This window comes from Haloarcula terrestris (assembly GCF_031624315.1).
Classification (GTDB): domain Archaea; phylum Halobacteriota; class Halobacteria; order Halobacteriales; family Haloarculaceae; genus Haloarcula; species Haloarcula terrestris.
Window position 1 is genome coordinate 438485 of the sequence record NZ_JAMQOM010000002.1, and the last position, 57671, is coordinate 496155.

50 protein-coding genes, 1 tRNA gene and 9 pseudogenes (2 of these 60 running past the window's edge) are annotated in these 57671 nt (G+C 54.7%); 28 read left to right on the forward strand and 32 right to left on the reverse strand.

Annotated features, from left to right (window positions below; all coding sequences use genetic code 11):
• Positions 1–1393, forward strand: partial view of a preprotein translocase subunit SecY gene (secY, locus tag NDI54_RS06205; RefSeq protein WP_310895595.1) — the 3' portion only. The gene continues 71 nt to the left of window position 1, outside the view; 1393 of the gene's 1464 nt are visible here — the last part of the coding sequence; its start codon lies beyond the left edge, outside the window; the stop codon is at positions 1391–1393.
• A gap of 94 nt (positions 1394–1487) precedes the next feature.
• Here secY and NDI54_RS06210 read toward each other — a convergent pair.
• Together NDI54_RS06210 and NDI54_RS06215 are read right to left on the reverse strand one after the other, a co-directional pair.
• Positions 1488–2012, reverse strand: a pseudogene (locus tag NDI54_RS06210) (IS6 family transposase); the annotation flags it as partial.
• 52 nt (positions 2013–2064) lie between these two features.
• Positions 2065–2543 (reverse strand): annotated as a pseudogene (locus NDI54_RS06215) (IS6 family transposase); the annotation flags it as partial.
• A 499-nt stretch (positions 2544–3042) separates the two neighbouring features.
• Here NDI54_RS06215 and NDI54_RS06220 point away from each other — a divergent pair.
• On the forward strand, positions 3043–4251 hold the full coding sequence (locus tag NDI54_RS06220; RefSeq protein WP_310895596.1) for an O-antigen ligase family protein: 1209 nt from the start codon (positions 3043–3045) through the stop codon (positions 4249–4251).
• Between the two features lie 69 nt (positions 4252–4320).
• Positions 4321–5103: a glycosyltransferase family protein gene (locus tag NDI54_RS06225; RefSeq protein WP_310895597.1), complete on the forward strand. Its 783-nt coding sequence runs from the start codon at positions 4321–4323 to the stop codon at positions 5101–5103.
• On the opposite strand, the gene NDI54_RS06230 is transcribed toward NDI54_RS06225, so the two are convergent.
• The 3 genes from NDI54_RS06230 to NDI54_RS06240 form a co-directional block, all read right to left on the reverse strand.
• Complete coding sequence (locus NDI54_RS06230) at positions 5087–5842, reverse strand: glycosyltransferase family protein (RefSeq protein ID WP_310895598.1); 756 nt, start codon at positions 5840–5842, stop codon at positions 5087–5089. The genes NDI54_RS06225 and NDI54_RS06230 overlap by 17 nt on opposite strands.
• A complete protein-coding gene (locus tag NDI54_RS06235; RefSeq protein WP_310895599.1) occupies positions 5836–6714 on the reverse strand; it encodes a hypothetical protein in 879 nt (292 codons plus the stop codon). Before NDI54_RS06235 ends, NDI54_RS06230 begins: the two co-directional genes overlap by 7 nt.
• A gap of 73 nt (positions 6715–6787) precedes the next feature.
• Positions 6788–7582, reverse strand: a complete 795-nt coding sequence (locus NDI54_RS06240; RefSeq protein ID WP_310895600.1) for an alkaline phosphatase family protein — start codon at positions 7580–7582, stop codon at positions 6788–6790.
• 208 nt (positions 7583–7790) lie between these two features.
• Here NDI54_RS06240 and NDI54_RS06245 point away from each other — a divergent pair, with 208 nt between their 5' ends.
• Positions 7791–8702, forward strand: a complete 912-nt coding sequence (locus tag NDI54_RS06245; protein WP_310895601.1) for a glycosyltransferase family 2 protein — start codon at positions 7791–7793, stop codon at positions 8700–8702.
• 414 nt (positions 8703–9116) lie between these two features.
• Positions 9117–9853: pseudogene (locus NDI54_RS06250) on the forward strand (IS6 family transposase).
• A 225-nt stretch (positions 9854–10078) separates the two neighbouring features.
• On the opposite strand, the gene NDI54_RS06255 reads toward NDI54_RS06250, so the two are convergent.
• The 7 genes and pseudogenes from NDI54_RS06255 to NDI54_RS06275 form a co-directional block, all read right to left on the reverse strand.
• Entirely contained in the window at positions 10079–11035 is a 957-nt protein-coding gene (locus tag NDI54_RS06255) for a UDP-glucuronic acid decarboxylase family protein (RefSeq protein WP_310895602.1), read from the reverse strand.
• Positions 11032–11439, reverse strand: coding sequence for a sugar phosphate nucleotidyltransferase (locus NDI54_RS06260; protein WP_310895603.1), 408 nt, complete (start codon positions 11437–11439; stop codon positions 11032–11034). Before NDI54_RS06260 ends, NDI54_RS06255 begins: the two co-directional genes overlap by 4 nt.
• A 283-nt stretch (positions 11440–11722) precedes the next feature.
• Positions 11723–12366: pseudogene (locus NDI54_RS06265) on the reverse strand (IS110 family transposase); the annotation flags it as partial.
• 7 nt (positions 12367–12373) lie between these two features.
• Positions 12374–12589 (reverse strand): transposase, encoded by a 216-nt coding sequence (locus tag NDI54_RS21425; protein WP_406600171.1) that lies wholly within the window; start codon positions 12587–12589, stop codon positions 12374–12376.
• 418 nt (positions 12590–13007) lie between these two features.
• Positions 13008–13136, reverse strand: a pseudogene (locus tag NDI54_RS21430) (winged helix-turn-helix domain-containing protein); the annotation flags it as partial.
• Positions 13137–13145: 9 nt separating this feature from the next.
• Positions 13146–13427: a helix-turn-helix domain-containing protein gene (locus NDI54_RS06270; RefSeq protein ID WP_310895604.1), complete on the reverse strand. Its 282-nt coding sequence runs from the start codon at positions 13425–13427 to the stop codon at positions 13146–13148.
• Between the two features lie 211 nt (positions 13428–13638).
• Positions 13639–14745 carry an IS630 family transposase gene (locus NDI54_RS06275; protein WP_310895605.1) on the reverse strand — a complete coding sequence of 369 codons (1107 nt, stop codon included), beginning with the start codon at positions 14743–14745 and terminating at the stop codon, positions 13639–13641.
• Positions 14746–14977: 232 nt separating this feature from the next.
• On the opposite strand from NDI54_RS06275, the pseudogene NDI54_RS06280 reads away from it, so the two are divergent.
• Positions 14978–15618 (forward strand): annotated as a pseudogene (locus tag NDI54_RS06280) (IS6 family transposase).
• 9 nt (positions 15619–15627) lie between these two features.
• Here NDI54_RS06280 and NDI54_RS06285 read toward each other — a convergent pair.
• Complete coding sequence (locus tag NDI54_RS06285; RefSeq protein WP_310895606.1) at positions 15628–16449, reverse strand: glycosyltransferase; 822 nt, start codon at positions 16447–16449, stop codon at positions 15628–15630.
• A gap of 353 nt (positions 16450–16802) precedes the next feature.
• Here NDI54_RS06285 and NDI54_RS06290 point away from each other — a divergent pair.
• Positions 16803–17329 (forward strand): annotated as a pseudogene (locus tag NDI54_RS06290) (IS6 family transposase); the annotation flags it as partial.
• Here NDI54_RS06290 and NDI54_RS06295 read toward each other — a convergent pair.
• A pseudogene (locus NDI54_RS06295) lies at positions 17322–17866 on the reverse strand (IS1595 family transposase); the annotation flags it as partial. The pseudogenes NDI54_RS06290 and NDI54_RS06295 overlap by 8 nt on opposite strands.
• 1093 nt (positions 17867–18959) lie before the next feature.
• Between NDI54_RS06295 and NDI54_RS06300 the strand changes: the two are divergent.
• Genes NDI54_RS06300 through NDI54_RS06315 form a run of 4 tightly spaced genes read left to right on the forward strand, consistent with a single transcriptional unit; the run spans position 18960 to position 22952 of the window.
• Complete coding sequence (locus NDI54_RS06300; RefSeq protein ID WP_310895607.1) at positions 18960–19676, forward strand: glycosyltransferase family 2 protein; 717 nt, start codon at positions 18960–18962, stop codon at positions 19674–19676.
• Positions 19677–19726: 50 nt separating this feature from the next.
• Positions 19727–21346 (forward strand): phosphotransferase, encoded by a 1620-nt coding sequence (locus NDI54_RS06305; protein ID WP_310895608.1) that lies wholly within the window; start codon positions 19727–19729, stop codon positions 21344–21346.
• 38 nt (positions 21347–21384) lie between these two features.
• The gene (locus tag NDI54_RS06310; protein WP_310895609.1) at positions 21385–21789 is read left to right on the forward strand and encodes an LNS2 domain-containing protein; all 405 of its coding nucleotides are present in this window, start codon (positions 21385–21387) and stop codon (positions 21787–21789) included.
• The gene (locus tag NDI54_RS06315; protein WP_310895610.1) at positions 21786–22952 is read left to right on the forward strand and encodes a hypothetical protein; all 1167 of its coding nucleotides are present in this window, start codon (positions 21786–21788) and stop codon (positions 22950–22952) included. Before NDI54_RS06310 ends, NDI54_RS06315 begins: the two co-directional genes overlap by 4 nt.
• Positions 22953–23340: 388 nt before the next feature.
• On the opposite strand, the gene NDI54_RS06320 is transcribed toward NDI54_RS06315, so the two are convergent.
• The 3 genes and pseudogenes from NDI54_RS06320 to NDI54_RS06330 all read right to left on the reverse strand — a co-directional run.
• The gene (locus tag NDI54_RS06320) at positions 23341–23976 is read right to left on the reverse strand and encodes an IS6 family transposase (RefSeq protein WP_310895611.1); all 636 of its coding nucleotides are present in this window, start codon (positions 23974–23976) and stop codon (positions 23341–23343) included.
• Positions 23977–24050: 74 nt separating this feature from the next.
• Positions 24051–25853 (reverse strand): ABC transporter ATP-binding protein, encoded by a 1803-nt coding sequence (locus tag NDI54_RS06325; protein WP_310895612.1) that lies wholly within the window; start codon positions 25851–25853, stop codon positions 24051–24053.
• A gap of 167 nt (positions 25854–26020) precedes the next feature.
• Positions 26021–26855: pseudogene (locus NDI54_RS06330) on the reverse strand (cell division control protein Cdc6); the annotation flags it as partial.
• A 612-nt stretch (positions 26856–27467) separates the two neighbouring features.
• Between NDI54_RS06330 and NDI54_RS06335 the strand changes: the two are divergent.
• Positions 27468–28667, forward strand: coding sequence for an orc1/cdc6 family replication initiation protein (locus tag NDI54_RS06335; protein WP_310895613.1), 1200 nt, complete (start codon positions 27468–27470; stop codon positions 28665–28667).
• A gap of 544 nt (positions 28668–29211) precedes the next feature.
• On the opposite strand, the gene NDI54_RS06340 is transcribed toward NDI54_RS06335, so the two are convergent.
• Entirely contained in the window at positions 29212–29505 is a 294-nt protein-coding gene (locus tag NDI54_RS06340; protein ID WP_310895614.1) for a type II toxin-antitoxin system RelE family toxin, read from the reverse strand.
• Complete coding sequence (locus tag NDI54_RS06345; RefSeq protein ID WP_310895615.1) at positions 29498–29692, reverse strand: hypothetical protein; 195 nt, start codon at positions 29690–29692, stop codon at positions 29498–29500. The genes NDI54_RS06340 and NDI54_RS06345 overlap by 8 nt, the downstream gene beginning before the upstream one ends.
• A gap of 168 nt (positions 29693–29860) precedes the next feature.
• Between NDI54_RS06345 and NDI54_RS06350 the strand changes: the two genes are divergently transcribed.
• Together NDI54_RS06350 and NDI54_RS06355 are read left to right on the forward strand one after the other, a co-directional pair.
• Entirely contained in the window at positions 29861–30151 is a 291-nt protein-coding gene (locus NDI54_RS06350; protein ID WP_310895616.1) for a UPF0175 family protein, read from the forward strand.
• Complete coding sequence (locus NDI54_RS06355; protein WP_310895617.1) at positions 30152–30664, forward strand: DUF3368 domain-containing protein; 513 nt, start codon at positions 30152–30154, stop codon at positions 30662–30664.
• A gap of 1478 nt (positions 30665–32142) precedes the next feature.
• Here the strand turns inward: NDI54_RS06355 and NDI54_RS06360 are convergent.
• The 5 genes from NDI54_RS06360 to NDI54_RS06380 all read right to left on the reverse strand — a co-directional run bounded on the left by NDI54_RS06360 (position 32143) and on the right by NDI54_RS06380 (position 36222).
• A complete protein-coding gene (locus NDI54_RS06360; RefSeq protein ID WP_310895618.1) occupies positions 32143–33351 on the reverse strand; it encodes a Cdc6/Cdc18 family protein in 1209 nt (402 codons plus the stop codon).
• An 865-nt stretch (positions 33352–34216) separates the two neighbouring features.
• The gene (locus tag NDI54_RS06365) at positions 34217–34573 is read right to left on the reverse strand and encodes a type II toxin-antitoxin system PemK/MazF family toxin (protein WP_310895619.1); all 357 of its coding nucleotides are present in this window, start codon (positions 34571–34573) and stop codon (positions 34217–34219) included.
• Positions 34574–34843 (reverse strand): AbrB/MazE/SpoVT family DNA-binding domain-containing protein, encoded by a 270-nt coding sequence (locus NDI54_RS06370; protein WP_310895620.1) that lies wholly within the window; start codon positions 34841–34843, stop codon positions 34574–34576.
• A gap of 75 nt (positions 34844–34918) precedes the next feature.
• Positions 34919–35293 (reverse strand): hypothetical protein, encoded by a 375-nt coding sequence (locus NDI54_RS06375; protein ID WP_310895621.1) that lies wholly within the window; start codon positions 35291–35293, stop codon positions 34919–34921.
• A gap of 83 nt (positions 35294–35376) precedes the next feature.
• A complete protein-coding gene (locus NDI54_RS06380; protein ID WP_310895622.1) occupies positions 35377–36222 on the reverse strand; it encodes an RNA ligase family protein in 846 nt (281 codons plus the stop codon).
• Between the two features lie 942 nt (positions 36223–37164).
• On the opposite strand from NDI54_RS06380, the gene NDI54_RS06385 reads away from it, so the two are divergent.
• The 8 genes from NDI54_RS06385 (at position 37165) to phoU (ending at position 44610) form a co-directional block, all read left to right on the forward strand.
• Positions 37165–37923, forward strand: a complete 759-nt coding sequence (locus NDI54_RS06385) for a helix-turn-helix domain-containing protein (RefSeq protein WP_310895623.1) — start codon at positions 37165–37167, stop codon at positions 37921–37923.
• A gap of 106 nt (positions 37924–38029) precedes the next feature.
• Positions 38030–39730: a helix-turn-helix transcriptional regulator gene (locus tag NDI54_RS06390; protein WP_310895624.1), complete on the forward strand. Its 1701-nt coding sequence runs from the start codon at positions 38030–38032 to the stop codon at positions 39728–39730.
• A 485-nt stretch (positions 39731–40215) separates the two neighbouring features.
• Positions 40216–40935, forward strand: coding sequence for a DUF7344 domain-containing protein (locus tag NDI54_RS06395; protein ID WP_310895625.1), 720 nt, complete (start codon positions 40216–40218; stop codon positions 40933–40935).
• 57 nt (positions 40936–40992) lie between these two features.
• Positions 40993–41553: a DUF7344 domain-containing protein gene (locus NDI54_RS06400; RefSeq protein WP_310895626.1), complete on the forward strand. Its 561-nt coding sequence runs from the start codon at positions 40993–40995 to the stop codon at positions 41551–41553.
• Between the two features lie 250 nt (positions 41554–41803).
• Positions 41804–41932 (forward strand): hypothetical protein, encoded by a 129-nt coding sequence (locus tag NDI54_RS06405; RefSeq protein WP_310895627.1) that lies wholly within the window; start codon positions 41804–41806, stop codon positions 41930–41932.
• Between the two features lie 172 nt (positions 41933–42104).
• The gene (trkA, locus tag NDI54_RS06410) at positions 42105–43436 is read left to right on the forward strand and encodes a Trk system potassium transporter TrkA (RefSeq protein ID WP_310895628.1); all 1332 of its coding nucleotides are present in this window, start codon (positions 42105–42107) and stop codon (positions 43434–43436) included.
• 58 nt (positions 43437–43494) lie between these two features.
• Positions 43495–43806, forward strand: coding sequence for a hypothetical protein (locus NDI54_RS06415; RefSeq protein ID WP_310895629.1), 312 nt, complete (start codon positions 43495–43497; stop codon positions 43804–43806).
• Between the two features lie 123 nt (positions 43807–43929).
• The gene (phoU, locus tag NDI54_RS06420; RefSeq protein WP_310895630.1) at positions 43930–44610 is read left to right on the forward strand and encodes a phosphate signaling complex protein PhoU; all 681 of its coding nucleotides are present in this window, start codon (positions 43930–43932) and stop codon (positions 44608–44610) included.
• Positions 44611–44894: 284 nt separating this feature from the next.
• Here phoU and radB read toward each other — a convergent pair whose 3' ends face one another.
• Positions 44895–45605, reverse strand: coding sequence for a DNA repair and recombination protein RadB (gene radB / locus NDI54_RS06425; RefSeq protein ID WP_310895631.1), 711 nt, complete (start codon positions 45603–45605; stop codon positions 44895–44897).
• A gap of 39 nt (positions 45606–45644) precedes the next feature.
• Positions 45645–46475, reverse strand: a complete 831-nt coding sequence (locus NDI54_RS06430; RefSeq protein ID WP_310895632.1) for a hypothetical protein — start codon at positions 46473–46475, stop codon at positions 45645–45647.
• An 83-nt stretch (positions 46476–46558) separates the two neighbouring features.
• Here NDI54_RS06430 and NDI54_RS06435 point away from each other — a divergent pair, with 83 nt between their 5' ends.
• Positions 46559–47356, forward strand: a complete 798-nt coding sequence (locus NDI54_RS06435) for a hypothetical protein (RefSeq protein WP_310895633.1) — start codon at positions 46559–46561, stop codon at positions 47354–47356.
• Positions 47357–47359: 3 nt separating this feature from the next.
• On the opposite strand, the gene larC is transcribed toward NDI54_RS06435, so the two are convergent.
• Positions 47360–48709, reverse strand: a complete 1350-nt coding sequence (larC, locus tag NDI54_RS06440) for a nickel pincer cofactor biosynthesis protein LarC (RefSeq protein ID WP_310895634.1) — start codon at positions 48707–48709, stop codon at positions 47360–47362.
• A 46-nt stretch (positions 48710–48755) separates the two neighbouring features.
• Positions 48756–49172: a universal stress protein gene (locus NDI54_RS06445; RefSeq protein WP_310895635.1), complete on the reverse strand. Its 417-nt coding sequence runs from the start codon at positions 49170–49172 to the stop codon at positions 48756–48758.
• 200 nt (positions 49173–49372) lie between these two features.
• On the opposite strand from NDI54_RS06445, the gene NDI54_RS06450 reads away from it, so the two are divergent.
• Together NDI54_RS06450 and NDI54_RS06455 are read left to right on the forward strand one after the other, a co-directional pair.
• On the forward strand, positions 49373–51598 hold the full coding sequence (locus NDI54_RS06450) for a CDC48 family AAA ATPase (protein ID WP_310895636.1): 2226 nt from the start codon (positions 49373–49375) through the stop codon (positions 51596–51598).
• A 195-nt stretch (positions 51599–51793) separates the two neighbouring features.
• Positions 51794–52807 (forward strand): NADP-dependent oxidoreductase, encoded by a 1014-nt coding sequence (locus tag NDI54_RS06455; protein WP_310895637.1) that lies wholly within the window; start codon positions 51794–51796, stop codon positions 52805–52807.
• Between the two features lie 19 nt (positions 52808–52826).
• Here the strand turns inward: NDI54_RS06455 and NDI54_RS06460 are convergent, their stop codons facing one another.
• A complete protein-coding gene (locus tag NDI54_RS06460) occupies positions 52827–53969 on the reverse strand; it encodes a CBS domain-containing protein (RefSeq protein ID WP_310895638.1) in 1143 nt (380 codons plus the stop codon).
• 108 nt (positions 53970–54077) lie between these two features.
• Here NDI54_RS06460 and NDI54_RS06465 point away from each other — a divergent pair, with 108 nt between their 5' ends.
• The gene (locus tag NDI54_RS06465; protein WP_310895639.1) at positions 54078–54398 is read left to right on the forward strand and encodes a lycopene cyclase domain-containing protein; all 321 of its coding nucleotides are present in this window, start codon (positions 54078–54080) and stop codon (positions 54396–54398) included.
• 181 nt (positions 54399–54579) lie between these two features.
• Positions 54580–55071: an HTH domain-containing protein gene (locus tag NDI54_RS06470; RefSeq protein ID WP_310895640.1), complete on the forward strand. Its 492-nt coding sequence runs from the start codon at positions 54580–54582 to the stop codon at positions 55069–55071.
• A gap of 19 nt (positions 55072–55090) precedes the next feature.
• On the opposite strand, the gene NDI54_RS06475 is transcribed toward NDI54_RS06470, so the two are convergent.
• From NDI54_RS06475 to NDI54_RS06485, 3 genes are all read right to left on the reverse strand, one after another.
• The gene (locus NDI54_RS06475) at positions 55091–55444 is read right to left on the reverse strand and encodes a hypothetical protein (RefSeq protein ID WP_310895641.1); all 354 of its coding nucleotides are present in this window, start codon (positions 55442–55444) and stop codon (positions 55091–55093) included.
• Positions 55445–55500: 56 nt separating this feature from the next.
• Positions 55501–56223 carry a class I SAM-dependent methyltransferase gene (locus NDI54_RS06480; RefSeq protein WP_310895642.1) on the reverse strand — a complete coding sequence of 241 codons (723 nt, stop codon included), beginning with the start codon at positions 56221–56223 and terminating at the stop codon, positions 55501–55503.
• Between the two features lie 465 nt (positions 56224–56688).
• Positions 56689–56763: transfer RNA gene (locus NDI54_RS06485), tRNA-Val, on the reverse strand.
• 178 nt (positions 56764–56941) lie between these two features.
• Between NDI54_RS06485 and trpD the strand changes: the two genes are divergently transcribed.
• On the forward strand, positions 56942–57671 hold the 5' portion of the coding sequence (trpD, locus tag NDI54_RS06490; protein ID WP_310895643.1) for an anthranilate phosphoribosyltransferase. 266 nt of this gene lie beyond the right edge of the window; only the first 730 of its 996 coding nucleotides appear in the window; the start codon lies at positions 56942–56944; its stop codon lies beyond the right edge, outside the window.

Genomic DNA, 57671 nt, shown 5'->3' on the forward strand with positions numbered 1-57671 from the left:
CCCGTTCAAGCGCAAGCTCACCTGGACAGGAGGCGTGCTCCTGCTGTATTTCTTCCTGACGAACGTGAAACTGTTCGGGCTGGACATCGACGCCAGCCAACAGGTGTTCGGGCGCTTCTCCTCGATTCTGGCCTCCGGCCAGGGGAGCATCATGCAGCTGGGTATCGGTCCGATTGTCACGGCGTCCATCGTGTTACAGCTCCTCGGTGGCGCGGACCTGCTCGGGCTGAACACCCAGGACGACCCGCGCGACCAGATCCTCTATCAGGGGCTCCAGAAGCTGCTGGTGCTCGTGATGATCTGCCTGACCGGGCTCCCGATGGTGTTCGCCGGCGGCTTCCTGCCGGCAGATACGGCTGTCGCGAGTTCCCTGGGTATCGGGACGTTCGGTGTCCAGTGGCTCATCTTCGCCCAGATGTTCGTGGGCGGTGTCCTCATCCTGTTCATGGACGAGGTCATCTCCAAGTGGGGCGTCGGCTCCGGTATCGGCCTGTTCATCGTCGCTGGCGTGAGCCAGCGACTCGTCGGGGGCGTCCTGACGGCGCCGTTTATCGGCAACAGCGAAGGGATCATCTACACCTGGTACCTGTTCATCACCGGCCAGCGCGGCACTGGGCCAGTGCTGGCCGCTGATGGCCTCCAGACCGTGTTGCTCCAGGGCGAACTACTGGGGCTGTTCACGACGCTCCTGATCTTCTCGGTGGTCGTCTACGCCGAGTCGGTCCGCGTCGAGATCCCGCTGTCGAACGCTCGCGTGAAAGGCGCCCGGGGCCGGTTCCCGGTCAAGCTCATCTACGCGAGCGTCCTGCCGATGATCCTCGTTCGGGCACTCCAGGCGAACATCCAGTTCCTGGGCCGGATCCTGAACGCCCAGCTGAGTTCGATGCCAGCGTTCCTCGGCACGTACGCTAACGGCCAGCCCACCGGCGGCCTGTTCTACTTCCTCGCCCCCGTCCAGAGCCGTGGCGACTGGATGTGGTGGCTCGAAGGGACTACCCAACCGATCTGGCAGATCCTGACCCGCGTCGGGATCGACCTGTTCGTCATGCTGGTCGGCGGCGCGATCTTCGCCGTCTTCTGGGTCGAAACCACCGACATGGGTCCGGAAGCGACGGCCAAGCAGATCCACAACTCCGGGATGCAGATTCCCGGCTTCCGACAGAACGTCGGCGTCATCGAGAAAGTCCTCGAGCGGTATATCCCGCAAGTGACCGTCATCGGTGGTGCCTTGGTTGGGCTGCTGGCCGTGATGGCCAACATGCTGGGTACCATCGGCGGTGTCTCCGGTACCGGGCTGCTACTGACAGTCTCCATTACGTACAAACTGTACGAGGAGATCGCCGAAGAGCAGCTTATGGAGATGCATCCGATGATGCGCCAGATGTTCGGATAGAACCACAGAATATCATATTCTTTTAATCTCGCTATGTCCTCCAAACCACTGCTCTGGCCTTTTTATTGGTCAGAGGTAATTAGCTGATATGCAGCTTGAATAGCCGTTCGACAGCATTCCGATTTCCGTGGCGACACATCTGAAATCGGAGGCCGGCTCGTTGCAGTGCAGTTTGGAGGTGTTGAGCACCATCGACGAGAAAGACGGCAGCTTCGACATCGTGTTTTTGCCGAAGTTCGCGCAGGAAAATTTCCGTGAGGGTGGTCGTAGTTGTCGCAAACAGCCGGACGTGAAGCAGTTCATTCGACTGCGGATCGGCGGCGGCGTACAGCCAGAATTGCTGATCGTTGATGCGAATCACTGTTTCGTCAAGTGCAATCTGATTCGGAGATTTCCCGGATTCTGGCTGTAGATCGGCTTTCTGCACCCAATCGTGGATGGCTTTCCGACTGCGTTGGACACCCAATGAATCGAGTAATTCGACGATATTCGAAAGCGAGAGTCCCGCAAGGTGGGATTGGATACCCAACGCCATCGCTGGCTCGGGTGTCCGCTCGCGCTCCACAAAATCCAAATCAATCCAGTCTCTACTTCCACTGAGGCGTGTGATTTCTGCCATGGACAGCTGAAATCACTCTCGCCTCACTTTTCACGCTTAACTAAACACGACCCTGAAATCGGAGTGAAAATTTAAACAATGCCGCCTGCAACCCGGATGCGCCGTCAACAAGAAACAGGCTGTCAGCAACGTCGTGTTTCTTGGCCAGTTCCTGCAGGAACTGCTTGGTGAGGACGATCGTTCGTGTCGGGTATAGCCTCACGTGGAGAAATTTGTCTGAATCCGGATCAACAGCATCGTACAGCCAAAACCGATGATCGTTGAGTTGAATCACCGTTTCGTCGACTGCAATGTAATTCGGATTTTCCCGCTGACAGGCTGTAGGCCGGCTTTCTGCACCCAATTATGAACCGTGGAACGACACCGCTCGACACCCAAGCCAGCTAGAATAGAGACGGTATCCGACAGCAACCACCCCGTCGGATGCAGTTGGATACCTAGTTTCATCACCAGCGCGGGTGTCGGTTCTCGCTCCACAAAATCTAATTCGAAGCCGCTGCTAAATTCACTGAGGCACTCGATTCCGGGCATAGACACCTAGAAATCGAGTTGCCTCGTTCTTCAGACCTTATCTGAACAGTGCCTTGTTACTCTTCACATATTCAAAATAACATTTTATATTCGATACCCTACTATTCAGTACAGATGGCGGTACGGGTGTAGAATTTACTGATGAACAGTCTTCGCGAATGGTTGAGTTGGTACTAAATGTGGCCAGTAGTTTGTGAGACCAACATGGCATTTTATCTATTGCATGAAATTCTAATCTACTCTTTCTAATTAATATTATATTCTATATTTTCTATAGATGATGATGGGCTATCTTATAGAAGTATAAAATAATTACTGGAATGATATATCTCCCACGAAAAAATAATTTCGTATTATGTACAATTGTTAACATCGTGAGCTGATATTCAGATGTACTATTGATATAGTTATTACAATAACCATATCAAATTAACCACGCTCCACATCTCATCAAAGGGGATTTATATTGTTTGGAACTGAATAATCCACATCTGATTCAATGTCCAGGATAAGCCCTATTTTACAGCAGAATTCGACAGACGAAACGTCTACTTTTGCCACAGTAGTGCTAGTGCTTGTCGTTATAGCAAGTGCGACAGATATGACCGAGTTATCGTCCGAATACCACATTCTCACAATTATCCCGGCAATATTTCTATTCACCATTGTAGTAATTACACTCTCAAATTCTGTTCAAATTCCCCTCTACGCATTAATTGCCTACGCAGCGATATGGATATTATATCTGTCACATGCTATTGTACCTCCAGTATCTTTATGGGCACTATTACGAATACCAATCTTTATGTGTTCTTCATTCATATTTTTATTTGTAGCTCCAAAAATAGTGAATGTTAATGGTTTTCTATATATGATGTATATTCTGGCAGCCAGTCTGACTCTTATTGGTATTCCTAATTTTTTAATTGGTGAATATTACATCATGGGTTTTGCTGTGTCTCCACATCCGGTTCAAAAACAAGTCCCCTTCCTTGGTATGTTGGTGTACCCAATGAAGTCAGTCTTAGCTAATCCAAACCCATTCGGATTTATTGTCGGAATAGGATCTTTAATTGGATTATCGGCTTATTATAAACACCGACGATGGTTTGATCTCTTTTTGATAGTGGTCCTCTCTATTGGAGTGATTTTCAGCGCAAGTCGTGGGGCCTTACTTACAACGATCGTTGGTTGGAGCCTTCTCTCTGCGTACTTTTTCTTTAATCTAGAAACGCTCTATCTCTTCATATTGGCTGGATGTCTTGGTTTACTTTTCCTATTCGTAACTAATGTTAGTCCTTTCACAAGTCCAATCAGTCTCCCCACAATTATCCCAGTACGGTGGCAATACTGGACCGCTGCAGTAGAGGCAATTAAAATAAATCCGTATATAGGAGTTGGATTCCAACCTATTGATCATATAATATCTCCCTTCCTTCCTTCAGGATTAGTGACTGCTAATATACATAATACTTACTTATACGTTCTGCTAACTCGTGGTCTCATTGGTGGTTTTATTCATTTTATTTTCTTATCACTACTATATCGAAAATCTCTGGCCAGTATATCTGACCAAAATGATGTGCTCTTACTATGTATTCTGACGATGGTATTGATTGAAATGCTATTTGAGGGGATGGCAATGTTTGGACTCTCATTATTCTCCGTTATCCCTATAACTATTTTTGGTTTTGTGATACACCAATAAATCAGAATATTGGAGCAGTAAGTAATAATAGACCAGTAGAACCTTTTACTTGGTAACCCTATTTGAACCATGGGCCAAGGAATCTTATACATCGCAACCGGAACCGACTATGCTAATCAAGCTATCATATCTGCAAGAATAGCAAAAAAGAACACAAACTATCCTGTTTCTATTGTTTCTGATCAGCCCATCTCTGACTCAGTTTTTGATGAAGTAATCTTATTGAAAGATCCTTACTACAATTTTGGTGATAAAATACTCGGAATGAAAAAAACGCCGTATGAAAAGACTCTTTTTATCGATACAGATGCGTATATTCTTGACAACATTTCTGAACTCTTCGGATTATTATCCGGGTTTGACATAGCTGCCGCTCAGAGCCCACATAACTGGACGGCTGAAACTAAAAATATCCGTGCTGGATCTATTGATGACTCACTAGACGCATTACCTGACCTTAATACCGGTGTTATTCCATATAAGATGAATGATAAAACGGCTTATTTTCTTGATAAATGGGATGACTTTTACCAGGAGCAACATCCACAGGACCAGCCTACATTCGTGTCCGCATTATATGATACAGGCGTAGATTTTGTTACTCTTCCAAGGATATATAATTACATTCATGGATATCCTTCTCAGGTCACTGAAGACGTTAAGATCATCCATGATATAGAAGATATGATACAAACAGACAATTTAAAAAGCGAACTGGACAGGATCGAATCCTATCTTAACGCCACTAATTCACCAAGAATAGTATATCATCTGGGTAATCCGTTTGTATCTTCGAACATGTTCTTAGATCTGATCAGAAAGGCTGAAAGCCTCTTCAGAAAAAAGGGTTAAAGTACCTATAAAATTTGGAAAACATGGAATCTGTACTTTTTGCCTGCCACTTATCTCCACTATGATAAACAACTCCATCGAAAGGGTATTCATCCCTCCACAACATAACATGCTCCTTATTCGATAGTTTACTCACATCTAATTCAGATGCAGCGACCGCCAAAGCATGTTGTTCTGTCCATTGTTTATCTGTTTTTGAACCGAATGCGAGAGCATCTGCCCATTTCTGTTCTATAATTTGATGTGACCCATTGTTAAATGCCAAAACACCTGTATTTGGCATCCACTCCAATAGATTGACACTCTGGTTAACTGCTATTCTATCCCACTCTGTAATTGAGTAATTAAGATTTCCTGGGCGAGCTCTCAGATCTGCTCTGGTTATGATCTCTGTCGGATCATCCAATACAATTGTATCCGCATCTAGGAAGACCACGGACTTAGCTCTAACCGAGCAGAGATGTAATTTATCCGCAAAGTACCGTGGAACTCCTCCTGGAACTTTCGCCATTGCTGATGCATAGTGGTCAATTTCTCTAACATCCACTCCAAGTTTTTTAAGTGATTTAACATCCTTATCTTTAATTGGTGGAGTGAAGAAGACAATTATATCACTGGGATCTACAAAATTAGACAAGGATTTTATAGAGATTATAGCTTGGTTAACTAGATCCTGTACACTGGAAACAGTATACACATATCTGGTCTCGTTTATTGTTGAGCACCTATTATCTACCATGCACTATCCCACGTCAACCAACCTAGCTGGCTCATTATAGACTTTCCTATTGACCGAATCATAAGTTCGGCCATCCGTACATCGAACCGTGAAAAAGGAAACTCAGCTGAGATGCCAATTTTATCAAATAGCTCACCGTAGTTCTTAAAGCAGGATAGTAACCACCGCTCCTTATGATAGTGGAGTACTGTTTTTGGCCTTATCGTCCACGCCCGGAGATGTACTGGGTAGTTGTAATTCTCACTTAAGGGATCAACATCATAATTTGCGGATAATAGGGCTAGCGCCACTTGATCCGCATGGTGTGGCGATTTAATATTTGGGCGTATTTTCACGGTAAGATCTCGCCACTGTTGACCTAAGTTCCCAACACGTGTAAGTACAACACCCGCGTTCCAATAGGGTCTCATCTTTTTTCGATCAACGGTGCTTTTCACGAACTCTGAGGGCGGAGAAATATTGAATTTGTCATACAAAGTGTGCCAAGTTGTATCACTTGCCATCGCCCAATACTGATTAGCTATATCTACAGGTTTAATTCGTATTTGTGCAGAGGAATTTTCATGTGCATTGAATTTACTGGTCAATAGGGTATCTGTATCCAGAAAGCATGTCCATGCTGTATCAAGCCGTTGTTCGGCCTGGTGTAATGCCTCTGTTTTGATAGAGATAGGATATTCCGGATCCGGAATGGATTTATGTGTTATTTTAACCCCTGTTTTTGAGAAATCACAATTTAGATCCTCCGAATGAGGTACCGTCATTAGAATTGGAGCATCTGGGTGAAATTGACGAATCGAGCGTACGAGATATGTAGCTCTACGACCGATTTGATCTCCACCCCCTACCAGGGCAAATCCAATACTTTCCATAATTGACCTAGCCAAAGTACGGTTATAACCTTTCGTGTTTAAGCCAAAAAATTGTAATCAACAACAAAATGGATCAACTCCGATAGCCTAATTGGCGCAGTCGATCATCTACATCTGTATCTATGTCTGCTAATTTGTCTCCTTCTTCGGAGATTATATCACGCCTAGATTCATCATCTATTATAAGCCATGGTACCTTTACCAACTCTTTTGTAAATATACCATGTGGGTGTCCCCACTCTGGAATGGGTATTGGGAACGACCTTTCTCCGAACATATTCCCATGATCTGCGGTAACAACCGATTTACCTTCGGTTTTAGAGATAAGTTCATTTACGTGTGGCAGAGCAAGTTCAAGATTCCTGGCATATGCGTCCCAAAGATTTTGTTTTGAAACATTCAATTCTCCATATAATATCTTGTACCATGGATTTGGCTCATCAGGGTCCTCTTCTAATAGGTGGTCCCGCCCAAATTCATTGTTATTCTGTATAAACGGGTAATGCGGCTGCATGTAGTGTACAATAATTTTCTTTTTTGGATACCTTGCAGCTGCGTCAATCGCGTATTCTGTAACTGTTTCTGGAAGCACAGTTCCTAACTCTTCATCCCATCCGTCATCCTTCCATATGTGGATTATATCATGTAGATTCGTTTCAATCTCGTCTCTATACCTATACAATTGAGGATTAGCTGTCACATAAACAGTGTCTGATAGATCTTTGCCCGTGAAATTGGACTTTAGGAAATCAACGGTCGAAGAGGCCAGTGAGTTACGAGATCTCAGCTTCCCATCTAAGTGTGAGTATGATTCAAATACATCATAACGACAACCATCTAGAATTATACATATATCCCAGTCCTGCAAAAAGATATCGGTACCCGATTTATTATATTGCTGTGTGTGCATTCTAGTATGGTAGCATCGATTCAATTCTCTTAGGATCAGTACGGGATGTTTTATACCATCCTTTAATTGCTGTACCGAATACATGATTTTGATATTAATTTATGATCCCATTTCTGATGAGCGTCTGATCCACCGATTTCTTATGCCTCTACTTTCAACTTCCGGTATGAACCGTCCAAAGATATCAATCTTGGTTGCCACAAGCAATCGCCCCGAAATGTTACGTACTTGTATTAAAAGTATTCTCTCACAAAACCATAGTAGTTATGAAATTATTATTTTAGATAGTTCTTCAGAAATCGATTCCTGCTCTCGTATTAATGATTTAACCAGCGACGATCGAATCCATTGTACAAACGAAACGGCTTTTCGAGGAGTCGCTGGTAGTAGAAATTGGCTGGTTGAGAACGCAGATGGTGAGATTCTTGTTTTCATTGATGATGATGCGTACTTTCCAGATAGTGGTGCACTTTCCTCAATTGAAAGTGGATTTGAACGTGAGACTGGAATACAGGCATTTAAAATAATAGATAACCCTAGCGGACAAAACAGGAAAGTAAGAGTACCTGTTAAAAACCGGGCGATGAATAATATTGATATTAATAGCAGGTTTAAGGTCTCATACTACATTGGGGCTGGTCATGCGATTAAAAGAGAAATATTTGAGACCTGTGGCACATATGTGGACAACTTTGTATACGGATCAGAAGAATTGGACCTCTCTTATCGCGTTATAAGTAATGGGTTTAATATCGTATATAATCCCGATGTTGTAGTCCATCATAACCCACAACAACCTGTTGTGTCAGCCGAAACGACAGGACATACAGAGTTGTACTATCGCACCGCGAATCGTATATTTATGGCATATAAATATCTTCCTTTGAAATATATCACAACTTATTTGCTATCCTGGATGTCGTATTTTTTCATAGATGCCATCCGGAAAGGTGATATCCCAAGCTATTTTTATGGTATTTTTCGAGGAATAAAAAGCACATCTTCAGTTAATCGAACCCCGATTGACAGCAGAACGGAAGAATATTTAAAACAAAACCATGGACGGTTGTGGTACTAATAACATCCTCTATTTATATTCAGTAGTTGTCCGTTCTGGTTCAAGAGACAGTTCCTTATGCCAGCAAATACCAGGTGACCGTGGGAAGTCGAGTATGGATCGACAGGGTACGCGGCGTATGGTCTTCCAGATCGTACGGCACAACAGTAACATGTGTCTCCATGCAAAAATTGAGAAGATCTACACAACCTTCCAAAAGACGCGCGTTTTGACGACAACACCATCGATAATAATTCGGTTCTTCTACGTAGGTTCGGGATCCCTGCTGGAATAGCCGTGTATCATGTTACAATTCGCACTTTTCGCAACCATGGAGTGACGGGCGAGTACCCCCAATAGGTTTTATTTCCACGAAATCGTCACTGTCTAGTTGAGCGAGTTTGAGAAGCGAGGAAGTCGTAGCGAGAAGTGTTCATGCCACTCGCAGACCTCCTCAGAGAAACGTTAGTGGAGGACAGCCAAGACGTTTGGGAGAATGAGCGCACCCCGACACCCGTCCGGCGGTTTGGGGTGCGTCTCCATACTGCGGGGCTGTCGATCAGGGAGACGGTTGCTATCTTAGAATTACTGGGTGTCGATCGTACTCACGGAGCAGTCTGGAATTGGGTGCATACACTGTCTGAGGCCCAGAGCGACCCGCCGACGGCGCAGCCGTCGCGGGTTACGGTCGACGAGAAACAAATCTAGGTTGACGGTGAAAAGAAGTGGTTGTACGCCGCTGTCGACACCGAGTCAAAACTGCCACTCGAAGTTGACGTGTTCAGCCGCCGCGGGACTGACCCCGCGGCGTTCACGAGAACAGAGTTTTCGTGCAGCCCATCAGAAATCGAAGATTTCTGAGGACGGCGTTCCTTCATCGGCTCACTCAGAAACACGATGTCGGTGAATCAGTGTTTCTCGTTGATGCTGGCGGCTATCTGACTGCCCTTTCACGTCACGATTTGAGCGGTCGGCTTGACTATCGAATCCGGAACCACATCGAAAAATGGTTCCAGACTGTGACCATGCGAATCGACCGCTTTCACTCCTTCTGGAGGGGCAGTCAATCCAGCGCGAAACACTGGTTACGACGCTTCAGGAACCACTATAACCACGAACGGCCGAACCAAGCGCTCAACGGACGAACGCCCGCTGAGGAGATCCAGAACTAGACAGTGCCGTGGTGGACCCGATAATACGACAAGCCTTCTTGAGTTTTTAGCCCTTCTCAAAGAGAAAACAGGAGATCGTCCGGATATCAGCTTCGGCGAATGGCGTGAAGGTGATCAGAAGGTGTACGTCTCTGACATCTCACGCGCCCGTAAGAAACTCGATTGGAAACCCTAGGTAGACTTCGAACTTGGAATCGAAAACTTCCTTGACTGGTACGAAACCCGCTAATCAAGAACTGTGGAAAATTTGTGCAACTGACTCTCGAAGTACTCGGTCGATTTCTTAAGACCCTCCTCCAGGCCTACGTCTGGTTCCCAACCTAACTCCGACCTCGCCTTTGATATCTCTGGCCGCCGTACCTGCGGATCTTGCGGCGGCAACTCCTCGTGAGTGATTCCACTTTCACTCCCCGTAACCTCCAACACGACCTCGGCCAACTCGTTGATCGTCCGCTCATCAGGGTTCCCGATATTCACTGGCCCTTGGGTGCCAGACTCTAACAGTGCTACCAATCCGTCCATCATATCCGACACGTAACAGAAGCTCCGTGTCTGCTTACCATCCCCATAGACGGTCAAATCCTTCCCGGTCAGCGCTTGTTTCATAAAGTTCGGGATCACTCGGCCGTCGTCAAGGCGCATCCGCGGGCCGTACGTATTGAAGATCCGCGCAACACGAACATCCAACTCATGTTCATCACGATACGCTCTCACTAAGGATTCGCCGTACCGTTTGGACTCGTCATAACAAGACCGTGGCCCATAGGGATCAACGTTTCCACGGTAGTCCTCGGGTTGGGGATTTACTTCTGGGTCCCCGTATACCTCACTCGTCGAAGTAAACAGATACGTCGCGTCCTTCTCTTTGGCAAGTCCGAGTGTCTTGTGTGTCCCTAACGCCCCCACCTTCAGCGTCTTTATTGGGTGCTCGCGGTAGAAGATTGGCGATGCAAGACTCGCTAGGTGCAATACGGCATCGAGTTCACCAGAGACGTGAATGAACTCCGTGACGTCGTGCTCGTAGAAGGAGAACGTCGGACGTTCAAATGCGTCGTCAAGATTCTCAGTCTTCCCGCTGACACGATTATCCATCCCGATAACTTCATGTCCTTCTTCGAGCAGCTGATCGCAAAGATGCGACCCGAGGAAGCCCGCTGCTCCTGTGACGAGAATCCGACTCATGCGAACCGTTCCTGAAGCAATTCCTCAACTGCCTCGTTCATCTCACCATCATCGTGCCGAATTCCCATCTCGATGTTTGCTTGGAGCCAACTCGGAATGTTACCGATGTCATAGCGATCTCCAGCGGGTTCAACCCCATGAACGTCCTCAAGCTTCCGAATTGCATCTGTCAACTGGAGTTCCCTACCGACACCTTTCCCTGTCTCTTCGAGCAATTCGAAAATCCAAGGAGTAAGTACGTAGCGTCCAGTAATCGCCAGATTTGATGGCGCTTCTTCCTGTGCCGGTTTCTCAACGAAATCGGTCACTGGGAAGCTCCCATCGGAGTACGGCGATCCGTCAACGTCAGCAACACCGTAGGACGAAACCTCTTCCCAGGGGACGCGAGCTTTCGTGACATCCATGGATTACTCTCTTATCCATACTTGATGCTAATACTTCTTGCCATCAATAGCTGCACAGAAGAGACGGTCGTGTTTACCTATGGAAATTCTGCTACCTCAACAAACCACCGTTGATGACATAGTATTTTGCACCACTGCGCTGATTGGTCCTGAGAGAAAGAAAATCGCCAGACACCAGACGTGTCCTATTCTCGGCCAACGGCAGTCGGGAGACATCGTGTGCAGTAGCTGTGGCTGGTGCGGCCTGCGACCCAGCCACTGACCGCCGCCGGTCCGGCGACGGTCAGGCACTCACTCCTGGGGGATCATACACCTCCTCTCGGTTGAGCATGTGGAAGATGGAGACCAGCAACTTGCGAGCAGTTGCGACGATCGCTTTTTACGACCCCTTCTTTCCCGCTGATCGATCGTAGAATTATTTCAGGTACTCGTCTTTACACGTGTTGACGGCTGTCCACGCACACTGGACGAGGATCCAGCGTAACTGTCGGGATCCTCGCTTCGAGATCCCGCCCTCGATTCGCGAGTCGCCTGACTCGCGGATCACCGGGCTCAAGCCACCGTAACTCACGACTTCTTTGTCCCGATCAAACCGCCCTATTTCGCCGACTTCGGCGTAAATCATCAGCGCTGAGTAGTAGCTCATGCCGGGAATCGTCATCAGCAGCTGGGTCTCTGGCAGAGACCCAGCGCGCTCTTCGATTGCCGCTTCGAGCCGTTCGATCTCTTCGGTGAGCGTTTTGATCATCGCAAGATACGACGCTAATAACTCGTCCCATGGCGTCGGGAGCGAGAGGTCCCGAAGGGACTCTCGCCCCGACACACTCAGCGGCTTGATGTCTCGCGTGATCCCGTGATCGGAAACAACCCGTGGATCTTGTTGGCGTAGTCAGTACGATTTTCGACCAGTTTCTGTCGCCCGCGCACGGAGTGATCACTGTAATCTCTGAATATCGAGAAGAAAAGTCTCGATCCAGTCAACAGCGAAGCTAAGCCGGTGACTCAACCGAAGAAATGTTTCTGTAACGAACTCCTTAAAATGGTCTTTCCCCTCAAAGATCGTGGGCGATATCTCGCGTTTGAGATCTTTCCACAGCGGTTCGATTGCGTTCAACGTCGGTGAGTATGGTGGAATGAAGACGAACTCGATGCCGAGTTCGTCGGCCCGACATTGTGTGGTTTGGCGTGATGGGAGCCGTAATTATCGGCCACGAGCAGAATCCGTCCCCGCGGATTCTGCTCGCGGATCACTTCGAGTGCCTCGACGATCGTCTCTTTGACCAGCCGCTCTTTGTACGTGATCACGCTCTTACCAGTCAATCCATAGAAGCCAATCGAGCGCCACGGAACTGCCACTAACGGTTTCTCGATCTGGACGGTCCGGTCGTAAGACCACATCCGTTGAGAGTTTTCAAACGGTTGCGCCCACGCTTCATCGAAAGAACCCCAAGACGATAGGATCATCCTCCTGCTTATGGTCCTCGCCGAGCGCCTGACCGAGGCGCTCGGCGAAAATCTCGTCTGCATCGTCGGGACAGCGGGGATCCATTGGTCGGGGGTTTGGCGTAGTGCATACCGGAAGCTCGAAGCTTCCGGGCGAGATGTGTTGGATGGTAGGTGACGCCGTAGCGATCTTCGATAAGTGCGTGAATTTCGCGTGGCGTCCACGGTTGGTCGTCTTCCAGAACGGCACAGATGTCGTCCCACTATGCGGGGGTGAGCTTCGGCGGCCGACCGCCGCCGAAGCGTGGGCGTAAGCCCTCGACACCGTCTTGATTCCACGCACGTGCCCAACGACTGCTCGTTGGTTGGGAGACGCCGACAGCTGCTCCGGCCTGCTGTTGCGTGTGCCCCTCATAGAGGTTCTTCACGAAGAAAAGTCGCCGGACGAGACGCGTCTCGTCGGCCTTCTGTGCCGCCTCGATAGCGTCGTCTAATTCTGCGTTCGACAAGTGCTCAACGACCGCAAACCGACCCGATGCGTCCATCAGAAGAATACGTTGTCTGAGTATTCAGCTATTGCGCTGATCACTCTGGACGCGAACCTCTTCAACAATCTCACCATCTTCATCCATTACTGCCACCTGTGCGTACCGTTTGTGGACGTCAATTCCAAGGTGCATTGATTGTCACTCCGGGACGTCAGTGCGTGAAACAGAGATTCACCTATTCGGGCTTTCCCGGCTGCCGCGGTAGTGATTAACGCAACTTCTGAATGAATCCGCTGAGGTGATTCTCGATCCACGAGCCCGCGAAACTCAGCGAGTGGGTCAATTTCGTGAAGATGTCATCGAGGAGGGCGCGGTACTCGTCCGCGCCCTCCACGATCAGGGGCGACGATTCCCATTTGAGACTCTTCCAGACGGGCTCGATTGGGTTGAGATGCGGCGAGCCCACTGGGAGAAAGATGAGGTCAATCCCGAGTTCGTGGGCACGTTCTCGCGTGTGCGCACAGATGTGTGACGAGAAGTTGTCCAAGACGAGCAGAATCCGCTCGCCCGGATTCTGCTCGCGGATCTCTTCGAGACACGCGCAGATTTGTTCTTTCTCCTGATTAGGAGGGAACTGGAGGACGCTCTCACCGTTGAGCGCATAGAACCCGGCCGCTGGTGTGTCGATTTTCACCAGCGGCCGGGTGATTGTCGGCTTACTCACCGTGTAGAGGCGCTGGGAGTTGTCCCACGGTTGCGGGTGCGAGATATCGAAAAATCCCACCGTTGTCCCGCCGTCTGTCCGGATATCGTCGTCAACCGTCCATTCCTCGTCAGTGTCGTCATCAGGCTGTTTGTTGTGTGGCTCGTCTGTCTCTTCCCCGGCGAACGCGTCGGCAACGCGTTCGTCGAGGATTTCGTCAGCGTTCTCTGGTCGGTCTGGCCTCTCGGTACGCGGGATCGCGTACGAGAGGCCAAGATCAGAGAGCAGTCGTGGCAGGTAGTTCGGATGGAACGCGACATCGAACTCGGTGTTCAGTAGATGCTGAATCTCCTGTTTCTTCCAAGGTTCGCCCTCTTCGAGCAGGTCAAGAAGCCGTTCTCGTTGTTCATCGTTGAGCTTCGGGGGCCGGCCGCCCCCGAAGCTCGGTGTCAGGAGTCCGAGACCGCCTTCGTTCCAAAGCCGTGCCCATCGGCTTCCAGTCGATTGAGACATCCCAACATCGTCAGCTGCATCCTCGAGTGTTGCCCCCTTGTACAGCCGTTTGATGAAGGTGAGCCGCTTGCTCACCTTCTCATCATCAGTCTGCCTGAGCAAGCGGTCGAGATCGTCCTCACAGAGGTGACGGACAATCTCTTTCTCCCGACCCGTCATTGCTCTACCAACTCAGAGTACACCTAAATCTTCTGTGAAGCACTATCGCGGCAGCCGGGCTTAGCGCCCAAGCCTCGGCTTCTTACGCACTTGGACCAGTCAGTTAAACGTGCTCGCTGGCACGAAACACGAATCGGTCTCTTGCATCCCATATCTTGTTCCACCCTCTCATGGGATAGCAGAATTCCATCGAGTCAGTTAAGCGTGAAAAGTGAGGCGAGAGTAATTTCAACTGTCCACGGCAGAAATCACACGCCTCAGCGGACATAGAGACCAGATTGATTTGGATTTTGTGGAGCGCGAGCGGACACCCGAGTCGGCGATGGCGTTGGGTATTCAATCGCACGTTGCGGGACTCTCGGTGTCGAATACCGTCGAATTACTCGAAGCACTGGGTGTCCAACGCAGTCGCAAAGCCGTCCACGATTGGGTACAGAAAGCCGATCTACAGCCCGACTCTGGGAAATCCCCGAATCAGATTGCGCTCGACGAAACAGTGATTCGCATCAATGATCAGCAATTCTGGCTGTACGCCGCCGCCGATCCGCAGTCGAATAAACTACTTCACGTCCGGTGTTTGCAACGACTACGACCACCCTCACGGAAATTTTCCTGCGCGAACTTCGGCAAAAACACGATGTCGAAACTGCCATCTTTCTCGTCGATGGCGCTCGACACCTCCAAACTGCACTGCAACGAACTGGACTTCGATTTCGGATGTGTCGCCACGGAAATCGGAACGCTGTCGAACGGATTTTTCGAGAGCTGAAACGTCGAACCTCGTCGTTTTCGAACTGCTTCAGCCACGTCAAGCCGGAAACAGCCGAAAATTGGCTCCAGAGTTTCGCTCGCTGGTACAATGCTCCAAACTAAACACTATCATCATTCTCGAAGAAAGTTCCTGTAGATATATCCGCGAACAGAGTTTGGCAGTAGTCGTATACCAACTCTTGCAAGTATATTATACAACGCACGATATCGAGATATAAAGCCAAGTTGAACCATGTATTGTTGTATTCGAACCTCTTCTCTAGCGTAATCGATACCACCGCGTCGATTATACATAGATCTTCCCGCTCTTACTTTTGCCAGCACTTCTGGAATGTTTCGTAACTCGTGTCCAGTCATAAGCATCCTGACCCATAACTCGTAGTCTTCCATTCGGTTGACAGCACGATAATTGCCCGCCTCGAGAATCGATTTTTTTCTAGCTAGAGCAGCTGTTTGATTGATAGGTGACCGAAATTTTGCGTATTTTCTTATTTCTACTGGGTCACAAGGTACTTTCCGGATTGCATGTGGGTTCTCAGGATCACCTTCAAACTCCTCAATATAACCCCCAACGAGATCTGACCCTGTTTGTAGAAGTACTTTTAGTGACTGCTCAATCCGGTTTGGAACTGCGATATCATCAGCATCATGAAACGCAATGAGATCACAGGAAGCTCGCTTAACACCTTCTCGTCGAGCACCCCCTTGCCCAATATTCTCTGATAGCTTTTCTCTTATAAGTGGAATATTTGATTCATTTTCAAGCCGATCTAGTGTGATAATTAATTCTTCTGTAAGCGGACCATCTTCAACCACCACGAGTTCATCAAGTTGTCGTGTCTGATTGAGCAAACTTTTAATCGCTGTTCGAAGCTCGTTAGCATTATCACCAGCATAAGTCGGAACCAACCCAGAGACTGTTATATTCGACATAGTATGTTGTTTGAATGATTTTGTATCGAGTCGTCTGGATTTAGAATGATTCTGTGTGCTTGTTAAATCCTGCTATCGCCTTAATACGTGTCTTATCTGTATAAGAGAGTCGGTTTCAATTATGTGGATCCAGTTTGTGTTACTCAGCATTGTCCACAGCTTTGCAACAGAATTGTTCCTCGAGACATAACAAAAGGCATCGAGTTTTTTCTTTTCCGGAGGTGGGTTCCGGTGACGGCATAATGATAAGCTATTACATCCCATTTCCGTCCGGTTCAATATTGTTATCGGTCTCGACTCCGTAGTGTTCAGATAAGGATTGAAGAATGAGGCGTAGCGTTTTTGAGTTCTCTATGTCCAATAACGGTAGCCTCAGCGATAGTCTCGACCAAATTGACTTAGGTTTTGTGGAGCGAGAAGCGGCATCGGAGTTACTGATGAAGCTGAGTATTCAGTTGCATCTGGCTGGATTATCGCTTTAGAATACTATTTCTATTCTTGAGATATTTGGTGTCGAACCTGCTCGTTCAACAGTTCATAATTGGGTTCACAAAGCAGATTTATAATCCGAAAATGGAGCTCCCGGGATCACATTAGGACTGACGAAACTGAGATCCAACTCAATGATAAGAAATATTGGCTGTACACCGTTGTTGATCCTCAAACCAACAAATCCCGCCACATAAATCTTAGACCAACTATAACGAAAGTTCTCGCGCATTCGTTTCTCACCGAATTCAGTGAGAAACACGACGTCGACGACGCCGTGTTTCTCGTTGATGGCTCCAAATCGTTACAAGATGCGTGTCAGCGACATGGCTTCGATTTCAGATACGAAAAATATGGAAATCGGAATGCCGTCGTACCTATCTTTAGAGAACGCTCATGTGACACGTTGTTGGTGAGTCAGAGGACGTTCGGACGATTTCTTTGAGAGGTTCTCGACCAGGTATACGTAAGATTCGGCAGCGAAGTCGGAAGGCTCTGAGATATGGCGTGAGCTAATCTTTTGAGACGCCTCGGTGCGGCGAGAGCCACCGTCGCACAGTGACGCGTGGCTCTCGCAAGTATTCACGTGCGCGTCTCCGTCGACGTATTCGCCATCGCCGTGAATCACTGCTTTTCGCTGGTAATTCTCGTCATCTTCGAACGGATCGTACGCTCGAAATCCGTCAGTGTAGATGGTGAGCGACTCCTCCTCGCAGTCGCCGAGGAGGAGTCGCACGGTCGATTCGTCAGCAGATTTCGCCGGCACGACGTATCGCTGACCGCTGCCACGATCAACGAGTGTGAACACTGGTGGTTTGTCCTCGGCGTAGCTTCCACGACCACGCTTCGAGAGACCACGCGAGCGCGACTCCTGGTCGCGCTCGCGGCCTTTCAGTCCCGCAGTTACGTAGACTTCGTCGATTTCTACTACCACGGCTGTCCACACGCTGACGTTGGCGTACTCTGCCACACGAAATCCTGCGATGGCACCTCCAGTGCCATCGCTACCTCGCTGGATTCGTCCTCTGTCGGGCTAACCCACTCGTTGTCACAGTCACACCCGTCCGTAGTGACGAACGAAAAGCGACGTGGTCGAGCGACTGCTCGATCACGTCGCGGCCCTGCCGTTCACCGTGGCCGAACTTTTCGCTAACCGCGGCTTCTACAACGGCACATCAATCGAGCGACTGGATACCGTGGCACCAGTCGCCCTTCCGATCATCCGCTGTGGGAATCAGATGGCCGAGAAACTGGCTACGTCAGCTCCTACTGGGCAGAGTACGTGGTGTACAAGGGAAGCAAGCGGGAACTGCACTTCACTCGCTGTCCCTTTCTCATACCAGAATGTGACCGAGACAAGCATAGCGAGATTGTTCGTGGATACGTGGATACAATCTCGGATATCGAATGCCTACGCGGGTCGAATGCCGCTATCGGAAACGGTCGGCGATAGAAACCAGCTATCGGCTTTTTCGACAAGCACTAGCAACAACGACAGAAGACCCGATCATCCTGTTTGAATTCGTAATCGTGATTTTCCTACTGGAGAACCTATGGCTGATGCTACGTTGGACCTTCATCGCCAGCCTGCAATGGGGCTGGCGCGACCTGCCCGAACAGTTCACGTTCACATCGTTCTGTGACTGGATTCACCATGAGTTGGAATAGAGTTAGAACGGAAGTGGGAGATCAAGACGAACGGTGTTGGCGTACCTGAGACATACCTCCCGGTCGCGGGCTGATCGGCCAGCCCAGGCCTCGGGCCAGCGATTCGCCAACTGCAACACTGGTAAGAAAGCACTTCAACAACCGCTTGTCACAATCTAAGTTTAATTCACGCCGACACTTCAATTCACTCAGCCACCACCCTGAGATTGAACGGAACGCATCAACTTAACCCGGTTTCCGAATCCTCGATTGGGAAGTACCAAATGTTATTTAATTCAATATTATTCACAGTGAATATATACCAGACAGAACAATCCGACGCAATAATATATCCTCAGTCAGAGGCATAAACTATGAAGATCCTTATTACGATGGCCGGCCAAGGAAGCCGATTCCGAGATGCTGGCGTTAACAAACCCAAGCATGAAATATCTGTTAGAGGTGAACCAATGTTTGATTGGGCGATGCGAAGTCTTGAATCGTTTTATCAGGAAAATTTTATTTTTGTGACACAAGCAGAACATAATGACACTTCGTTTTTAGATGACGCTACTGATCGACTTGGAATAACTCAGTATCAAGAATGTGTAATTGATGAATATACAAATGGTCAAGCACAAACTGCGCTATCAGCAAACGAACTTATCGACCCTGAAGAGGGGGTTGTGATATATAATATCGATACATATGTACAAGAGGCACAATTAACGCCCGGTGTTATCAATGGAGATGGATTTATCCCGGTTTTCACCGCTCCTGGTGAGCGTTGGAGTTTTGTGCAAACTGATGACACCGGGAAGGTCATGCAAGTCTCTGAGAAGGAGAAGATATCTGATCTTGCGACAGTAGGTTTCTATTATTTTGATCGCTGGGAGTACTTTGTCAACGCTTATGAGCATAAAGCCCAACAAGTTGAACGAGAATACGGTGAAACTTATGTGGCTCCCTTATACAACCACTTGATTGAAAAAGGTCATATCGTTCAACCCTACAAAATGGACCGCAAAGCAGTTCATGTACTCGGGACACCGGACGACCTCCGACAGTTCGATCCTCAAAGCGATATATGACAAAAAACACCCAATCAGACGGTATTTTGCTTGTCCCCTCTGCGATTCTAGTGCCCGACGAACTTCGTTTAGACGTTGGGAGTGTTCCAACCGGAATGATTCCTTTGGAGGGAAAACCGATGATGGAGCATCTTGTTGATGCTTACGCTGAATTCCAGTTAGACCGAGTTGTTGCTGTGGGTGAGAGATCAGATTCAATTCGAAAGCACATATCTAGGAGTGGTCATGACTGGAAGGTAGTTGACGCATCTTCATCGTCATCCCTTGGAGAGACCATTTTGATTACTTTAAATGCTTTTGACGCTGATGACCTTCGTGGACAGACGCTCTACTTGAATTTCGCAGACACTCTCATTTCCCCTATACACCGTGCCGACAGTAAAAGTGTTGTCTCGTACCAAACGCGTGACCGACCATATCGTTGGACTACTTTCAATATTGAAAGTGAGCGTATTACGAATCCCATTGGAAGAGGTATATATAACGATAGTGGTCGCAAACCCTGCTTTGCGGGCCAGTTTGGCCTCTCAGATGCGAAAGCGTTTCGACAGATACTTCGGGAAATACCCAAGCAAAACGATACTAAATTGGACTATTTTTATCGTGGCCTTCTATCCTATCTTGGTACCACTGACTACAAGCTTTACGAACCAGATTCCTGGATTGATGTCGGACACCTGGATACATATCATAGGGCTAAGAAGAGGTTCCTAAATGCACGTGAGTTTAACGAATTGGAAAGCTACGGAAAGAATGTTATCACGAAGCGGAGCAAAGACACAGAAACGCTAACTAATGAAATTACTTGGTATCTTAATATTCCCAAAGAACTCCAGCCGTACCTCCCTCGAATCTACGATTACTCGACGGATCCAGAGGACACCTATGTGAAAATGGAGTATATTGGATACCCATCCCTGAGTGATCTTCAGCTTCATGGATCTCATGGGCAACATATTTGGAACGATATTTTCCATCATCTGTTTAATATATACCGGGAGTTTCAATCATTTACTGCAGACGATGAACCTATCCGCATCAAAAACGCACTAGAGGAGATGTATGTACAGAAAACTCGGCGCCGACTCGACCGACTTCGCAACGATGATCGATTCACTCCGTTTTTTAAGGCAGATAGCGTACAAGTCAACGGAACAGATTATCCATCCGTAAATAAGATACTGAAATCACTTGATGAAGTGGCCGCAGAGTACAATCTTCTGGACTATGAATCGTTATCTATTATTCACGGCGACCTTTGTTTGCCAAATATTCTCTACGATCCTCGAAATGAGATTCTAAAACTTATCGATCCTCGTGGTAAATTTGGAGATTTTGATATTTATGGAGATCCGCGGTATGATCTTGCAAAACTTCGTCACAGCCTCGTAGGACATTATGAACACCTAATCAATGATCAATTCGAAGCAGACGTTAATCTAGGTGATGCTGAACTCTCTTACGAGATCCACACGACTGAAGAACAAGTTGAGAGGGAGGCCCGGTTCGATTCAATGCTCGTCTCGCAAATAAATACAGATATCCAAGAGATCAAACTAATTGAGGCATTGCTATTTTTGAGCATGGTACCACTACATAGCGATAGCTATGAGCGACAACTGTCTATGCTTTCTCAAGGAATAGAAAAGTTCGCACCGTACATCGCTTAACCACCACTTTTCTATACTTGCGGTGTTATCTACTTTTTATGTCACCGCCCAAAGACAAGCGGGTTGTTTTTGACATTGATGGCGTGATTTGTGAGAAAGATCCTGATTTGGAATACAAAAATCGAAAACCGAATCCGAAAGTTGTAGAATTACTTCGGGAGTACAATGATTGGGGTTACTATATCATTCTCTATACAGCACGAAATATGAATACACACGGAGGTCGAATTGGGCGTATCAATGCAGATACGGCTAAAACTCTGCTTATGTGGCTGGATAAGCATGATGTCCCACATGACGAAATTCACTATCAGAAACCTTGGTGTGGTCATGATGGGTTCTACGTTGATGACAAGGCAATTCGTCCTTCAGAACTTTTGGAAAACAGCCCTGAAGAAATCAGAGAAATTCTTGAAAAAGAAGACGAGTTCATTAATTCATGAAGGGTGTCGCGATCTCGCTCTATGATAAATTTGATGATCTTGCTATTCTGGTTGACACCATCCGGTATAACTGGGAATCAGATGTGTTCATTTCTGTCTGTTCAAATCATCCACAGGCAGAATCTAACATTCAGGCCGCCAATATTGATATTGATCAATTTCAGAAGGGGGCACAGATTCGCTATGACAATGAGCTCTCTAAATCACGGGGTAATAACAATCTCTACCTCCGGATTTACGATAGTATTCGTACTTCCTGTCGTCCCATTATCGAAAACACAAATGTGGATTACTTCACACATCTTCATGCAGATGCTTGGCAACTCACTGACTCCGGGTTTGACACAATCATTAATGAAATGAAAAATAAGGGAGCGGATGTTTCATTCCCATCAGAAACAAAAACTTTTCATAAAGATTACCCCCCTGGGTTCATAGATGATCAATACATAGTCTTCGATAATACTGCGGCACGCGACGTTGACCTTTTTGAACGAAAACCCTTAGAAATCCCACCGATGTCGATTCATCTCCTGTTAGGAATGGTTTTGATTTCAAAGTATGGTTGGGATCGTCTCCATCAGTATACTAATGGTATCGAAAGGGTCCACTGGGATGGATTATCAAGTCAGAACAATCCACGTCCAATGTTCCACAATCCTGATTATGACCAATTACACGTTGCCACAGAAGATTTCGGCGAAACACTCGGAAAAGAGCTTCAGGCGTATTATTTATCTAAGTACGAGGTGACAGAGGGAGAGAATATTAGTAGATTCCTTGAGGAGTACAAACGTCCGAAAGGCGGACTGTTCAGAGATTTGGAGGCGTACTTCAATTCACTCAGTAACCAACTCCCAGTCGGTGTTTCGGCTAAGACATTTGGCCGAGATGTCCGTCCAATTCGCGACTATATTGAGGCTGATTCCGCAGCTTCAAGATTAAAAATTCTCACGAAACAGTATCATCAAAATGCTTTTTATCCTGTAGTGAAAGGTGTATATGATACGATCCAGCGATTGATTAAATTCAGTAGATATGGTGATCAAGACTATCAGCATCCAGATCAAGCGATTAACAAAATATTCAGGGAAGATCTCAAAAAGGATGATTTCCCAGCAGACATGAAAAAGACATATCAAAAGGGATTCAATGATGATTGATCAGTATACATACTATTTCAATTTACTCTGTTGAATCGCGATGATTGTGTACAGAACAGTGGGCCAACGCCCAACGCTTGAGCAAAGCAAGCAATGAGTGGCTGGGATATCAGTCTCTCAATTTCTGAAGCCAATACCCAGTGGTCTAAGTCTACTTACAGATCTATGGCTACAGGTGCCTAAAATCGTATTTCAGCCCAGTCCTCACGTTGTCTACGGATTTAACAGGTAAGCATTACTAATTATTGTCCCGCTTCGAGTATTTAAAACCGGTTCGAGACCGATAGTGACGATTTGATGACTCTGTGCGCAAAGGAATCAGCTGGATCGTCACCAAATGTAGCGCATGTGAAGAACTTCATTCTTGACACTTCCACAGTGGTAGTATTTAGTTAGTAGCATTGAGCCAGCGTGCGAAACTCTGCAACCAATTTTCGGCTGTTTCCGGTTTGACGTGGCTGAAGCAGTTCGAGAATGACGAGGTTCGGCGCTTCAGCTCTCGAAAAATCCGTTCGACAGCGTTCCGATTTCCGTGGCGACACATCTGAAATCGGAGTCCAGCTCGTTGCAGTGCAGTTTGGAGGTGTTTCGCGCCATCGACGAGAAATACGGCAGTTTCGACATCGTGTTTTTGCTCAAGTTCACGGAGGAAAATTTCCGTGAGGGCGGTAGTCGTCGTCGAAAATAGCCGGACGTGAAGCAGTTCGTTCGTCTGTGGATCAGCAGCGGCGTACAGCCAGAATTGCTGATCGTTGATGCGAATCACCGGTTCGTCGAGCGCGACCTGATTCGGAGATTTCCCGGATTCGGGCTGTAAATCGGCTTTCTGCACCCAGTCGTGGATCGCCTTTCGACTGCGTTGGACACCCAGTGCAGTGAGCAATTCGACGGTATTCGCCAGGGAAAGCCCCGCAACGTGTGATTGAATACCCAGCGCCATCGCGGGCTCGGGTGTCCGCTCGCGCTCCACAAAATCCAAATCAATCCAGTCTCTATCCCCGATGAGGCGGGCGATTTCTGCCATGAACCAGCAAGAAATTCTCCCGCCTCACTTTTCACGCTTAACTAAACACCGCCCCCTTAACTTAGACACAATATTTATCCTTGAGCTTGAATACGATAAAGCTCAGCGTATTTTCCTCCATTCTCCACAAGTTCTTCGTGTTCACCTGATTCCGAAATTTGCCCGCCCTCTAAAGTATAAATTTGGTCGGCGTTCTTTACTGTTGATAGCCGGTGGGCAATTGTGATAATGGCATAATCTCTCTCCATCTCTTCAATCGCTCGATGGACCTGTTTTTCCAGATTTGAGTCGAGGTCGCTTGTTGCCTCGTCGAGGATCAACACGTCAGCGTCTACGAGGAGCGCTCGTGCGAGTGCGACGCGCTGCTGTTGTCCACCAGACAATCGAACTCCGTCGTCGCCAAGAAGTGAATCATATCCATTCGGAAGCTCACTGATGAACTCTTCGACTTTAGCGATCGAACATACTCGGTCGAGTTCGAAATCTGATACTTTTCGGTTCCCGAGCGTCAAATTGTACCTGAGCGTGTCATTGAAAATGAATGGGTCCTGTCTCACCATCGAGATTCGGCTGCGCCACTCCTCAATGTCCATTTCGTTGATTGGAATCCCGTTCGCTCTGATTTCACCCTCATCAACAGGATACAGTCGAGCGAGAAGCGAAACGATCGTCGACTTTCCTGCGCCCGACTGCCCGACGAACCCGATGAAATCGCCTTTCTCGACGGTGAAGTTGATCCCGCGGAGTACCTCTTCTTCGTCGTACGAAAAGTGAACATCATCGAACTCGATTTCACGAATTTCTTCGGGGACTTCTCTGCCCGATCCGGTCGGTTCGCTATATGCTGCCAGCTTGTCAGTGAACTGGATAGTTCGGACCAGGTGTGGAAGGTTGTTCTCTACATTGTAGTACAAGGAGTTTACTTGGCTAGCCCTTGGACCAAGCCGGAACATTGCGAAGAGGAATACGCCGAGTTCACCGACTGAAAGGTTTGCGAACGTCAACGCGAGATAAATGAGTACGAACACCGATACAGCGACGACAAGATTGTAGAAATTGTTGATCGCGGCCTCATTCCGCCTGAGGACAATCTGTGACTCTGTGAATGTCTCAATCGCGTCTGTAAAGTCCTCAAAAAGTTCCTCAGCGAGCCCGAAGATCCGCACGTCACGGATACCCTGTGTCCCGGCCTGTGCGGCTTCCTGTCGCATCTCATTCGCCTCAGCAACTTTTTCTCCGACATTATACCCAGAGTCGAGAACTCGTCGGAAAAAAATAGAGAAACCGCCGAGGACGACTCCCGTTACAACTGCCAGTACCGGCGCAATAATGAGCGCAACAGCGAAGTATACCCCGGCCAGAAAGAGCTGTTGAGTAAATTTGATCCCTTGATTGATCACTCGTCCTGCATAATTCGTCTGCGTGACAATCGCATTCAAAATATCATCAGATCCTTCCTCATCGAAGTACTCTACGCGTGCATTCAGCGCATTCTGGAAAGCTCGCGTTTGGAGGTCACGAATGTAGTAGGTCCGCAGCGCCTCCCGGAACCACGCTACCGCGAAGCTGGTCGTGTATCGTGCGACCATCACGGCCGACACGCCGATGACGACGTAGCCCAGCGTGAACGGGAGCCCGAGTATCTGATAAGCCGTGACAAACACTTCGAGCATCCCCTCCGCTTCCGCGGCAGGGTTTTGAAGCTGGACGAGTTCGACGATCGGAAGAATGAAGCTTAGTCCCACGCCTTCAAGCATTGCGGCGACGACCCCGAGCACGACCACCGCCGTCGTGTACGTCGGGTTGTACTTCGCGACGTCGCGGAGGGCGTCGAGTTTCTCGCGTCTGGAGACTGGTTCGGGATCTGACGATGACATAGGCGTAAGTTGTACCGATTTCTGACGGCGACTCGAATAATGTCGTCGGTCTCGGTTTGTACTCAATCTCTGACCTGTGTTCACCACAGTCCTCAACCAAGTTGTCCGGATTTCACTTATCCGTCCCGACCGCAGCCTTGATGAAAGAGAGTACATTTCGTGTGCTTTCACTCGGTGTATGTGGCAATCTCACTCCGAGTCTCCAAGACGATCTCCGGCTTGAGATCCAGTTCGTACTCGTAGTACTGTCTCCCACTTAGCCTCTTGTTCTGCTCATGGCGTCGAAGGAATCCCAGCATGTGGAGGTCTGAGAGGTGGTCTTGGATACTCTTTAGCGTCGACAGCGGTGAGGCGGCATACGAATCCGCCACCTGTTCGTACGTTTGTTGAATCTCTTTCGACCGCGCCGGAACCTCTCCGGCCGTCTGGAGGTTCGTGATCGCTTCCAAAGATATACTGCGCATGCTCGGTTTGGTCTCGGATCTTGTTCTCGACCCGACCGCGCTGTACTCGGTTCCGTGCGGTCTCGATATGCTCGTCCGTGACAGGCGTCTCGTCGTTCTGTTCGGCTAGTTCCGCACCGACGCAGAGCAGATCGAGCGCCTGCCGCGCGTCCCCCATATCCTGCGCGGCCAGCGCCGCCGCCTTCGCGATCGCCGACGTGTCACACGCCTCGTCGACGAAGGCACGGTCCGCCCGATGCTCCAGGATCGTTCGCAGTTCCGCGGCGTCGTACGGACTGAACGAGATCTCGGTCCCCATCAGCGTGTCCTTCACCTTCGGCGAGAGCGTCTGCCGAAACGTGTAGTCGTTGCTGGTTCCGATCACGCCGACCTTCGCGTCCGTGACATGACCGTTCGCTCGCGTGCGTGGTAGTTCGTACAGCAGCGTATTCACATCTTCCAGGTGGTCGATTTCGTCGAACATGACTGGGTGCGTCCTGCTGATGCGATTGCACCGTCGGTACAACTCGTCGAACGCATCTCCAGTCCCGAGACCCCTGCTGCGCAGGTTCTCTACCAACTTTTTTCATGAGCCCCTTCAGCCGGCTATCGAAGCGGTTGCCGAGTCGGCTCTTCTGACCCGAGGCAGGGACGACTGTATCTAGGTCGGAGGTGGGCCGCAGAACACGAATCCATCTGCGACGACTTCGACGATACCATCTGATCCAGGGTGAGAGAGTACGTTTCGTCTGTCTCGACTCTTCCGGTGTAACCCTCGGAGGAAGTCCATAGCCAGTCTCTTGGCGACCCCGCTCCAGTGTGCTGACCATTGATGGACCTTCTCGGAGTCACATGGTTCGCGATGTCTTGTCGGCCCAAACGAACCCGTCTTTCAGACAATCGTGAAGCACTCAGCCTGCTCTGTCTGGAAAGAGCCGCCCCTGGAACGGGAGAGAGTACGTTTCGTCTGTCTTCGACTGCGACATTGGGTACTCCACGAAGGCCACTTGGCTTCCCATTCAGAGAGTGGATTTCGTTTGTCTCTTGACGCCCGATAACGGGCAGTGTCTCGATGGCTGAGAGGTGACCAACGGTCGGTAGTGGATCAAGACAAACGAGACAAACAAAAGCAGGTTTTATATAAATCTGACACCTCATTTTGAATAGACTCATGCCCGGGCCGTTTAGCGACGTTGAACGTTCTATCTTCGCCGCCAAGGAGGTCCTCTCCGAAGACTACCAACCCGATCGGATCCTTGAGCGCGACGAGGAAATCGATGAGTATCGCCACGCGCTTGAGGACGTCCTCTTCGGCCGGACGCCACAGAACATTGTGTTGTACGGGAGGGCTGGACTCGGGAAAACTGTGGTGACGACATACATGATGGAAGCGCTTCAAAACGAAGCCCCAGAGCGCCATGATGCCGACGATCTGTTCGTCCACGAATTGAACTGTAATGGAAAGACGGTCTACTCGGTCGTCCGAGTACTTGTCAACGAACTGCTCCCGGAAACCGCGAGTGACTTCCCAAAACGGGGGCTCAGTACGGCCGATGCATTCGAGGAACTGTACACGCAACTCGACCGACTGGGTGGGACACACCTCATCGTGTTCGATGAGATCGACCACCTCGGCGACGCCGACATGCTCCTGTACGAACTCCCGCGAGCGCGCTCGATCGGTCATATCACGGACTCGAAGATTGGCGTCATCGGGATTAGCAACAACTACCGGTTTCGACAGGGCCTCTCGCCGAAGGTCAAGGACACCCTGATGGAAGCCGAAATCTCGTTCAGCCCGTACGACGCCAGCGAACTCCGGACGATACTCGCCGATCGTGCCGATCGCGCGTTCGTTGACGACGTCTGTGACGACTCAGCGGTCGCAAGGGCAGCGGCGATCGCGGCGAAAGACCGGGGAAACGCTCGTCAAGCGATCGATCTCCTCAGGGTCGGTGGCGAAGTGGCGAAAAAGCAAGAGGCTGAAAGCGTCGATGATTCGCACATCGTTGCAGCGCAGGAACTCGTCCAACGTGGTCGGTTACGAAATCGGATTCGCTATCAGACCCAGCACGCCCAGCTACTTCTTGAAACGCTCGCGTATCTCGAGCAGCAGGAGGAGACGCTAGCTCGTTCGAAGACGATCAAGACCCGATACGAGCGCGTCGCGAACTCACACGCCGTGGAACCCCTTACGACGCTTAAGAGCATTCAGAACCACCTCTCGGACCTCCACATGCTCGGATTCCTCCATCGGACCGATCGGAATCGCGGCGAGAGCGGGGGCCGGTACTACGAGTACGGTCTTGATCTCGATCCCGAGATCGTTCTCGACATCAGAGGCGAGATTGAAGCGGAACGAAGCCCGTGAGATACCAGTGGAAGACAGACGAAATGTCCTCTCTCATTCCCAGTTTCGTTCACTCACACGCCCTGATCGGTGGGGATATCGGAAGAGAATCTGGTGAGGATCGCACTGTCTAAGTGACCTCCAAGACAGACGAAACGAACTGTGTCTCTTCCACCTGCTTCTATGTGCAGAACTACACCGCTACCGCTGTCAACTACGTCATTGTCCACCCACGCAGGTCTGCCACCACAGGTCAGTCACCGCCTCACGACCGACGAGGCGCCAGTGACAGCCAGTCCACTCTTCCTCATGCCGGTCCCACCCAGGGCCATCCGGGCGTGGTTCGAACTGCAGCCGTCGCCACAGGCCACTGTAATCCCTGTACCGGATCTCGAGTGACTCGCCCGTCGATGCATGGGAAGTTGCTGTGCCGTCTGTGCCCGGGTCGTCACCGGACGTACATTCGTTTTCAGACATGGTTCGTGACACCGAGAAGGGTTTCCAGGCGCCACTCCGGCACGCGGCTGAATACCTTTCGAATATTCTATCTGTACCCGATAAACGGTCAGAACCCGTAGCGGTCGTGGGCTTCGTCAATCGGGAGAATTTCGAGCACACGAACCTCTGTCTCATCTTCTACAATCGTATAGAAGGCTGTGTGCGTCCGGGAGATATGCAGCCGGTAACGGTCTCGGCGGCCGTCGATAGGCAGTTTTTCTTTATCTCCGCGGCCCTGACCAGGATACGGGTTTGCGGCGAGATATCCGAGTTTCTCTTTGCAAATACGTGTCGTCTTTTCGTCGGCAGCTTCGAGGAAGGCACGTGCATCGTCGCCCAACAGCACGTCGTATTCAAACATCTTCAAGTGCAGTCAGATCCTCAGAATCAGCTTCTTCAATATCTCTGAAGCGATTTTCGAGTTCCTCACGGCGACGCTGTCGAGCGAGGTCTTGAAGCAGTTCGTCGTAGGTCTGTCCCGGGTCTTTGAGTTCGTGTAGCTCTTTGTGGGTCTCTTCGGTGACTGGAATGCGTTTGTCGGCCGACATTGCGATATCAGTCCTTACAACCCTGGCAGTCTTAACAGCATCGGTAGCCACCTTCACATCGCTAATCAGCCATCTGTAGATTCACGCCGCTTTCTTCGCCTAGCACAGCCCGCCCACATCAGTGAACGCACCAAAGCACTTGTATACGTTGCAAACAATGTAAACAATATGGGAACGATCTCTACACGAGTACCTGACGAGTTAGAAGCCGAACTCGACGCGTATCTCGATGAGGAGAACCTCGACCGGAGTACAGCCGTTCGAAAACTGCTCTCGGAGGGGCTCGACGAGTGGCGTCGCGAACAGGCCATCGACCAGCTTGCAGCCGGGTCCATCACGTTCAGCAGGGCGGCTGAAATGGCAGGAATGTCCGTCTGGGACTTTGCTCAACTCGCCAAGAAGCGTGATATCACCTGGGTCGCAGACGATCATCTCGACGCCGATCTCGAGGCACTGTGAATGTGGGTCTTCGACGCGACACCGCTTATTTACCTCGGGAAAGTTAGGCAGCTCTCACTCGTCGAACAGGTTGAGGAACCATGTGTCCTCCCCGAACGCGTCTATAAAGAAGTCGTTACCACCGGCCTCGAAGCGGGTTATCCGGATGCCCGTCGGATCGAACGTAGCGTCGAAGCCAACAAGTTTGAGGTTATCTCAGTTAGGGCAACCCCACTCTACTCGCGGCTCCACGGAAATAGCAATCTTAGTGACGCTGACGCCGCTGTTCTCGCCTGTGCTGACGCCCACGATGGTGTTGCCGTAATGGATGAGACGTACGGGCGAGACGTTGCAGCCGCCGAGGGAATCACCACACGGGGCACAGCATTTCTCGTCCTGAAATGCACGAAACAGGGCGCGATTAGCAGCGACGATGCACGCACCATCATCGATGCGATGATCGACGAGGGTTGGTACTGTGCGCCTGCTGTCTACACAAAGATTCTACAGAAGCTTGAGACACTCTCTGACTGACGTCGTGGAGGGCACAGGAGTAACCCCTCATCGGCACTGCGATACGTCGCCTCATGAGACAAAGGCCGCCTCAACGACAATTGTGACTATAGCACATTGACCTCCTCCGCGTGAACGCGGAGGAATCCCGTCACAAGATTTCAGGCCGAGCGTTGTGGCCTGTTGGTGCATATATAATACCCCGTGTGGTTTGTTTCGTATGCTTCTGCGAAGATCGATTCCAGACGGAGATGCCCGTCATATCGTCGTATCTTTATGAGAAAGAGACAGAAAGCATACGAAACGTACTCTCCTTCACTGAACCGAAATCCCACACCAACGATCACCTGTGGCTGTATCGTCCAATGAATAACCCTGTCTTCTCATTTGGATACTAGCCATTGATATCCATTATTCCATACCCGAGATAACACTCTGAGACTGATTCAAAACGCGTCTATCACTCTGTTAGTAGCTTTTCTACCGTTCATAATCGGCTCTGTTGTCCGCAAGCCTGTCTATGAGAGGATATTGAGTGCAACTAGGTACGCTGAGTGGGGCTGATTCAGAAGAGATGGGATATGGGTAGCCAGATTTCGTCGAGAGTGCGTCTCCTCACGAAATGTATCTGACTGGGTTGGTTTCCAGTCCTAATTTGAGTTCCAAAATCACCGGACGGAACCCGATTATGAAAATTACAGTGGTCTAGTGTCGTTGAAAGTGAGCTACAGGTTAGGGTCCTGTTCGGCCCGAAGGTCTATCGAAACTGGATGCGCCGCGAGCAGTAGAATACAATCACGACACAGAAGCGTGTACATTCCTCGGAGTCCGTGTGTGAGTAGATTTCGTTTGCAAAAGTCCTATAATCCACTCTGGCTGCCGCTAATCCGCACGAGAGTGTGCTGAGAGAACTTTAGATCTATATCTCCGGACGATTTTGACTGGGATCTTTCGACTCTGACACGGTGGGACTGGATCCATCAGAGAATACCTATTGCTCTCAGAGTTTCTGTCTTTGCGAGAAAAATCCTGACTTATGGGACAGCAACCAGAGACTACGAATGGTGTTCAGTAGTGGCTAATCAGAAACACAACAGCGTTTCTCTGTCATTTCCCATGTCGGCAGCTATCCTAGTTGCGTTTCATATCCAAAGTTCTCGAGTCCTTGCGGACAACAGATCGATTATGAATCCTTGGTCCGGAACTGAGAGGTATAGATATCAGTTCTGCATATGTCTCAGGTCGCCAAGCCGGTCATGAACTGGATGTAGTCTCGAGAACCGGCCATGCCCGTGGTATTCTCAATCATAATCGTGGCCAAATACTGCTCTTCTTGTGACGAGTGACAATATTAGGTGCAGTCTATCAGTCAAAATTTCGGACTGAGTGAATCACCCACACCCCTCGCACCGAGTGTAGTGGTAGTCACAATCCTTCAGCTTCTCACTCCCACTTAACACCCGACCCTCCCCATAACGAGTGAAGACAAGTAACGTCTTTCAGTTCGTCACAGATGCGTCAAGCGCTTCGACGATGATTTCAGGATCACGTAACAGTCGGTGCTTTAGATAGCTCCCTTCACTTTGACCACCGCCAGTGTGGTTCGATTCTGTCACGCCGAGGAACGACTGCTCTTTCAGGAGACGGTAAACCCGATCTTCAGATAGCGGGTCGGACCCTTCCCGTTCTGCCAGAGTCTCGTAGAATTTGTATATCCGGTGAGTACGAAACGCATCTTGTTCCGGATATTCAGCGGTTAGCAGGGCCAGAGAGCGAAGAATATATTTGACGTGTGGCGTTGTTCCGCTCACCAACTTCTGAAATCGGTTCACTTCTGCCCGCGTTACCGCATCATCAACATGATCTATGCTGACTATGTCCGATCCCTCTTTCTCAGCAAGTCGTCCTGCCTCGTACAGTGTGTCGATCGCCTTCCGTGCATCTCCGTGTTCTTTTGCGGAAAGCGCAGCGACCTTCGGAATGACATCGGAATCAAGGACGCCGTCTTCAAAAGCATCAGTGCGATTGTCAAGTATTGCTCGGAGTTGCTTAGCATCGTAGGGATCGAACACCAGTTCGTTGTCCTGCAGACTGGAGTCAATACGTTCATTCAGTCGCTCACGGTACTCGATTTTATTGCTAATACAGATCGCACTGACGTGCGCCTGTACTTTCCCGCTTTCACATGCCCGAGAGAGACTTCGAAGGAGATTATTGTCGTCTAATTTATCGATCTCATCTAGGATGACCACCAGTGAGTCAACAGCGAAGTCGGCGAGAAGATCCCACGTAATATCCCGATAATCAGCAGCGGCGATTCCAACCCGCGGAATGTCTGTCTCGGCATCTAGATTCGTCGCGAGCTGGCGTGCCATTTCTCGACTCGCTTTTGTTTCTGTCTGGTAGTCAGAGCAATCGACATAGGCGTGTTGAAACGAGACGGAATTCGAATCGGCTTTCTTGTGGGCCTCGCGAGACACACACCGGGCAACGAGTGACTTGCCCGTTCCAGTCTTCCCGTAGATAATTGTGGTTTCAGGTGGCCCACCAACTGTGGCCGGCCCCAATGCTTGCCCAACTGCATTCACTTCTTGATCGCGGCCGATAACACGTTCCAGCGGGGGAACATGGCCAACGCGGAGGAGCTCTCGATTGGCAAAAATCCCCCCTGTTTGGAAAATATCGTCTTTCTGGTCCGAATTCGACATCGTGTGATTTGTTTAACTCGATGCGGATATTAAAAACCACCGACAAGACAACGAGTGAAATCATTCTCATGTCCTAAAAACCCACCTAAAGCCGATTTAAGACCGGTTTATAAGAAATATCTTGTGAAGAGACACACCAGAAGCCGAGTGAAGATGAACGGCGGATTGTTGGGTTCTCGACTATCTTTCGAGATCCTCCGACCCTACTGTGGTTTCTTTTCGTATACTTCCTTTCACTCGTTCGATGGTGTGTCTGCGCTGGCAGCAATCCGTGGCTCTTTCACTCGGTCGGTGGTGTGTCGATAGCAGTGTGCAGTTAGTGGACAGAAGTCAAGAACAGCCAGAAAGCCCCGGTAATTACCGGACGCATAGCGTCCGATTGCTCGTGAGAGCAAATCTCTCGCCCTGGCGAACTCGGATTCACGCTAGACTCTCTGCCCACGACACCAAGCTCCGTTCACATGACCCGAGGGATCTGCGGTCCTCGGTACACACTCTGTTGCGGTCCTTACGTCGACAGCCATCGTTCAGGCCAGCCACCGTGAGACCACAGGTCTCCGGAGCAGTCACCACGTGTGCCGACGACGCTCTTTCAGTCCAAACCATAGCCGATTGGCCAGTCCATGCTGGGTGGGACTGAAAGGGGCCGCGGTCTCAGCGAACCCCGGCGACGTAAGCACGCGAAGCGCGCGCACCGAGCCGCGGGTCGCGAGGGACCGGAGGTCCCTCGTCTTGGCGAGCGGCAGAGCCGCGAGCCAAAGCTGAGACCGCGGGGGCTTTCTGGCTCTCTGCGGTCGTCATCGCTGAACACCACCGTATCGATTGCTCCAATCTGGAAACCCGCAGGAGGCACGTTCAAACCCACTTACCACTGACCGCGGAGTCCGAGGCTGTACTCCAGTGCGGTATCAACGTCATCCATTCGCTCATCGGGAACGGAGCCAACGACGGTTTCGATCCGGTCGTCAATCGATACGGTTCGGATCTGACTACACATCGCAACGGAATCTTCCTGAAGGTGGCTTTCCTTGGCCGTCACGAGTACTTCGAATGGGTACCGCTCTTCGTCGAACGATGTCGTGAACGGGACGATGATCGTCGTGGGTGCGTTTTCGTTCCCGATATCGTTCTGCACGACAAGACACGGTCGCGTTCCCCGCTGCTCTGATCCTCTTGTCGGGTCGAGTTCGACAATTACGATGTCGCCTCGACGAACGTCCATCTAGTCCCACTCCGGGATATCGCCGAGTTGCTCGTCAGCCTCCTGTGACACCCCTTTCATCTCTTTATTGAGGTCTCGAAGTCGAGCGGCTCGCGCACGGTATCCGGCTGCGAGATCCTCTCGAGTGACGGGTTTTTCGATGACGATTTTCCCCGACTCTTCGTGAATCGCTACCTCGTCGCCGCCGCTAATGTCAAACGCTTCGCGTAACGCCTTCGGGAGCGTGACCTGTCCACGGTCACCGACACGTCGTTTTTCCACGTCGTCCATACATATTCATATCATATCCATACTAAAGAACGTATCGGGTACACTCGGCAAGGTCACTCAGCCACCTGTTCCACACTACCCTCGCGCTCGCTCCAGAATCGCATCCCGAGCCCTTTTCGCACACTCTCGGCCACTGCGGTCAAAGTGCAGCGTGTTCGGATTGACCGGGTCACTCAGTAGGCCGCCGCTTTCGACCGGGACATCGATCTGCTCGATTTGAATGTACCCGATTGTGATGCCACTATCGTAATCAACACCAGTTATCTCCTCGACTGGAATCTCTCGATTGTTGAAATCCGAGCGATCGACGCGCGTAATCGCGACATAGTCATCATAGACCGCGAGGGTCCCGTCCTGGAACTTACAGACGACATCTGCATCCGGATGATCGGCGGAGGGTTCAGAGCCTGCGCCGGTGTCGCTACCACATCCCCACGGGAGGTCAATCATGACACTCATATACTATTAGCCGTCGCAAAAGCGTTTGGCACAGCACAGTCGAAAAGACGCAATCACTGTGGCTACGACAGCAGTCACTCATACGACTCGTCGAGAAACGCCCGCGTCAACGCTGCAACTTCAGAGCGAAACGTCTGCATATCGACCGGATTGGAACCGTGATAGAGTTGCTTGTGCTCTTCCCGGACAATGTCCTCAATCGTCCGCTCATAGAGCGTCTCAACCGTCACTGCCTGCTCGTGGTCTTCGAGTTTGGTAGCGACCTTTCGGAAGCGTTGCTGCGTCGCGTATCGGCGGGCCAGTGCCGTGGGATCGGCGTCGGCCGGAATCGTCTCGTCGACCTCCCGAAAGTCGGGATGAAGCAGTTTCGCACGACTGCCGCGCTTGTTCCGGATCACGACGCCTTCAGCTGGCCCGTCGTACCACGCTGACTGTGGAATCTCGTAGCTGGCCGGATCGAACTCCTGTGCCCGTCGTTCGCGTTCGACGGCATTGACGGGCTGGAGACCGAGGCGGTCGAAAATCCCCTCGACAACGTCCGGTGAGAGGAATCGGTCGTCCGCCGCTGACCAGATGTCGAAGCTGAGAAACGACGGCGTGCGCTCCCAGTCGTAGTCGATTGTATGGTGGTGCATCGCCTCGCCGAAGAAGACGTACGCCTCGACGTCGTCGACGGCACGCCGGAGCGCGTCTCGGTCGAGAGTTTCACGAACGTATCGGATAGCGTGATGGTACGGATCCGGTACCGAATCGGGGTCGTCGTAGACACGGCTTCGGTCGCCGAAGCGAACGAGCCCCGATTGCTGCAACTGAAAGCGCATATTCGCCCCGTCTACCTTCTCCAGAATCCACAGGTGTCCCTCCTCGAAGAGATCGTCAGGCGCATCATCGACGCGGGGAATCGACGGGAACTGTTTCATTTCTCTGAGATACCGTTGCGGAGTGGTTTAGGTGTCACCTTCGTCTCTCTTGAGTCATTCCGACGTGGATCGGTTTAGGGGTCCGATACCTTCACATCGGGGTTGGCAGGAGAACTGTCTCTATGACTCGTGAGAATCTAATTCCGTGCCACAGTCCGGACATTCACCGTCAGTGATCGTTACCTGTGCGTCACAGGATGGACAGTAGTCACGGTAACACGCTGGGTCGCCCATAGCCACATGTACATCCTTTGGGATTGAGAGCGTTTCCCCGGTCGGGGTGTCCGTGTGACCTGCAAGGCTAAAGTGAGCCAATTGGGATCGATAAACCGACGGAACACCGACCTTTGTCAATCTACGGGTGTCCAACCCAGGGCACCACCACCGGAACAAGGTGAATGACCGCTGTCGTGCTTGGCTAGATCGGCGGATGGTCCAGTCGGTGTACGGCGTGGCTGACTGGCCAAGGCGGCTGATTTCCTGGGACAGTGCCCTGCTCGAAGCCAGGACGGAAATTCCGTGAAAGGTGAATTTATTCATGAGTACTGACACTTATCACAGATCCAATGTTGCAACCTTAGTTGCTGCCTTGCGATTCGATCTAAGGTTGGAAGTGGTTATTTTTGTAAGGTGTATCAGAACCGCAATCGCGGCTCCCCACGAAGCACCTCTCTTTCGCTCGTTTTGAGCTTCCTTCGCCTGCCTGCCCGTTTGTCGTGCTTGTTGGTGGGCATCTAGGGACTACTGGAGGCGCTTGCTCCTCTTCTACCGGCGGAACCACCCAAGGTTGCTCCGGAGAAACCTGCCATCGGAGATTCTATTCGGTATTGACGGTTTGTGAAGAAGCCAACCGGATAATATGGCTATTAGTATAGCCTCCAGATTTTCAGACACTATTCGTATAGTGGCAATGGACTTGTGCGCGATTCGTCTGGACACCATATGCGCAACACCGGCGACCAGGGGTCGACAACCGAGGCGGACCAGCCAGTCGATGGCGCTGGATACGGGCCGGCAAGCCCATCGGAGACGGATGGGACGACACGGGAGAAAAGCCTCGGCGTCGACCTGTGTCTGAGTCATCCGGACCTGATTCTCTCGGATGCGATCGAAAACAGTCAGGATGTGACGGTGCGGCCGGAGCAGATGGTAGACGATGGGGCATCGAGCTTTCTAGTCATAGCGGCTGAAGGGACGACGCTGGACCGGTTCGAAACGGAACTGGAGATGGATGAGACAGTGTGTGACCCCGTCGTGTTAGACTGGACGGAGACAGACCGCGTCTATCGGGTCGAAGTGGCAGACAGCGCCGTCCGGATCTCGCCGTCACTTGTCCGTGCCGGCGGTCGGATTCTCGACATGGAAGGTCGAGGAGGGCAGTGGAACGTCCACGCGCAGTTCCGGTCGCGGTCGGCGCTGTCGCAGTTTCGCTCCGAGTGCTCCGAGCGGGACATCACGTTCCGACTCGACCGACTGTACTGGACGACCGGCGACGCGAACGCCGGCGCGTGCGGGCTGACCGCGGACCAGCAGGTCGCGCTCGAAACGGCACACAAAGCGGGATATTTCGACGTGCCCCGTGGCATCTCACAGGCTGAACTGGCAGAGAAACTGGACATCTCCCCGTCGGCAGTGTCCCAGCGGATTCGGCGCGGGATGGACCAGGTCATCGGGTCGGAACTCGGACTGACCGAGGAGTGAGCGTGCGAACGTACTGATAATATCATTGAATTTTCAAGTGTGTCACTAAGTGACAACCAGTCTATGTGCCAAAAAGGATATTGCCTCGCTGTGACACCCGTACTGTATGAGACACCGAATCGCGAGCGGGATATGCGCTTTACTCCTCCTGTTGGCAGTCGCGTCTGTCTCCGTAGGTGTCGCCACCGCAGCGGACGCTGGGCAGTACACTGCGTACACAGCGACGGGTAACGACACTGAACCGACAATACAATCGGCCCAGTTCCCACAAGCTATCGGTGAAGGGCCGAACGACACCGCGTTCGTCTGGGAGCGTATCGACGGTGAGCGCGCGAGCGGCTATCCCATCACAGTGACCGCTAGTTCGTCGCAGGCGAACCTCTCGGTCTGTACGCATGCCAACGGCTCAGCGACGTGTACGCCGGTCGGTCCGAACGGGACGGCGACTCTTATGACCCCCGGGACCGTCGGTCTCGACACTCTCTCTGTTTCTCTCTACAATACGAGTTCCGACACCACGGTGGATCGGCAGTCGGTGTCTCTCCAGCCGATTCAGCGTACCGGCGACGTTGACGACGACGGACTCAACAACAGCAACGAGATAGCGCGCGGGACGAACCTCACCGACGCCGACACTGATGGCGACGGCCTGTCGGACGGTGTGGAGGTCAACCAGCACGGGACGGACCCGACGGTTGCGGACACTGACGAAGACGGTCTCGCCGACACGGCCGAGATCAGGCACGGGACCGATCCGACCAACGTCGACACGGACGGCGACGGGCTGACGGACGAGCGCGAAATAGCCGTCGGAACGAACCCAACCGTCGTTGATACCGACGGCGACGGCCTCTCTGACCAACGAGAGGTCTCGGGCAAGACCGATCCGACGGACGCGGACACGGACAACGACGGCGTCGTTGACGGCCGGGAACTGGAGATCGGCACGAATCCGGTCGCGGAAGATACTGACGAGGACGGCGTTGCCGACGGCCGCGAGCTCTCGCTGGATACGAACCCAACGGTAGCAGACACCGACGGCGATGGTCTCACGGACGGGCAAGAACTTGACGCGGGGACTGACCCGATGGTGGCTGACACCGACGGCGATGGTCTCGACGACAGCGAGGAACTGGATAACGGAACCTCTCCGGTTACTGCTGATTCGGACGGTGACGGTCTCAGCGACGGGCGGGAGGTCTCGGAGCTCGGAACGAACCCGCTGGCGGCCGATTCGGATGGCGACTTCCTGTCCGATCCGCAGGAACTAGCCTGGGGAACGAACCCGAACAGCGCGTTGACGCCCGCCTGGGTCACGAGCTCGCTTCTCGGATTCCTCATCGGGACCGGACTGACGGTTCTGGCGATCAGGCGTGGCTGGGTCACAGAACTCTCCACAGCGGCCAGACTGTTCGTCTATCGCCGCCTCGAACTGGACCGGGATATAATCGAGGTCAACCGTGAAATCGAGGCAAGGGACGGGGAACCGTCCGACAGTGCGGGCGTTGACGCCGACACCGCGGCTGCGGCCTTCGAGCAAGCCGACAGGGAGTTCACCCCCGACGAGCGCCTCGTCAAACTGATGCTGCGGGCCGAGAGCGGCCGTATGCACCAGACCGACATCGTCGAGGCGACGGACTGGTCGAAAGCGAAGGTCAGCCGCCTCCTCTCGAAGATGGTCGACGACGACGAGGTCGTGAAGATCCGGCTCGGTCGGGAGAACCTCATCTGTCTGGAGCGGGCAAAGCCCGCAGCCGCGAACTCGCCCCACGCGGGCGACATCAAGCCGCCGACACCCGGCGGATAACCCGGCTCCACCCCCGAGAAAGCCGGGTCGATAGTGACATCGCCGTCTTGTTCTCCTGATTTCATACAAGGTTCTAAAGAAAGGAACTGTCCGTCACCGTCACCGAGTTCGGTGTCGTATCCGCTTGTAGCGTCGACGGGCACCAAAATACGCTTCTTTCGGCTATTGAGGCCTTCTATCTCCCACTAATGGCAGATTCGAGTGGGAGATGGGAACCTCGCCGAAACTGTGTAACTGTCTTTTTGAAGACATTATTTGCGGTCGTCTCGACGAAACGGTTCGGTATGCTGTGTGAAACAGTGGTGGAAAAGACTCTCTGCTCTAAATTCCGATAAGCGGGCTTCTCAGACCCTCAAAATCGGTATTTACTATATCATGCTCGGGGTAAGTCAGCCATTATCGACCCGTTAAATCGGTGAAACAGTCGTAACCGGCGGAACAGTCGACCCGGTATATGTCGGTTGCTGGAAAAGGGAGAAGCGAACATGTCGATAGCTGAAACAACTACCGAACCCGCGACAACAGAGACCGAGGAGTCTGCGAGTGACGGGTCGGCGTCTGAGGAACCCGAATCAGACGACGAACTCACTCGCGATGACCTCTTTCACGTACTCCAGTGTCGTCGCCGCCGCCTAGTGCTCAAGTACCTCCACGAATACCCAGGCGATGAGCCGGCGGATATGAGCGATATCGCCGAACACATCGCAGCCCTGGAACACGATACGACCGTCGACTCGCTCCGCTCGAAACAGCGCCAGCGCGTCTACATCGCGCTGTATCAGTCACACCTCCCGAAGATGGACGACGCGGGCGTTATCAACTACAATCAGGACCGCGGACTTGTCGAAGCAACGGCGCTCGCGGACTCCTTCGACGGGTACCTCGACGAGGAACCATCGCTCCTGTCGACGACATCGCCGGCTGCGGAGTCGTCGCCGTCGACCGAGTCTGTCACGGACCACGATCAGACCGGTGCCCGCGCGACGACCGATGAGCAGTGGTCCAACCGGTATCTCGGGACCGCGGGTGCCACGCTGGTGGCAGTCGGTGGACTCGCGCTCAGCGGAACCCCAATGGCAGGCGTCGCGCTCGCGTTCGTCGTGAGCGCGGCGTTTTTCGTACTGGCGCTGAGCCATCGGCTCTCACTCTCGGGACCGCAGTCGCTCGCTGACCGTCTCAGATCGGCTGTTCGTCAGCGGCCGTAAACCGCATACTGGACAGATGCGCACACACAGCGGCACATCCGGAGGGCGATGAACCGCATGCTACAAACGGTCGGACTCGACGCTATCATCGATGGTGGGGCGACGGCAGGCCCCCCAGCTCATGACTGTCTCGACGAAGCGACGATATTCGAGATACTCGGCAACGAGCGGCGACGGGCCTGTCTCCGCTGTCTTGCCGACCATGAGACAGGGCTGTCTGTCAGTGCTCTGAGTCGACAGGTGTCGCGTGCGGTCGCCGATGCAGAGACCGATAGCGAGGAGCTTTACGACAGTGTGTACATCTCACTCTGTCAAACACACCTTCTCAAGCTCGACGCTGTCGGGTTAATCGAGTACGAGCAAGACCGGAAGCGGGTCGAGCAGGGACCCGAATTCGACGCCATCAGACAGCAGTTCGAAGCGGCCCGCACACTCGATGAGCGGTCGAACGACACCGTTCGAGCCAGCACTGCTGTGAGCGGTCTGACGGTCGCGGCCGGTGCACTCGCGGTCGTGAGCCCACCAGCGGCCAGAACGGTCCTGCTTTTCGGACTCGTCGTCGTTCACTTCTTCATACTCGCAGTAACGTCCACGTCCGTCTCTCTAGGTAGCTACTGACTGCCCCTATGGGGGAGCGATGGTCACGCCGACCGAGACACAGCAGTAGTCACTTGCTACTCCAGCGAGGGGCCGCCCAGCGGCCGTGCGTACTGGACAGGGCTTTGGATGAGAGATCGGTATGCTGCTGTGTTTCGAGCTGCTGTCGACACAGAAACCTGCGAGCGACCGATAGAAGTAGGCGTCTACTGGCCAGTCACTGGCCGTAAAGAGGCATATAATCAAACGGTGGGGAGACAGACAGAGCGATATGACCGACTACGCCAGCATGCGAAAGGCGATCGAAGAGACGAAAGAATCGTTCGACGCGGTCGAACGGTTTCAGCGTCGGTCAGCACTCTGTCCTTGGATAGACGTACCGCTCCGAGAGGAGACATAGCAGGCTCCGACCCCAGTGAAAGCGTCCCGAGCGACATCTCCTCCCTGTTTTCGGTCGGTTTCGATAGCTCGGGTTCAACGGTATCGTGGTCCCGTCGCTCGCTGGACGGATGAAAATACACTTCACCCGTCGGTGGAAACGCGATGTACATGTATCAGGCGGAGGCACAGCCGTGTATATCGTAATCGTCGGCGCGGGCGAGGTCGGCTCGAACATCGCCAAGAGCCTCGCGGAAAGTCACGAAGTCGCTGTCATCGATATCGATCCTGACCGCGTGGAGGAACTGATGTATGATGCTGACGTACTCGGCATCGAGGGAGATGGCGCAGAACTCGACACGCTCTCCGAGGCCGGTCTCGAGAAAGCCGACGTGCTCATCGCCAGTACCGACGATGACGAGACGAACATCGTGACCTGCGGGACGGCGATAACGGCCGCCGATCCGTTCACCATTTCCCGCGTCAAGAGCGCGAAATTCCTCCGGACCTGGGAGAAATCCAAGGGCGCTTTCGGCGTGGATCACATGGTCGCAACGAACCTGCTCACTGCGGAGAACATCTCCCGCGTCATCGGGCTTCCCGGTGCACGTGACGTTGAAACGTTCGTCGACGGGCAGGTCCAGATGGGGGAGTTCGAGGTACTCGAGTCCAGCCCAATTACGAACCTGACCGTCGCGGAAGCCGACCGCTACGAATCTCTGACTTTCGCTGCCGTGTTGCGCGATGACGAAGTCATCATCCCGCGCGGGGAGACGGTCATCAAGGCGGGCGACGATATCGTCGTCATCGGCAGCCGCGAGAGCGTCCGCCTGTTCGCGACCGAAATCGCACCGGACTCCGAGACGACCCAGAATGTCCTCATCGTCGGCGGCAGCGATGTCGGCTATCACACCGCTCGACTACTTCAGGACCGCGGGATCAAACCGCGGCTCGTCGAACAGGACCACGAGAGAGCGCGCGAACTCGCCGAAAACCTTCGCGGGACCACCGTGCTGGAAAGCGACGCGACCGACAGCGAGTTCCTCGAACGGGAACACGTCGCGGACGCCGACGCCGTGGTCGCGACGCTCGACAGCGACGAGAAGAACCTCCTGGTGACGCTGCTTGCCAAGCGACTCGGTGCGGAGCGGACCGTCTCCGTCGTCAACTCCGGCGAGTACGTCGAGCTGTTCGAGGCCGTCGGCGTCGACGTGGCTGTCAATCCCCGTGAGACGACCGCCGAGGAAATCACGCGGTTCACCCGGGAGTACGACGCGACGAAGGTCGCAATCATCGAGTCTGATCGCGCCGAAGTACTCGAAATCGAGGTCTCCGCCGAGAGCGTCCTCGCGGGGCGCCCCATCCGGGAGTCGGTCAAGGAACTCCCGACCGGCGTGGTCATCGGGGCCATCAGCCGCGGCGGCGAACTGGTCATCCCCCGCGGTGACACGGTTATCGAACCCGGCGACCACGTCGTCGTGTTCGTCGAAGCCGCGTGCCTGGAAGCGGTCAACGACAAACTGTAGCCGTGCCGACGGGGACTGCGCCCCAAGGGATAAGCCTCGCTGTCGCCTCAGCTACCGTATGACTTCGACTGCGGACCGCATCGTTCTCTCGTTCGCTCCCAGCGCCGCCGGTGAGAATCCCTGGTCCGGCGTCGATACTGAGTGGATCGTCGACGAACTGTGCGGGGACACCTATCGGCAGTACCTCCGGCGCGCCCACGGCGGGCCAGTGTCCATCGGCGAGGAGTGGTCCGAGTTCGTGAGCTGTGGCTGTGCCACGCCACAGGACGTGGTGTTACGCGTCGAACGCGTCGATGGCGGGACGGTCCTCGGCGATGCGACGACCCTGGAAATTCACCCTCGAGCTGAGATCGAGACGGCAACCCGGTAATCGCGTTCCGATGTCACGTGGCCGGTCAACGGGTAGGACGCGTCACGACCGTCATTCCGGCGGGTATCGGGAGATATTGGGAGAAGGGAAAGGCTGATGCATGCCACTAGCACATTCCGGACTATGCCACGCGATTCCTATCAGGAGGGACTGAACTCGCTTCGTGAGGATGTCCTCTATATGTCAGAGGTCGTCCTCGAACGGCTCCGGCTGGGGCTGGATGCGCTCGAACAGAAAGACGAGGAGATGGCCCGGGAGGTCATCGAGGGCGATCACGAGATCAATCAGCTGTATCTCGACCTCGAACAGGACTGCATCGACCTGCTGGCGCTGCAACAGCCGGTCGCGTCCGACCTCCGCTTTATCGCCGCGTCGTTCAAGATCATCACCGACCTCGAACGGATCGGCGACCTCGCCACGAACCTCGGCGAGTACTCGCTAGAGGCCGAACGCGACGTCTACCCCGAGGTCGACATCCAGGAGGTCGCCGACATCACCATCGAGATGGTCGAGAACGCCATGGACGCCTACGGCGAGGAGGACGCCGACCAGTGTTACACTATCGCCGACGTCGACGACGAGGTGGACGAGCGCTGTGAAGCCGCCTCCGAGACGGTCGTGCGCGACCTCATCGAGCGTGAGATCGACGCCGACTCCAGTGAGGCCGAGATCGAGCAGCTGATGGCCGATGTGTCCCGACTCCTGCTGACGATTCGGGACATCGAACGGGTCGGCGACCACGCCGTCAACATCGCCGCGCGGACGCTGTACATGGTCGAGAACGACGACGACCTCATCTACTGAACCTTTTTCATCGTCGGGTCGCCGAAGGCGACCATTCCTCGAAAAACGTTCATGAAAAAGGCCGGAATCTCGGCCGTAGGCCTCGATTCCGGTGAAACCGCGCTCGCCCCGCTCGCGCGGTATGCAGTAACTCCAACAACCACAAACCGTGACAGCCACACACCTCCCCAGCCGACTGCGTTGCTCGGCTCGCAGTGCTCGCCTGCGCGACTCGTCCCTCGCGCTTGCGACGCGGCCGTCGCCGCGACGGCGCGCGCCAGACCTCGGTTTTCGTAATCCGTCGCCTACTGCGGGGTCTCGGGCGTGTCGTCGCCCATAAGCCCCGAGTCAGTGATGCGGAATTGCGCCGTGTCGCCGGCCGGTTTGGCGCGGTGTTTCTCCAGGGTGGCGCGACGATTGCCGCCGCGGAACCGGTCGAGGCGGACGATTGCGCCCGACCAGTGGTTGAGGGTGTGGCCCCCAAGCGCCGTCGAGCGGTCGCTATCCGGGTCAGTAAACACCTGATTCGTGAACAGGACGGCGATGTCGTGTTTGCGGGCCAGCGAGAGCAGGTGGGTGATCTGGCGGGCCACATCTCGGAGCGTCTCGCCGCCGTCCTCGTCGTCGCGGCGGAGCCGATAGAACCCGGTCGCGCTGTCGAGCACGATGAGTTCGACCTCGGCCGCGAACTCGGCGGCGTCCTGGACGGCTTCGGTCTGCTCGTCGTAGTCCAGCGCTTCGGTGATGATGAGTCGGCCGGCGAGGTCATCAACAGTCTGGGCCGTCCCGCGTGCCCGGCCACTGGCGACCTGCTCCATGCGGGCAGCCGAGAGCCCCTCGGTGTCGATGTACAGCGCCGCGTCGCCGGCGGCGGCGACTTCCATCACCGCCGACAGCGCGAGGTTGGTCTTGCCGGCCGCCGGCGGGCCGTACACCTGCGTGACCGCGCCGCGCTCCAGCCCACCACCCAGGAGGTCGTCGATAGCGTCACACCCAGTCGGGACGTACTCGCTCACGACGGGGAGTTAGGCAGGTTCGGATAAAAACACTGGTACCTATGTCGCCGGGAGATAGCGGGCGAGTGCGGCCTCGACCGCGTCGGGATCGGCCAAGTCCGCAAGCGCGAACCGGCTGTCGAACCACCGTGACCGGTGGACGACCAGCGCGTCCGCAGTGCGGGTATAGCCCGTGTACTGCGTCCACGGGAGCAGGCGTCTGGCGACGGGAAGTCGCTGTTCGAGGCCCTCGGCCGTGACGGCGTACTCCCTGGGCTCGCTCTGCATGAAGATACCTACCCCCACCGGGAACAGTATCTGTGCGAACGTCAGCGGCCAGAGCCCCGGTGCGACGAACACCGATGCGAACCCGGCGGCACTGACCGCCCACAGCGGCAGCACCAGGGCCAGGAGGCGGTTCCGTGCCGCGCTGGGCCAGCCAGCAGTGAACACACAGTGGCGCTCGCTGTCCGCGAGGAGGGCGTCGATGTAGCGCGTGCGAGCCATCACACCTGACACGCTTCCCAGAGCCATCGCGCCCATCCCCGAAAACATGGCGAGGACACCGAAAACGCCGGCCCAGCCGAGCGAGAGTAGGCCTGCGAAGGCATACCCCAGACCGACGAGGCCGGGGACCCAGCGCGCCCGTGTCGCACCGAGACGATAGGGGAAGCTCCCGAACCGCACAGTCGCCCACCAGCCCAGGCCAGTCCCGACAGTGACCGTCGCTAACACGGTTCCGTACAGCACGGCCGGGTCTCCGGAGACGAGACGGGCCACGGCGAAGGCAGTCGGCGCTATCGCCAGCAACGCGACGTAGAGGCCGGCGACGAGAGCGAAAAGCGGGTCCCCGGATCGCTCTGCGGCGGTCTCGGCGGTGGAGGGCGGCATATCGCTACAATTCGCACGCTCGTACAAAACTCCGGGGTCGGGAGGCCACAACGGTAAGTAGACACCGGACCAAGCGCCGGCCAGTGATAGTCGTCGCCACCGAGGACTTCGAAGTGTACCACGGCGTCGTCAACGAGCTGCGCGACCGCGGCGTCGAGTTCACGACTATCGAGCCGGGTGACGAGTGGCCCGACGAGGCGGAAGTGGCGGTCATCGCGGCGGGGGAGTCGGTCGAAATCCCCGACGGCGTGGCGGTTGTGCAGGCAACCCCGGACGCCCCGCGACAGGCCGTCGAATCGGTCATCTCGACGCTTCGGGGCGGCGACGGCCGCACCGTCATCGGTATCGACCCGGGCGAACGGCCGGGCGTCGCGATTCTCAACGGCGACATGGTCGTCGCGGCGTTTCAGGTACCCGCGGCGGAGGCCGGTGAGATCGTCCGCCGGGAGGTCGAAGACGCCGTCAACCCGGTCGTGCGCATCGGTGACGGCGCGCGGCTGGTCGGCGCGCGCATCATCGACGATATCCAGTCCGTGCCGGTGGAACTGGTCGACGAAACGGGGACCACACCGTATCTCGGTTCCGGTGCACGCGGAATGGGCGACGTGCTGGCCGCGGTCAACATCGCCCGTCTGGAGGGCGAGGAGATCGAGAGCCGAACCATCGAGCCCACGGCCGGCGAACTCCAGAAAATCAAGGACCGGTCGCGGGAGGCAAGCGACACGAACCGGGCCATCAGCGAGGGGCTCGCCCGACGGGTCGCCAGCGGCGCGCTCACCGTGGAGGAGGCGCTGGCGGAACACGGTAGTGACTCGGAAGCGGCCGGCGACCAGCAGCACTCCGACACCGAACAGTCGAAGCAGAATTCGGCCGACGAGTAGCGGCTACTCGCGCACCATCCGTTCGGCCCGCTGCTGTATCTCGCGGACGGACAGCCCCGTCTGGTCGGCGACGGCCGCAGCGTCGTCGTACTCCGCGCTCACGTCGAACACCGTCCCGTCGGTGTCGCTTGCGACCTTGACCGTGACCTCGAACTGCTCGCCGTCGACGGACAGCGCGACCGTCTCGTACTCGCGGTCGGCGACCCAGCGGTGGCCGGCCCCGGACTCGCGCACGCCGAGTGTCCCGGTCGCTTCGGCGAGACGGCGCGCGATTCGCTCGGCGTCTTCTGGCTTGCAGATGACCTTGACGATGTGGCCGGGCCGGGATTTCTTCATCGTCGTCGGGACTATCGACACGTCTCGCGCCCCGACATCCGCGAGCGTGCGCTGGAGGTCGCCAAGCACTTCGGGCGAAACGTCGTCGACGTTCGTTTCCAGTACCGTGATTTCGTCGCGGCGGAGCCGACCCGCGCCGTCGCCGACCAGCGCCCGCAGGACGTTGGGACGGTCGTCGAGATTCCAGCCGCCAGCGCCGTAGCCCGACGTATCGACCTTCAGCGGCGGCAGGGACTCGGTCCCCTCGGCGATGTGGGCGAAAATCGCCGCGCCGGTCGGCGTCACCAGTTCCCTGTCGATGGGGCCGCCCTGAAGCGACCAGTCGGCCCGCTCGGCGATCTCGACCACCGCGGGAGTCGGGACGGGGTAGGTGCCGTGGCTCATCTCGACCGTGCCGCCGCCGGTCGACAGCGGCGTCGTCACGACCCGGTCCACGTCGAGGTCATCCAGCAGGAGGCAGGCCCCGACGATGTCGGCGATGGCGTCGTCGGCCCCGACCTCGTGGAAGTGTGTCCCGTCGAGGTCCGTCCCGTGGACTGACGCTTCGGCCTCGCCGAGAATCTCGAACATCGCCAATGCATCGGCTTTGACAGTCTTCGGGAGGCCCATTTCTTCGACGAGATCGACCACCTCGGCGTACGTTCGACTTGGACCGTGGCCTTCGGCGTGTGTGTGGTCGTGGTCATCGCCGTCGTGGTCGCGGGTATGGTCGTTGTCATCGCCGTCATGGGTGTGTGAATGACTGTGCGAGTGCTCGTCGTGCGTGTGTTCGTGTGAATGCCCGTCGTCGTGGGCGTGGTCATGGAACCCATTGCCGTCGCTATCAGCGTCAGTCAGCAGTACCTCGACACGCGCCGCAGCGATTCCGCAGCGATCCACTTCGGAGACGGCGTACTCGATAGGAAGTTCGTCTTCGACCGGCGACAGGGCGTCGCGGTCGGCCCCGGCGGCCAGCAGCGCGCCAAGCAGCATATCGCCAGCCGCACCCATGCGGCCGTCGAAAGCGAGTGTTCGCATACCCGGAGGCTCAGGCCGCGCCAGTAAAAGCCCTCCCGCTACGCCCTCAGGCCCGGCGGACGATGTGTACGTCGTAGTCCTCGCCGTCCGTGACCTCACCGATGGGGACGACGATGTCCTCGGTGTCGTCGCTGCCGAGGAACACGACGCTGGCGTCGACATCGCGGGCGGTCTGTCTGATCGTCGTCGACAGTTCGCTGGTGGAGTGGGCGCTCACGTCGTCGTAGCGGAGTTCGGCGTCGTCGGTCGCTTCCTCGATCTTGCGCCGGAGATCGTCAGCGGCGGTCTCGGCGGCGAAGTCCTCGGTCGGATCGACCCGACGGCGGCGCTCGGCGTAGTCGCTCCCCGTGGGGATGAACGCAACGGCGACAACGTCCTCGCCGAGCGCTTCGGCGTAGGTGACAGCACGGTCGAGCGCGGCGTCTGCAAGCGGTGATCCGTCGAAGGGAACGAGAAATACCATACCGGCGCTATCGTGCCCAGCCTTATGAAACGCGGCGGTGGCGGCAGCCTGTGTCACTCCAGCCCAAGCCGAGGGCTATTAGCCCAGGCTGTGCGGTGTGTTATTACGTATCATATAAACCCGTCGCCGTATGTCTTGCCCGCCGGTAGCATAAAGCATATCTCCGGGGCTACCCGAGTTCAGTGTAAGCAGGCTCTACTATGAACGAAGTCCAATTGGAAGTGGCGAAAGCGTACCCGAACGACTCGGGGCGCGGTATCGCCAGACTCGATCCCGACACGCTGTTGCATCTCAAGCTCTCTCCCGGCGACATCATCGAGATAGAGGGGAGCGATACGACCGCCGCGAAGGTGTGGCGCGCGGACAGACAGGACTGGAACACGGACACCGTCCGCATCGACGGCTTCACGCGCCAGAACGCCGACGTGGGTATCGGCGAGCGCGTCACCATTCGGAAGGCCGATGCCGAGAAGGCCGACAAGCTCGTCCTCGCACCGCCCGAGGAGGCGTCGGTCCAGTTCGGCTCCGACGCCGCCGGCATGGTTAAACGACAGATACTGAAACGGCCGGTCGTCGAGCGCGACATCGTCCCGGTGATGTCCTCGACGAACCACCCGTTCATGCGCTCGCCGGGCCAGGCCATTCCGCTCATCGCGGTCGAGACCGAGCCCGAAGGCGTCTGTCTCATTACTGAAGACACCGAGGTTGAGCTCCGAGAAGAGCCGATCTCCGGCTTCGAGAAGACCGGCGGTGGCATCACCTACGAGGACATCGGCGGCCTCCAGAACGAGATCCAGCGGGTCCGCGAGATGGTCGAACTGCCGATGAAACACCCCCAGATCTTCAAGAAACTCGGCATCGAGCCGCCACAGGGGGTGTTGCTCCACGGACCGCCCGGCACCGGGAAGACGCTGCTGGCGAAGGCCGTCGCCAACGAGACTTCGGCCAGCTTCTTCTCTATCGCCGGCCCCGAGATCATCTCGAAGTACTACGGTGAGTCCGAACAGCAGTTACGGGAGATCTTCGAGGACGCGAGCGAGGAATCGCCCTCGATCATCTTCATCGACGAGCTGGACTCCATCGCGCCCAAGCGCGAGGACGTGACCGGCGAGGTCGAGCGCCGTGTCGTCGCCCAGCTACTGACGATGATGGACGGCCTCGAGTCGCGGGGCCAGGTCATCGTCATCGCCGCGACGAACCGCGTCGACAGCGTTGACCCGGCACTGCGTCGCCCGGGCCGCTTCGACCGCGAGATCGAGATCGGCGTGCCCGACGAGGTGGGCCGCGAGGAGATCCTCCAGATCCACACCCGCGGCATGCCGCTGTCCGACGACGTGAACCTGGCCAAGCTGGCGACGGACACGCACGGTTTCGTCGGGGCCGACATCGAGAGCCTCACGAAGGAGGCCGCGATGAAGGCGCTCCGGCGCTACCTCCCCGAGATCGACCTCGACGAGGAGGACATCCCGCCGAGCCTCATCGACCGGATGATCATCAAACGGGACGACTTCAAGGGCGCGCTCAACGAGGTGAGTCCATCGGCGATGCGGGAGGTCTTGGTCGAGCTCCCGAAGGTGTCCTGGGACAGCGTCGGTGGCCTCAGCGAACCCAAAGAGCAGGTCCAGGAGGCCGTCGAGTGGCCGATGAACTCCCCGGAGAAGTTCGAGCGCATGGGCGTGACGCCGCCGTCGGGGGTGTTGCTGTACGGCCCGCCCGGCACCGGGAAGACGCTCATGGCGAAGGCCGTCGCCAACGAGACCGACGCGAACTTCATCTCGGTCCGTGGCCCGCAACTGCTCAGCAAGTGGGTCGGTGAGAGCGAGAAGGCCATCCGCCAGACGTTCCGGAAGGCCCGCCAGGTCGCCCCGACCATCATCTTCTTCGACGAACTCGACTCGCTGGCACCGGGTCGGGGCGGCGAGATGGGGTCGAACGTCTCCGAGCGGGTCGTCAATCAGCTGCTGACCGAACTCGACGGCCTGGAGGAGATGGAGGACGTGATGGTCATCGGCGCGACTAACCGGCCGGACATGATCGACCCGGCGCTGATCCGTTCGGGCCGGTTCGACCGCCTGGTGATGATCGGCGAGCCCGACATCGAGGGCCGCGAGCAGATCCTGAAGATCCACACGGACGACACGCCGCTGTCGCCCGACGTGAGCCTGCGCGAACTGGCTGAAGTCAGCGATGGATTCGTCGGTTCGGATCTGGAATCCATCGCCCGGGAGGCCGCTATCGAGGCGCTCCGCGAGGACGACGACGCGGAGGAAGTCGAGATGCGCCACTTCCGGCAGGCGATGGACAGCGTTCGTCCGACCATCACCGACGACATCCGCGAGTACTACGAGCAGATGGAAGAGGAGTTCCGCGGCGGCTCCAGTCCGCAGCGTCAGGCCGGGACGGGCGGCCGTATCGGCTTCCAGTAACTCCACCCTCCCTGCTCCTGTCTTTGCCGCGATTCGACCGCGCTCGGTCGTTGTGCCGCGTGAATCGATGCCACTGATGAGATGTCTCTCCCGCTGGTCGCACAACACCCGTGTATAATTATTAGATAAATTATACAACCGGTGTTTGTTTCTCCTTTCGAAGCCCCCTTTCGGGACCCAAGTGTACGAGGGGTGATGTCGAACACGAATCGCGTTTATCGGCTGGCGAAACGGCCCGACGGAACGCCCGATCACGACACGTTCGAGCTTTCCGAGGAAGACGTTCCCGAACCGGGGCCTGGCGAGGTACTCATCAAGACGCTGTATCTCTCTGTGGACCCGTACATGCGGGACCGGATGCGAGCGGGCGAATCGTATGCCGACCCGTGGGACGTAGGCGACGCGCTCCGCGGTGCGGTCGTCGGTGAGGTCGTCGAGTCCAACGGCGCGCGCTTCGACGAGGGCGATATCGTCACCGGCGACCTGGAGTGGGCGGAGTACGCCACCGCACCCGGACCAGCGCTTACGGAGGTCAATCCCGAACTCGCACCGATTTCGACGGCGCTGGGCGTGCTGGGCATGCCGGGCATGACAGCGTACTTCGGCACCCGAGAGGTGGCCCAACCCGCTGCCGGCGAGACGTTCGTCGTCACCGGCGCTGCCGGGGCGGTCGGCTCCGTCGCGGGGCAGCTCGCCAAGCTCCAGGGCGCACACGTCGTCGGCTTCGCCGGCTCCGACGAGAAGGTCGCCTTCCTCGAAGACGACCTCGGCTTCGATGTCGGGATCAACTACAAGACGACCGACGACTACCAGGCCGCACTGGACGAGGCCGCGCCGGACGGCGTCGACGCCTACTTCGACAACGTCGGCGGGCCGATCACCGACGCGGTGTTCACGCGGCTCAACACCGACGCCCGCGTGGCCGTGTGTGGGCAGATCTCCATGTACAACGACGAGGATGTCCCGGTCGGCCCCCGGAAACTGATGCATGTCATCCAGTCTCGCGCGACCGTCCAGGGGCTCCTCGTCTCCGACTTCGAGCCGCGGTTCGAGGACGCGACGAAGCAACTCGGCGAGTGGGTCGCCTCGGGGGAGATTTCGTACCGAGAAACGGTCACCGAAGGCATCGAGAACGCACCCGACGCGTTCCTCGGGCTGTTCGAGGGCGAGAACATCGGGAAGCAGCTCGTACAGGTCGCCGAGCGGTAGGGAAAACCGACCGGCCGAGTTACAGTTCGCCCAGTTTGCGGAGGAGTTGGCCGCGGTACTCCTCGTCGGCCTGGACGCCTTTCAGTTCGAGGACGTTCCGTTCGAGCTTATCGAGCGCGACGTTGAACGCGGTTTCAGCGCCGTAGCCCTCGCCGGAGCCGGCCGCCTGGCCCTTGTTGGTCCGGAGCCTGATCTGACACTGGATGAGCGGCGTGCCACGGAGCTTCTCCTTGTGCTCGTGGAAGCGGACGTGGGCGTGCTGGACCTGCATCGCCCCGTACTTGTCGACGACCGTCTCGATGTCGGCCCGGATGTCCGCCCGCGAGATGGTGTCCAGCAGTTTGATGTTCGTGATCTGGACATCCATGTGCTCTTCCTCGGTGTAGGTCAGCGCCCGGAGCACGTCGGTCTTCGTGAGGATGCCGGCGACGTGGCCGTCGTCGTCCGCCGGCGTGACCACGAGCCCGGCGAAGTCGTTTTCGAGCATCCGTGCGACGGCGTCCTCGACGGAGTCGTCGAGTTTGGCCGTCTCGACGGGGCTGCTCATCACGTCGTAGACGGGCATATCGAGCACGCGCTCGATTTCACCCGAGCGGTCGCCCCGCGTCGCCTTTTCCATGTCCCGGACGACGATGTCGACGATGTCGTGACGGGTCACCATCCCGCTCAGGTCGTCTTCGTCGTCGAGCACCGGGAGCCGGGAAATGCCGTGTTTCCGGAGGAGATTGACCACTTGCCCGATGTTGGTCTCCTCGGAGACAGTAATCACGTCCCGCGTGTAGATGTCCTCAACACTGAGTGCGTCGAGGTTGTCGAGAACGGCTTCGAGGATATCGTCCTCGGTGACGATACCCCAGAGCTCGCCCGCCTCGAAGACGGGTGCGATCTTGACCCCACCCTCGACGAGGACGCGCGCGACCTCGCGCACGTCGTCAGTGCGCTCGACTTTCGGCGCCGAGCGCGTCATCGCCCCCGCTTTCGCGTTGTCCTCCACGTGGGACTGGACCAGCTGTTTCTGCGTGATAACGCCAGCGTACTCACCGTCTTCCATGACGATGATGCCCTTGGGGTTCTCGCGCTCGAAGATAGATCGGACTTTCCCCAGGCGTTTGTTGGCGTCGACCTCGACAAACTCTCTGGTGGCGATATCAGCAATATCCATCGTGCTTCACAGTTCGAAGGTTCTACGTGAAGGGTTATCAAGCTTGGTTTAATCCCCGAGAACCGGGAGACGGCCCAACTTTTAGGCTCCCGGAACCAACACCGAGGTGTGCTCCCGGATATCGGCGTGTTCGGTCCCTACACGTATCTCGTCACCGAAATCGTCTGGGGTGCCGTTGCCATCGCGTTGCTATGGCGTGCAGGGGCAGTCAGACGGGCGGCCAAAACGATTGCTGTCCTCTATCCCATCGCATACGTCTGGGACTGGTACACCCTCACTGTCGGTGTCTTTGAGATCACGCTCCGGACCGGCGTCGATTTCCTCGGCATCCCCATCGAGGAACACATCTTCATCGTAGTCGTTCCCGCGCTCGTCCTCGGCATCCACGAAAACGTGCATGGTCTTTCCCCCGGTTCCAACAGGGAATAGTCAGCAGACGGATACTGGTTTCGACCGTTAACCGATATTGTCCCAATATTACAGTTGGAAGCATACCCACTCGCTACATAGGCCTATTTTACACGATTGTGGCCCTGATAGGCGAATCTGGGCTATGCAGACATCTCTCACAGTAGCTATATGTGACAGCCGAGAGTGCTGTCAGATAGCTATGAGTGATACTACGCCGACACCTCACATCGAGCTGTACGTCCGGTCGATGCTCCCCGACGGCGCGCACGAGCGCCAGGAAGAAGTCATCACCCAACTCGAAACGCTCGACGAGAACGACCATATCGACGGGTTCAACGTCATCATCTGGGGCAAACAGATCGCGCCGCAGTCGGCCGCCGCACGGACGGACAGAGGCAAGTTCATTCTCAATCGCGTTGCCGAGTTCAAGCAGTGGGCGCTGACTAACAACGTCTCGCTCGACTCGTTCTATCAGGACACGACTGTCGACTCGGAAGCGGTACCCTCGGCCTACGACGCCATGGCGCTGCCCGTCATGGGGCTGGCCGAGTACGACGGCAACGAACTCAGCCACGTCGCGCCCTGTACGAAAGACGACGTTGTCCACACGATCATGGACCGGCTTGAGCGCCTCAAAGCGGACCAGCCACCCGCACTCGACACGGAACGCAGCGGCGTGAGCGTTGTCTGAAGAAACTATTTGCTACTCGTTACGAGGACCGGATCGCCTCGACGTACTGCTCGAACTCCTCCGCTTCCGACAACGCTTCGAGCACGTCCTCTGAGTCCCCGACCAGTTCGTACCCCGGTCGCCCTTTCCCTGTCGGCGACTCCGTCTGTTCGTCGGCCAACAGACCCTCGTCCGCCAGTCGGCCCAGCGCCGCGATGACTTCCTGGCGCTCGACGCCGCCGAAGGGCTGGCGTTCGATGTCCGCGAGATGTGCCTTCATGGTCTGTGTGACGTGATAGGAATGAGCCGGCGTTTCGCCGGCCGTTTCGAGTTCCGCAACCGCAAGCAACACGAACTGTTCGAACGCGTCCGCCGACTGGACCTGATCTCCCATATACATGTCTCTACAGCGGTCAGGGCAAGAAGGTACTGGACAGTCACCATTGTGGATCAGGGGGGCGACTTCGGCCGTGTCGAAACGTACACCGGCGTCGGAAACACGGCTTCGACGAGACGTTCCCCGATATCCGAGGCAAGGGCCATTTCCAGCGGCTCGGCGAACGTATCGAGCAAGCGCTGTTTCGTGTCCGACCGGTCGAGGTCGGCTTCAAGCAACGCTGCCGACCGGAACTCGACGCTGTCGAAATACGCCGACAGTTCCCTGCGGACGGTGACCGACCACACGGGGTGGTAGGCGACCTGATACCACTCCTCGCCACGGCCGTACTGCCTGTCGTATGGCTTTGCGATCCGGTTGCCGATGCCTTCGGGCAGCCATGGCATCCCCACCGGATAGCCGTGGCCGTCGCCCGGCCAGGCGCGGTTCGGACAGATAGAGATGAATATCCCGTCGTCGGTCAGGACCCGGGCCGTTTCGGCGATGAGTCGCTCCTCGTCCGGAACGTGCTCGAACACCATATTGGAGATGATCGCGTCGACGCTGTTGTCGGGCAGCGGCATCGACTCCCCGTCCGCTTGCACGGCGTCACAGTTGCACCCGGCCGCCTCGTCGTCGAACTCGATGTCGAGAACGATGGCCCGACAGCCGATGCTCTCGGCGAGTGCGGACGCGATCTTCCCGTCCTTGGCGCCGATATCGAGGAGGACGGCATCCTCGTCCAGAGAATCTGCGAGGGTAGATTCGTACAGTTGCTTGAAGACTGGCGAAGTCATATATCCCGGTGTGGGAGTGGACGAACGACCCTCGACAGTATCACTATCTGTCTGTTAACCCAAATAAGTGATTAATAAATGAAATTACTGCTTACCGCCCTCCTACCTCGAACCGACAGCGTCGCGTAATCACTGTGTAACAATACCCGCAAGCCCACGGTATCACGGTTATACGGTTAAGGACCCATATCAGAGGGCGTTCAGACACGTTCGATTCTATCAGCTTACCTGTTCAATATGCACAGCAATTGCTGCCGACTGGCTTCGCTCATCGGTGGTGACGGGAGACGTGGGTTCGGACGGATTGTGAACCGAAGGAAGACTCGCTTCGCTCGTCGGTGTCGTCGTCAGAAATGGGTTCGGGCGGATTGTGAACCACGGTCGTTCCCCTTCGGTTCACTTCCTGGTTCAAATCCGCACTCACGCGTAGATTCGTCGCTCGCGGTTTGCTCGCGACAGAAGTAGTGGGTTCGGGCGGATTTGAACCGCCGGCCTCCTCCATGTCAAGGAGGTGTCATAACCGACCTAGACCACGAACCCTCACTGCGAGGTACACCTCACTGTTTCCGGTGGGTATAATTGAAGGTTTCGGATTCAGTATCGCCACGTCGTCTGTTGATTGCCCACACATGTCCGGTGACGGACAGGGGTCCCGATAGGCTTAAGTCAATGTACGGATTTGTACATCACAACACGAAAAAGTCCATTGGTGAATACAATGAAAGAGTACATCGAACGCGTCACCGACGGCGAGGACCTGACACAGGACGAAGCACGGACCGTTGCGACGACTGTCTTCGAGGACGCGACCGAGGCCCAGATCGGCGCGCTCCTGGCGGCACTGCGGGCGAAGGGGGAGACGGAGGCCGAGATCGCCGGCTTCGCCGAGGGGATGCGCGACGCCGCGCGGACCATCCGACCGGACCGGGAGGGTCTGGTCGACACCTGCGGGACCGGCGGTGACGACTACAACACGATCAACGTCTCGACGACGAGCGCCATCGTCGCGGCCGGCGCCGGCGTCCCGATCGCCAAACACGGCAACTACTCGGTGTCCTCCTCGTCGGGGAGCGCCGACGTGCTCGAAGAGGTCGGCGTCGACATCGAGGCCGAGCCGCCGGAGGTCGAGGAGACCATCGAGCGCGAGGGCATCGGCTTCATGCTCGCGCCGGTGTTCCACCCGGCGATGAAGGCCGTCATCGGCCCGCGCCAGGAACTCGGGATGCGGACCGTCTTCAACATCCTCGGGCCGTTGACGAATCCGGCCGACGCTGACGCACAGGTACTCGGTGTCTACGACCCGGACCTCGTCCCCGTGATGGCGGAGGCCCTGGCCCGTCTGGATGTCGAGCGCGCGCTGGTCGTCCACGGCGACGGCCTCGACGAAATTGCCATCCACGGCGAGACGGCCGTCGCGGAGGTCACCGGCGACCGGATCGCGGAGTACA

Bases quoted from the DNA above. Each gene is read 5' to 3' on its own strand.
- NDI54_RS06220 (WP_310895596.1), top strand. From the start codon at position 3,043: ATGTCCAGGATAAGCCCTATTTTACAGCAGAATTCGACAGACGAAACG.
- NDI54_RS06225 (WP_310895597.1), top strand. From the start codon at position 4,321: ATGGGCCAAGGAATCTTATACATCGCAACCGGAACCGACTATGCTAAT.
- NDI54_RS06230 (WP_310895598.1), bottom strand. From the start codon at position 5,842: ATGGTAGATAATAGGTGCTCAACAATAAACGAGACCAGATATGTGTAT.
- NDI54_RS06235 (WP_310895599.1), bottom strand. From the start codon at position 6,714: ATGGAAAGTATTGGATTTGCCCTGGTAGGGGGTGGAGATCAAATCGGT.
- NDI54_RS06245 (WP_310895601.1), top strand. From the start codon at position 7,791: ATGAACCGTCCAAAGATATCAATCTTGGTTGCCACAAGCAATCGCCCC.
- NDI54_RS06255 (WP_310895602.1), bottom strand. From the start codon at position 11,035: ATGAGTCGGATTCTCGTCACAGGAGCAGCGGGCTTCCTCGGGTCGCAT.
- NDI54_RS06260 (WP_310895603.1), bottom strand. From the start codon at position 11,439: ATGGATGTCACGAAAGCTCGCGTCCCCTGGGAAGAGGTTTCGTCCTAC.
- NDI54_RS06270 (WP_310895604.1), bottom strand. From the start codon at position 13,427: ATGGACGCATCGGGTCGGTTTGCGGTCGTTGAGCACTTGTCGAACGCA.
- NDI54_RS06275 (WP_310895605.1), bottom strand. From the start codon at position 14,745: ATGACGGGTCGGGAGAAAGAGATTGTCCGTCACCTCTGTGAGGACGAT.
- NDI54_RS06285 (WP_310895606.1), bottom strand. From the start codon at position 16,449: ATGTCGAATATAACAGTCTCTGGGTTGGTTCCGACTTATGCTGGTGAT.
- NDI54_RS06300 (WP_310895607.1), top strand. From the start codon at position 18,960: ATGAAGATCCTTATTACGATGGCCGGCCAAGGAAGCCGATTCCGAGAT.
- NDI54_RS06310 (WP_310895609.1), top strand. From the start codon at position 21,385: ATGTCACCGCCCAAAGACAAGCGGGTTGTTTTTGACATTGATGGCGTG.
- NDI54_RS06315 (WP_310895610.1), top strand. From the start codon at position 21,786: ATGAAGGGTGTCGCGATCTCGCTCTATGATAAATTTGATGATCTTGCT.
- NDI54_RS06320 (WP_310895611.1), bottom strand. From the start codon at position 23,976: ATGGCAGAAATCGCCCGCCTCATCGGGGATAGAGACTGGATTGATTTG.
- NDI54_RS06325 (WP_310895612.1), bottom strand. From the start codon at position 25,853: ATGTCATCGTCAGATCCCGAACCAGTCTCCAGACGCGAGAAACTCGAC.
- NDI54_RS06335 (WP_310895613.1), top strand. From the start codon at position 27,468: ATGCCCGGGCCGTTTAGCGACGTTGAACGTTCTATCTTCGCCGCCAAG.
- NDI54_RS06340 (WP_310895614.1), bottom strand. From the start codon at position 29,505: ATGTTTGAATACGACGTGCTGTTGGGCGACGATGCACGTGCCTTCCTC.
- NDI54_RS06345 (WP_310895615.1), bottom strand. From the start codon at position 29,692: ATGTCGGCCGACAAACGCATTCCAGTCACCGAAGAGACCCACAAAGAG.
- NDI54_RS06350 (WP_310895616.1), top strand. From the start codon at position 29,861: ATGGGAACGATCTCTACACGAGTACCTGACGAGTTAGAAGCCGAACTC.
- NDI54_RS06355 (WP_310895617.1), top strand. From the start codon at position 30,152: ATGTGGGTCTTCGACGCGACACCGCTTATTTACCTCGGGAAAGTTAGG.
- NDI54_RS06360 (WP_310895618.1), bottom strand. From the start codon at position 33,351: ATGTCGAATTCGGACCAGAAAGACGATATTTTCCAAACAGGGGGGATT.
- NDI54_RS06365 (WP_310895619.1), bottom strand. From the start codon at position 34,573: ATGGACGTTCGTCGAGGCGACATCGTAATTGTCGAACTCGACCCGACA.
- NDI54_RS06370 (WP_310895620.1), bottom strand. From the start codon at position 34,843: ATGGACGACGTGGAAAAACGACGTGTCGGTGACCGTGGACAGGTCACG.
- NDI54_RS06375 (WP_310895621.1), bottom strand. From the start codon at position 35,293: ATGATTGACCTCCCGTGGGGATGTGGTAGCGACACCGGCGCAGGCTCT.
- NDI54_RS06380 (WP_310895622.1), bottom strand. From the start codon at position 36,222: ATGAAACAGTTCCCGTCGATTCCCCGCGTCGATGATGCGCCTGACGAT.
- NDI54_RS06385 (WP_310895623.1), top strand. From the start codon at position 37,165: ATGCGCAACACCGGCGACCAGGGGTCGACAACCGAGGCGGACCAGCCA.
- NDI54_RS06390 (WP_310895624.1), top strand. From the start codon at position 38,030: ATGAGACACCGAATCGCGAGCGGGATATGCGCTTTACTCCTCCTGTTG.
- NDI54_RS06395 (WP_310895625.1), top strand. From the start codon at position 40,216: ATGTCGATAGCTGAAACAACTACCGAACCCGCGACAACAGAGACCGAG.
- NDI54_RS06400 (WP_310895626.1), top strand. From the start codon at position 40,993: ATGCTACAAACGGTCGGACTCGACGCTATCATCGATGGTGGGGCGACG.
- NDI54_RS06405 (WP_310895627.1), top strand. From the start codon at position 41,804: ATGACCGACTACGCCAGCATGCGAAAGGCGATCGAAGAGACGAAAGAA.
- NDI54_RS06415 (WP_310895629.1), top strand. From the start codon at position 43,495: ATGACTTCGACTGCGGACCGCATCGTTCTCTCGTTCGCTCCCAGCGCC.
- phoU (WP_310895630.1), top strand. From the start codon at position 43,930: ATGCCACGCGATTCCTATCAGGAGGGACTGAACTCGCTTCGTGAGGAT.
- NDI54_RS06430 (WP_310895632.1), bottom strand. From the start codon at position 46,475: ATGCCGCCCTCCACCGCCGAGACCGCCGCAGAGCGATCCGGGGACCCG.
- larC (WP_310895634.1), bottom strand. From the start codon at position 48,709: ATGCGAACACTCGCTTTCGACGGCCGCATGGGTGCGGCTGGCGATATG.
- NDI54_RS06445 (WP_310895635.1), bottom strand. From the start codon at position 49,172: ATGGTATTTCTCGTTCCCTTCGACGGATCACCGCTTGCAGACGCCGCG.
- NDI54_RS06450 (WP_310895636.1), top strand. From the start codon at position 49,373: ATGAACGAAGTCCAATTGGAAGTGGCGAAAGCGTACCCGAACGACTCG.
- NDI54_RS06455 (WP_310895637.1), top strand. From the start codon at position 51,794: ATGTCGAACACGAATCGCGTTTATCGGCTGGCGAAACGGCCCGACGGA.
- NDI54_RS06460 (WP_310895638.1), bottom strand. From the start codon at position 53,969: ATGGATATTGCTGATATCGCCACCAGAGAGTTTGTCGAGGTCGACGCC.
- NDI54_RS06470 (WP_310895640.1), top strand. From the start codon at position 54,580: ATGAGTGATACTACGCCGACACCTCACATCGAGCTGTACGTCCGGTCG.
- NDI54_RS06475 (WP_310895641.1), bottom strand. From the start codon at position 55,444: ATGGGAGATCAGGTCCAGTCGGCGGACGCGTTCGAACAGTTCGTGTTG.
- NDI54_RS06480 (WP_310895642.1), bottom strand. From the start codon at position 56,223: ATGACTTCGCCAGTCTTCAAGCAACTGTACGAATCTACCCTCGCAGAT.